The 54444-nt window shown below is 68.0% G+C and carries 69 protein-coding genes and 1 pseudogene (1 of these 70 only partly in view); 4 read left to right on the top strand and 66 right to left on the bottom strand.

The window, feature by feature from the left end:
- The 13 genes from ACIBVN_RS47930 to ACIBVN_RS47870 form a co-directional block, all read right to left on the bottom strand.
- Positions 1-396, bottom strand: partial view of a hypothetical protein gene (locus ACIBVN_RS47930; RefSeq protein ID WP_397147353.1) — the 5' portion only. Its footprint begins 174 nt before the window's first position; 396 of the gene's 570 nt are visible here — the first part of the coding sequence; its start codon is at positions 394-396; its stop codon lies off the left edge, out of view.
- A complete protein-coding gene (locus tag ACIBVN_RS47925; RefSeq protein ID WP_397147351.1) occupies positions 393-851 on the bottom strand; it encodes a hypothetical protein in 459 nt (152 codons plus the stop codon). Before ACIBVN_RS47925 ends, ACIBVN_RS47930 begins: the two co-directional genes overlap by 4 nt.
- Positions 852-1747: 896 nt before the next feature.
- On the bottom strand, positions 1748-2134 hold the full coding sequence (locus ACIBVN_RS47920) for a hypothetical protein (protein WP_397147349.1): 387 nt from the start codon (positions 2132-2134) through the stop codon (positions 1748-1750).
- A 334-nt stretch (positions 2135-2468) separates the two neighbouring features.
- Complete coding sequence (locus ACIBVN_RS47915; RefSeq protein WP_397147347.1) at positions 2469-3719, bottom strand: hypothetical protein; 1251 nt, start codon at positions 3717-3719, stop codon at positions 2469-2471.
- Positions 3712-3873 carry a hypothetical protein gene (locus tag ACIBVN_RS47910; protein ID WP_397147345.1) on the bottom strand — a complete coding sequence of 54 codons (162 nt, stop codon included), beginning with the start codon at positions 3871-3873 and terminating at the stop codon, positions 3712-3714. The genes ACIBVN_RS47915 and ACIBVN_RS47910 overlap by 8 nt, the downstream gene beginning before the upstream one ends.
- 506 nt (positions 3874-4379) lie before the next feature.
- Positions 4380-4622, bottom strand: coding sequence for a hypothetical protein (locus tag ACIBVN_RS47905; protein WP_397147343.1), 243 nt, complete (start codon positions 4620-4622; stop codon positions 4380-4382).
- 199 nt (positions 4623-4821) lie between these two features.
- The gene (locus tag ACIBVN_RS47900; RefSeq protein WP_397147341.1) at positions 4822-5295 is read right to left on the bottom strand and encodes a hypothetical protein; all 474 of its coding nucleotides are present in this window, start codon (positions 5293-5295) and stop codon (positions 4822-4824) included.
- Positions 5292-6326 carry a hypothetical protein gene (locus ACIBVN_RS47895; RefSeq protein WP_397147339.1) on the bottom strand — a complete coding sequence of 345 codons (1035 nt, stop codon included), beginning with the start codon at positions 6324-6326 and terminating at the stop codon, positions 5292-5294. Before ACIBVN_RS47895 ends, ACIBVN_RS47900 begins: the two co-directional genes overlap by 4 nt.
- A complete protein-coding gene (locus ACIBVN_RS47890) occupies positions 6323-7387 on the bottom strand; it encodes a hypothetical protein (protein WP_397147337.1) in 1065 nt (354 codons plus the stop codon). The genes ACIBVN_RS47895 and ACIBVN_RS47890 overlap by 4 nt, the downstream gene beginning before the upstream one ends.
- 141 nt (positions 7388-7528) lie before the next feature.
- Positions 7529-8413 (bottom strand): hypothetical protein, encoded by an 885-nt coding sequence (locus ACIBVN_RS47885; protein WP_397147335.1) that lies wholly within the window; start codon positions 8411-8413, stop codon positions 7529-7531.
- The gene (locus ACIBVN_RS47880; RefSeq protein ID WP_397147333.1) at positions 8410-8805 is read right to left on the bottom strand and encodes a hypothetical protein; all 396 of its coding nucleotides are present in this window, start codon (positions 8803-8805) and stop codon (positions 8410-8412) included. Before ACIBVN_RS47880 ends, ACIBVN_RS47885 begins: the two co-directional genes overlap by 4 nt.
- A gap of 125 nt (positions 8806-8930) precedes the next feature.
- Positions 8931-9890, bottom strand: a complete 960-nt coding sequence (locus tag ACIBVN_RS47875) for a hypothetical protein (RefSeq protein ID WP_397147331.1) — start codon at positions 9888-9890, stop codon at positions 8931-8933.
- A gap of 267 nt (positions 9891-10157) precedes the next feature.
- Positions 10158-10520, bottom strand: a complete 363-nt coding sequence (locus ACIBVN_RS47870) for a hypothetical protein (RefSeq protein WP_397147329.1) — start codon at positions 10518-10520, stop codon at positions 10158-10160.
- A 325-nt stretch (positions 10521-10845) separates the two neighbouring features.
- Here ACIBVN_RS47870 and ACIBVN_RS47865 point away from each other — a divergent pair, with 325 nt between their 5' ends.
- Complete coding sequence (locus ACIBVN_RS47865; protein ID WP_397147327.1) at positions 10846-11118, top strand: hypothetical protein; 273 nt, start codon at positions 10846-10848, stop codon at positions 11116-11118.
- Positions 11119-11207: 89 nt separating this feature from the next.
- Here the strand turns inward: ACIBVN_RS47865 and ACIBVN_RS47860 are convergent, their stop codons facing one another.
- From ACIBVN_RS47860 to ACIBVN_RS47800, 13 genes are all read right to left on the bottom strand, one after another.
- On the bottom strand, positions 11208-12044 hold the full coding sequence (locus ACIBVN_RS47860; RefSeq protein ID WP_397147325.1) for a hypothetical protein: 837 nt from the start codon (positions 12042-12044) through the stop codon (positions 11208-11210).
- Positions 12041-12856, bottom strand: a complete 816-nt coding sequence (locus ACIBVN_RS47855) for a hypothetical protein (protein WP_397147323.1) — start codon at positions 12854-12856, stop codon at positions 12041-12043. Before ACIBVN_RS47855 ends, ACIBVN_RS47860 begins: the two co-directional genes overlap by 4 nt.
- The gene (locus ACIBVN_RS47850) at positions 12853-13488 is read right to left on the bottom strand and encodes a hypothetical protein (RefSeq protein ID WP_397147321.1); all 636 of its coding nucleotides are present in this window, start codon (positions 13486-13488) and stop codon (positions 12853-12855) included. The genes ACIBVN_RS47855 and ACIBVN_RS47850 overlap by 4 nt, the downstream gene beginning before the upstream one ends.
- A 57-nt stretch (positions 13489-13545) precedes the next feature.
- On the bottom strand, positions 13546-13968 hold the full coding sequence (locus ACIBVN_RS47845) for a hypothetical protein (protein ID WP_397147319.1): 423 nt from the start codon (positions 13966-13968) through the stop codon (positions 13546-13548).
- Entirely contained in the window at positions 13961-14620 is a 660-nt protein-coding gene (locus ACIBVN_RS47840) for a hypothetical protein (RefSeq protein ID WP_397147317.1), read from the bottom strand. Before ACIBVN_RS47840 ends, ACIBVN_RS47845 begins: the two co-directional genes overlap by 8 nt.
- 391 nt (positions 14621-15011) lie before the next feature.
- On the bottom strand, positions 15012-15194 hold the full coding sequence (locus tag ACIBVN_RS47835; protein WP_397147315.1) for a hypothetical protein: 183 nt from the start codon (positions 15192-15194) through the stop codon (positions 15012-15014).
- Positions 15195-15431: 237 nt separating this feature from the next.
- Positions 15432-16658, bottom strand: a complete 1227-nt coding sequence (locus tag ACIBVN_RS47830; protein ID WP_397147313.1) for an Eco57I restriction-modification methylase domain-containing protein — start codon at positions 16656-16658, stop codon at positions 15432-15434.
- Between the two features lie 207 nt (positions 16659-16865).
- Positions 16866-17363 (bottom strand): hypothetical protein, encoded by a 498-nt coding sequence (locus ACIBVN_RS47825; protein ID WP_397147311.1) that lies wholly within the window; start codon positions 17361-17363, stop codon positions 16866-16868.
- Positions 17364-17568: 205 nt separating this feature from the next.
- Positions 17569-17856: a hypothetical protein gene (locus ACIBVN_RS47820; RefSeq protein WP_397147309.1), complete on the bottom strand. Its 288-nt coding sequence runs from the start codon at positions 17854-17856 to the stop codon at positions 17569-17571.
- Positions 17849-18034: a hypothetical protein gene (locus tag ACIBVN_RS47815; RefSeq protein WP_397147307.1), complete on the bottom strand. Its 186-nt coding sequence runs from the start codon at positions 18032-18034 to the stop codon at positions 17849-17851. Before ACIBVN_RS47815 ends, ACIBVN_RS47820 begins: the two co-directional genes overlap by 8 nt.
- 164 nt (positions 18035-18198) lie before the next feature.
- Positions 18199-18759, bottom strand: coding sequence for a hypothetical protein (locus ACIBVN_RS47810; RefSeq protein WP_397147305.1), 561 nt, complete (start codon positions 18757-18759; stop codon positions 18199-18201).
- Between the two features lie 198 nt (positions 18760-18957).
- Entirely contained in the window at positions 18958-19932 is a 975-nt protein-coding gene (locus ACIBVN_RS47805) for a YgjP-like metallopeptidase domain-containing protein (protein ID WP_397147303.1), read from the bottom strand.
- A 36-nt stretch (positions 19933-19968) separates the two neighbouring features.
- The gene (locus ACIBVN_RS47800) at positions 19969-21117 is read right to left on the bottom strand and encodes a DNA-processing protein DprA (protein WP_397147301.1); all 1149 of its coding nucleotides are present in this window, start codon (positions 21115-21117) and stop codon (positions 19969-19971) included.
- A gap of 287 nt (positions 21118-21404) precedes the next feature.
- On the opposite strand from ACIBVN_RS47800, the gene ACIBVN_RS47795 reads away from it, so the two are divergent.
- The gene (locus ACIBVN_RS47795) at positions 21405-21815 is read left to right on the top strand and encodes a hypothetical protein (protein WP_397147299.1); all 411 of its coding nucleotides are present in this window, start codon (positions 21405-21407) and stop codon (positions 21813-21815) included.
- Positions 21816-21860: 45 nt separating this feature from the next.
- On the opposite strand, the gene ACIBVN_RS47790 is transcribed toward ACIBVN_RS47795, so the two are convergent.
- The 8 genes from ACIBVN_RS47790 to ACIBVN_RS47755 all read right to left on the bottom strand — a co-directional run bounded on the left by ACIBVN_RS47790 (position 21861) and on the right by ACIBVN_RS47755 (position 28017).
- Complete coding sequence (locus ACIBVN_RS47790) at positions 21861-22694, bottom strand: hypothetical protein (protein ID WP_397147297.1); 834 nt, start codon at positions 22692-22694, stop codon at positions 21861-21863.
- Between the two features lie 88 nt (positions 22695-22782).
- Entirely contained in the window at positions 22783-23418 is a 636-nt protein-coding gene (locus ACIBVN_RS47785) for a hypothetical protein (protein WP_397147295.1), read from the bottom strand.
- The gene (locus ACIBVN_RS47780) at positions 23415-23999 is read right to left on the bottom strand and encodes a DUF4262 domain-containing protein (protein WP_397147426.1); all 585 of its coding nucleotides are present in this window, start codon (positions 23997-23999) and stop codon (positions 23415-23417) included. The genes ACIBVN_RS47785 and ACIBVN_RS47780 overlap by 4 nt, the downstream gene beginning before the upstream one ends.
- A 107-nt stretch (positions 24000-24106) precedes the next feature.
- Positions 24107-25165, bottom strand: coding sequence for a hypothetical protein (locus tag ACIBVN_RS47775; RefSeq protein WP_397147293.1), 1059 nt, complete (start codon positions 25163-25165; stop codon positions 24107-24109).
- On the bottom strand, positions 25158-25874 hold the full coding sequence (locus ACIBVN_RS47770; RefSeq protein ID WP_397147291.1) for a hypothetical protein: 717 nt from the start codon (positions 25872-25874) through the stop codon (positions 25158-25160). Before ACIBVN_RS47770 ends, ACIBVN_RS47775 begins: the two co-directional genes overlap by 8 nt.
- A gap of 195 nt (positions 25875-26069) precedes the next feature.
- Positions 26070-26357 carry a hypothetical protein gene (locus ACIBVN_RS47765; RefSeq protein WP_397147289.1) on the bottom strand — a complete coding sequence of 96 codons (288 nt, stop codon included), beginning with the start codon at positions 26355-26357 and terminating at the stop codon, positions 26070-26072.
- A 7-nt stretch (positions 26358-26364) separates the two neighbouring features.
- Positions 26365-26535 (bottom strand): hypothetical protein, encoded by a 171-nt coding sequence (locus ACIBVN_RS47760; protein ID WP_397147287.1) that lies wholly within the window; start codon positions 26533-26535, stop codon positions 26365-26367.
- Positions 26536-26802: 267 nt separating this feature from the next.
- Positions 26803-28017: a hypothetical protein gene (locus tag ACIBVN_RS47755; protein WP_397147285.1), complete on the bottom strand. Its 1215-nt coding sequence runs from the start codon at positions 28015-28017 to the stop codon at positions 26803-26805.
- 661 nt (positions 28018-28678) lie between these two features.
- Here ACIBVN_RS47755 and ACIBVN_RS47750 point away from each other — a divergent pair.
- Positions 28679-29134, top strand: coding sequence for a hypothetical protein (locus tag ACIBVN_RS47750; protein WP_397147282.1), 456 nt, complete (start codon positions 28679-28681; stop codon positions 29132-29134).
- A 752-nt stretch (positions 29135-29886) separates the two neighbouring features.
- Here the strand turns inward: ACIBVN_RS47750 and ACIBVN_RS47745 are convergent.
- From ACIBVN_RS47745 to ACIBVN_RS47730, 4 genes are all read right to left on the bottom strand, one after another.
- Complete coding sequence (locus ACIBVN_RS47745; protein ID WP_397147280.1) at positions 29887-30078, bottom strand: hypothetical protein; 192 nt, start codon at positions 30076-30078, stop codon at positions 29887-29889.
- A 442-nt stretch (positions 30079-30520) separates the two neighbouring features.
- A complete protein-coding gene (locus ACIBVN_RS47740; RefSeq protein WP_397147278.1) occupies positions 30521-30919 on the bottom strand; it encodes a hypothetical protein in 399 nt (132 codons plus the stop codon).
- Between the two features lie 338 nt (positions 30920-31257).
- The gene (locus ACIBVN_RS47735; RefSeq protein ID WP_397147276.1) at positions 31258-31953 is read right to left on the bottom strand and encodes a hypothetical protein; all 696 of its coding nucleotides are present in this window, start codon (positions 31951-31953) and stop codon (positions 31258-31260) included.
- A gap of 17 nt (positions 31954-31970) precedes the next feature.
- On the bottom strand, positions 31971-32750 hold the full coding sequence (locus tag ACIBVN_RS47730; RefSeq protein WP_397147274.1) for a hypothetical protein: 780 nt from the start codon (positions 32748-32750) through the stop codon (positions 31971-31973).
- Between the two features lie 26 nt (positions 32751-32776).
- On the opposite strand from ACIBVN_RS47730, the gene ACIBVN_RS47725 reads away from it, so the two are divergent.
- Positions 32777-32926 carry a hypothetical protein gene (locus ACIBVN_RS47725; protein WP_397147272.1) on the top strand — a complete coding sequence of 50 codons (150 nt, stop codon included), beginning with the start codon at positions 32777-32779 and terminating at the stop codon, positions 32924-32926.
- A 59-nt stretch (positions 32927-32985) separates the two neighbouring features.
- On the opposite strand, the gene ACIBVN_RS47720 is transcribed toward ACIBVN_RS47725, so the two are convergent.
- From ACIBVN_RS47720 to ACIBVN_RS47585, 28 genes and pseudogenes are all read right to left on the bottom strand, one after another.
- The gene (locus ACIBVN_RS47720; protein WP_397147270.1) at positions 32986-33909 is read right to left on the bottom strand and encodes a hypothetical protein; all 924 of its coding nucleotides are present in this window, start codon (positions 33907-33909) and stop codon (positions 32986-32988) included.
- Positions 33910-34244: 335 nt separating this feature from the next.
- Positions 34245-34832, bottom strand: a complete 588-nt coding sequence (locus ACIBVN_RS47715; RefSeq protein WP_397147268.1) for a hypothetical protein — start codon at positions 34830-34832, stop codon at positions 34245-34247.
- Between the two features lie 212 nt (positions 34833-35044).
- Positions 35045-35368 carry a hypothetical protein gene (locus ACIBVN_RS47710; RefSeq protein WP_397147266.1) on the bottom strand — a complete coding sequence of 108 codons (324 nt, stop codon included), beginning with the start codon at positions 35366-35368 and terminating at the stop codon, positions 35045-35047.
- 160 nt (positions 35369-35528) lie between these two features.
- Positions 35529-35945 carry a hypothetical protein gene (locus ACIBVN_RS47705; protein ID WP_397147264.1) on the bottom strand — a complete coding sequence of 139 codons (417 nt, stop codon included), beginning with the start codon at positions 35943-35945 and terminating at the stop codon, positions 35529-35531.
- A 686-nt stretch (positions 35946-36631) separates the two neighbouring features.
- Positions 36632-37225, bottom strand: coding sequence for a hypothetical protein (locus ACIBVN_RS47700; RefSeq protein WP_397147262.1), 594 nt, complete (start codon positions 37223-37225; stop codon positions 36632-36634).
- Complete coding sequence (locus ACIBVN_RS47695) at positions 37144-37521, bottom strand: DUF6915 family protein (RefSeq protein ID WP_397147424.1); 378 nt, start codon at positions 37519-37521, stop codon at positions 37144-37146. Before ACIBVN_RS47695 ends, ACIBVN_RS47700 begins: the two co-directional genes overlap by 82 nt.
- Entirely contained in the window at positions 37518-38048 is a 531-nt protein-coding gene (locus ACIBVN_RS47690) for a hypothetical protein (RefSeq protein WP_397147260.1), read from the bottom strand. The genes ACIBVN_RS47695 and ACIBVN_RS47690 overlap by 4 nt, the downstream gene beginning before the upstream one ends.
- Before the next feature lie 184 nt (positions 38049-38232).
- A pseudogene (locus tag ACIBVN_RS47685) lies at positions 38233-39230 on the bottom strand (IS5 family transposase).
- A 229-nt stretch (positions 39231-39459) separates the two neighbouring features.
- Positions 39460-39897 (bottom strand): hypothetical protein, encoded by a 438-nt coding sequence (locus ACIBVN_RS47680; RefSeq protein WP_397147258.1) that lies wholly within the window; start codon positions 39895-39897, stop codon positions 39460-39462.
- Positions 39898-39968: 71 nt separating this feature from the next.
- Positions 39969-40226 (bottom strand): hypothetical protein, encoded by a 258-nt coding sequence (locus ACIBVN_RS47675; RefSeq protein ID WP_397147256.1) that lies wholly within the window; start codon positions 40224-40226, stop codon positions 39969-39971.
- A gap of 28 nt (positions 40227-40254) precedes the next feature.
- Entirely contained in the window at positions 40255-40827 is a 573-nt protein-coding gene (locus ACIBVN_RS47670) for a hypothetical protein (protein ID WP_397147254.1), read from the bottom strand.
- 51 nt (positions 40828-40878) lie between these two features.
- The gene (locus ACIBVN_RS47665) at positions 40879-41601 is read right to left on the bottom strand and encodes a hypothetical protein (RefSeq protein WP_397147252.1); all 723 of its coding nucleotides are present in this window, start codon (positions 41599-41601) and stop codon (positions 40879-40881) included.
- A 60-nt stretch (positions 41602-41661) separates the two neighbouring features.
- On the bottom strand, positions 41662-42459 hold the full coding sequence (locus tag ACIBVN_RS47660; RefSeq protein ID WP_397147250.1) for a hypothetical protein: 798 nt from the start codon (positions 42457-42459) through the stop codon (positions 41662-41664).
- Positions 42456-42692, bottom strand: coding sequence for a hypothetical protein (locus tag ACIBVN_RS47655; RefSeq protein WP_397147248.1), 237 nt, complete (start codon positions 42690-42692; stop codon positions 42456-42458). The genes ACIBVN_RS47660 and ACIBVN_RS47655 overlap by 4 nt, the downstream gene beginning before the upstream one ends.
- A gap of 226 nt (positions 42693-42918) precedes the next feature.
- A complete protein-coding gene (locus tag ACIBVN_RS47650) occupies positions 42919-44136 on the bottom strand; it encodes a hypothetical protein (RefSeq protein ID WP_397147247.1) in 1218 nt (405 codons plus the stop codon).
- Positions 44137-44200: 64 nt separating this feature from the next.
- Complete coding sequence (locus ACIBVN_RS47645; protein ID WP_397147245.1) at positions 44201-44608, bottom strand: hypothetical protein; 408 nt, start codon at positions 44606-44608, stop codon at positions 44201-44203.
- 171 nt (positions 44609-44779) lie between these two features.
- Entirely contained in the window at positions 44780-46216 is a 1437-nt protein-coding gene (locus ACIBVN_RS47640) for a hypothetical protein (RefSeq protein ID WP_397147243.1), read from the bottom strand.
- On the bottom strand, positions 46209-47033 hold the full coding sequence (locus tag ACIBVN_RS47635) for a hypothetical protein (RefSeq protein WP_397147241.1): 825 nt from the start codon (positions 47031-47033) through the stop codon (positions 46209-46211). Before ACIBVN_RS47635 ends, ACIBVN_RS47640 begins: the two co-directional genes overlap by 8 nt.
- A gap of 101 nt (positions 47034-47134) precedes the next feature.
- Complete coding sequence (locus tag ACIBVN_RS47630) at positions 47135-47578, bottom strand: hypothetical protein (protein WP_397147240.1); 444 nt, start codon at positions 47576-47578, stop codon at positions 47135-47137.
- A 65-nt stretch (positions 47579-47643) separates the two neighbouring features.
- Positions 47644-48339, bottom strand: coding sequence for a hypothetical protein (locus ACIBVN_RS47625; protein ID WP_397147238.1), 696 nt, complete (start codon positions 48337-48339; stop codon positions 47644-47646).
- A 94-nt stretch (positions 48340-48433) separates the two neighbouring features.
- Positions 48434-49554 (bottom strand): IS3 family transposase gene (locus tag ACIBVN_RS47620; RefSeq protein WP_397147422.1). Its coding sequence is split into 2 segments (ribosomal slippage): positions 48434-49341 and positions 49341-49554, totalling 1122 coding nucleotides; the frame shifts between segments, so codons are not numbered across the junction.
- 83 nt (positions 49555-49637) lie between these two features.
- Positions 49638-49976, bottom strand: coding sequence for a hypothetical protein (locus tag ACIBVN_RS47615; protein ID WP_397147236.1), 339 nt, complete (start codon positions 49974-49976; stop codon positions 49638-49640).
- A gap of 51 nt (positions 49977-50027) precedes the next feature.
- On the bottom strand, positions 50028-51146 hold the full coding sequence (locus ACIBVN_RS47610) for a hypothetical protein (protein ID WP_397147234.1): 1119 nt from the start codon (positions 51144-51146) through the stop codon (positions 50028-50030).
- Complete coding sequence (locus tag ACIBVN_RS47605) at positions 51086-51358, bottom strand: hypothetical protein (RefSeq protein ID WP_397147232.1); 273 nt, start codon at positions 51356-51358, stop codon at positions 51086-51088. The genes ACIBVN_RS47610 and ACIBVN_RS47605 overlap by 61 nt, the downstream gene beginning before the upstream one ends.
- A 124-nt stretch (positions 51359-51482) precedes the next feature.
- Positions 51483-51737 (bottom strand): hypothetical protein, encoded by a 255-nt coding sequence (locus tag ACIBVN_RS47600; protein WP_397147231.1) that lies wholly within the window; start codon positions 51735-51737, stop codon positions 51483-51485.
- 130 nt (positions 51738-51867) lie between these two features.
- Positions 51868-52680: a hypothetical protein gene (locus ACIBVN_RS47595; RefSeq protein WP_397147229.1), complete on the bottom strand. Its 813-nt coding sequence runs from the start codon at positions 52678-52680 to the stop codon at positions 51868-51870.
- 97 nt (positions 52681-52777) lie between these two features.
- Positions 52778-53212 carry a hypothetical protein gene (locus ACIBVN_RS47590; protein WP_397147227.1) on the bottom strand — a complete coding sequence of 145 codons (435 nt, stop codon included), beginning with the start codon at positions 53210-53212 and terminating at the stop codon, positions 52778-52780.
- A 291-nt stretch (positions 53213-53503) separates the two neighbouring features.
- Positions 53504-53818 carry a hypothetical protein gene (locus ACIBVN_RS47585; protein WP_397147225.1) on the bottom strand — a complete coding sequence of 105 codons (315 nt, stop codon included), beginning with the start codon at positions 53816-53818 and terminating at the stop codon, positions 53504-53506.
- Between the last annotated feature and the right edge of the window lie 626 nt (positions 53819-54444).

Below are 54444 nucleotides of genomic sequence, written 5' to 3'. Positions count from 1 at the left end.
GACGTGGAAGTTCTCACCGGACAGATTCGCGAGCCGGCGCCGCGCCTCAGCGGAGCTGAGCCCTTCCTTGAAGGCACCCCGCATGATGCCGTTGCACAACTTCCGGTAGTCGTCCTGGGTGCGGTCATGGTCGGTGCGGAGCTTCAGCAGCTCTGCCGACAAGGCTCGGATGCGTTCCTCAGCGGCGAGCAGGAGCGGGTTCACCGCCTCATCGCGCTGTCTCTTCGCCGCAGCGAGGGCACTGCGCAGGGCGTGGGTCTCCTGGTCGTGGCGTTCTTTCAGCTCGGCGAGTTCGCCGGCCAGGCGCTGTTCAGCCCGCTCGGCGCGTACCGCCCTGGCCTCGAGCTCAGCGCGGTCTTTCCGGCCGGCCGCGGCGGACGCCTTCTTTCCTCTCACGACCCACCTGCCCGCCCGATCGCGACCGTGTCGTACTGACCCTTGCCGGTGGCCTCGGCGGCGTGAGGGAAGTCGACGCTTAGTTGGGCGTACACCGCCTGCACCGCTGCGTCCACGATGCTGCCGACGAAGCCGACCGAGGAGGAGGCTTGCGTCTCGTACGCGCCTGATGGCTGCCACTTCGACTCGCCGCACTTCGGGCACCTGTTTGGGACGGCAGGCTGCTTGGCCTGGTGCTCGCGGCGCCACCGGACCCCTTCGCAAGCCCCACCAGGTTGGAGCTCGATGAGGATCTGCCCGTCTTCGGCATACAGGTCGATCACTCGCCGGCAGTGCACGCACGTGCTCCACCAACCGAAGACGATGCCGCTCAAGAGGGCGCGCGGCTCGCCGGGGGTGATGGTGATGATAGGGGCGGGCGCAGTGTCATGGGTGTAGACAGGAACCTTGCTCATATGCGGTGACCTTCCAAGGACAGATGACGGTGTCCGGCTGGCGGATCGTGATGCAGAACGCCGCCGGAGGCGGGGGAGCGCCGACGGCGATCACGTGCGGGCCGGGTCTGAGCACGTACCCCGCAGGTCGACGTCGGCTGTGGATGTGGGTGCTGCTAGTGGGGCAGTGTGGGAGCGTGAAACAGGCGGCGGCAGGGCACCTGTGCCTGGTCGTACAAAGGGTTCGGCCTGGTATGTGAGCCCGGACCGGGGTCGGTCACAACACCCGACCGGCATCGCGCGTGCGCGGGATCAGCCGTCAGCTCTCATGGCGAAAATCAGGTACAGGACGGGCGCGCACACCGCGGCTACTCCTGTGAGGAAGCACACGAAGTAGCGAATGGGTTCGAAGAGGTTGGAGGGATGGGGCGGTGATTCGTCGTGGGGACCGCCCCGGAGGGTGTCGTACATGGCAGGTCTCTTTAAGATGCGCACCGCGGCGGGCGGTGCGATCAATGGCGGTGGTGGGGGTCACAGAGGCATCGGCTTCCGGACGGCGTGAGGTCGTCGACCAGACGGGCGGCCAGTCGAAGCGAACCTTGGGAAGGGACAGCCGACTCTCACTCGGTCTCGCGGCTATCGGGTTGGTCGAGGGCCGCGAGCCGGGGCTTGCTGTCGTGGCCGGGGATCGTGCGGGAGCAGCCATCTGCAGTCAGCCTGGCCACCTGCCGGGCCGCCTTTGCCGCCTGCCTGCAGGTGAATAGCGCATCCTGAGCAAAAGAGTTGCCCGCTGACGTCGGCGTCGCCTTGGTGGACACGGCGGCGGTGCGGATCGACGGGCGCTCGGGTCAGAAGTGGTCTTCGGCCTAGAGGCGCCTTCCTCGGTGAGGCGACGGGGACATGCTCTCCGCGGGAGATCAGGTGTCAGCGGCGCTTTCGTGGTGATCCACGGGGACTACCTCGGCGAGCTCGATCGTCAGCGGATGCCAGGGGTCCTTCTGCGGCCAGATGCGTAGGTTCGCTTCCAGGAGCTGGCCGTTCGTACGTTGGCGGGCGACCCGCATGTCGATGGGGTTGGCCCCGTTCTCGGTCGCCTGGTTGATCACCTGGGCGGCTTCCCACAACAAGTGGTGGATGCGGACGTGTCTGGCCAGGTCATCGCCAATGTCGGCGTTGTCGATCAAGAGGTTCCACAGCTTGCAAGTGAGGTGAACGGCGCAGGTGAGCCTGCTGCTTTGGTAGGCGAACTCGCGAGAGATCACATACACCTGGCCGAAGGCGTCAGTGTCAATGGTGTGGGTCATGGATTGCTCCGAGGTCGGGCAAAGCAAGGAGAGGGGAGCCCGGCGGGCATGGCACCGCTCGGGAAGACAGCCTTCGAGGCTCGGGGTGGGGGCTCGACGTGTTGCGCTGCGCGCCCACGTGCGCTTCTGATGAGCTCGCAACCCGGCTGGGCTGTTCGGTGATGTCCGCGTACGCGGCGGGCGCGGACAGGAGGAGTTGGTCAGAGGGCCCGGAACGGCACGAGGCGGAGCGCAGAGAAAGCGAAAGGCCGACCGTGAGGTTGGCTGCACCGCCACAGTCGGCTTCGCCTCGTTGCCCGGCTTGCTGTGCGGCGCGGGCAACGAGGTAGCGGACTTACTCGCCAGGCTCGGCCGGGAACATCTTCATGTAGCGAAGAAGACTGCTCTCGGAGATCCCAAGAAGCTCGCAGATTTCGGCGTTGCTCTTGTCGTCTTCCACCAGTTTGTGAGCCTCGGCGGCCAGGTGTCGTCGCCTGTCATGCTCACGCTGCGCCTTGGCCGTTTGCTGTTGGACCCGCTCGGTGTTCAGGTACCGCTCGACGGTTTTGCGGTCCTTTTGAAGGCGTGCGGCGATCTTCGGGATGGTGTCGCCGTTAGCGTGCAACTGGCGCGCCTCGTCGGCGAGTCGTTCCCGTGCCGCAGCGAGATGCAGGCGAGTCCCGCGCCGGCGGCGCGGCTGCGGGGGAGCCGTTTGCCGCTGGGGCGGCGGCGCGAAAACGGGATCTTCCGTGGGTGTCAGCGGCTTGCCGATGGCGACGCTGTAGGCGAGGACGGTATGGATGCGACCGCCGCCGCCCGCGTTCAGCTTGCGTTCGAGCCGGTACACCGGTCGTGGCTCGATCCCCATCGCGGCGGCGACGTCGTCCACCGACAGGTCACTGTCGATCCGGTGCCGCACCAGATCCTCGAAGGTGTACTGGAACGGATAACCGATCGCCGCGACGTAATCGAAAACGGTTCTGGCGTGGAGCCCCTTACCGCCAGATAGGAGCGCCGTCTCTAGGCGTCTGAGGTTGCCGACGGAAATCACCATTCGGGAAGCAACCTGATCCTCAGTGAGTCCGCGCGCCTTGCGGAGACGGACCAGATCCGCCATAGCGAAGGCACGTTCGCGCAGAGCCCATCCTCGCGGGCGGGGCTGCGGCAGCGGCTGTAGCGGCGCGGGCTGCGGCGAGGGCGCGAAAGCGGGATCTTCGGTCGGGGTCAGCGGTCGGCCGATGACCACTGCGTACGCGAGAACCGTCTGAATCGAACCGCCCCCGCCTGCTGTTAGCTTCGCTTCAAGCTGGCGCACTCTGTCGGCGGTGATCCCCATCGCGGCGGCGACGTCGTCCTCTGACAGACCACTGAGGATGCGGTGTCGCACCAGGTCCTCGAAGGTGTGCTGGAACGGATAACCGATTGCCGCGACGTAATCGAAAACGGTGGTGGCGTGGACCCCTTTGCCACCAGAACGGAACCTGTCTTCCAGCTTCCTGAAGTTGCTGACGAGGATCCCCATCCGGGCGGCAACCTGATCCTCAGTGAGTCCACGAGCCTTACGAAGACGGATCAGGCTCGGCAGATCGAGGACGGGTTCAGCCACGGCGGCCCACGTCCTCCCCGCACCAGACGATGTGGTGGATCAGCCACGCCGCGCCCGCGGCGATCAAGGCACCGCTGAGGTACCGCCGTCGCCGCAGCTGGGCCGAGAGTGTCTTGGGGCCTGGCTCTGCCAGCAAGGCTGCGGTCTCGATCACGGCGAAGGACGTAGCGACGGCAACAGCCCACGTCGCCCACGCTCGCGGGAAGATCCCTCCAGAAAGAGGGAGTGCAAGGTCAGCTGCCGCTTCCGTCGCTGCATGATGCTGAATGGTCATCCGCGTGGTCCCCTTCGATCGCAGCCGGGCTGATCCCGGCGCCTGGGGACTGGCCATTGCACGCGGCCGGAGTGGAGGAAGGCTCACCCGCTAGGGTGACCGCGCGCCAGCGCGGCTTGGCCTTCCGGAACGGAGGGTGCGTGCGATATCCCCAGGAAGGCGCCGGGGCCAGCGCCGACTACGAGGTTGGGCGCCCTTGCCGCTATCTGTTGCCGCTCCTTGCACGTCGGCTGTCACATGGGAGCCGGACCATGCCCTGGCCTTCGTTGTGAGATCCCTCGCTCTGGCTTCGCCGTCGGCGCGGCTGGCGGCATAATGCGAAGATGAGTTCCCCCGATCGCGTTCCCCCGGCTCAGGAAGACCCCGCAGCCGACGAACAAGCCGGATCACGGCGCCAGCCTCGGTATGGCGCTCGTGTTGCCAGGCTCGCTGATCAGGTACTGGCTCATTTGAAAGCGAGAGGGTTCGTCCTTGACGCCGTCGGCGTGGAGCGCTTGCGTCACGGCGTCAAGCAGCAGGGCCTTCAGCTCGCCCAGACGATGGACATCGGCTACCCATACGCGCTGCGCTACTTCGACGCCGCCTGGTACGCCGAAGAGATCATCAAGCAAGCGCAGCGGCTCGCGCACGAGCAGGGACGAATGAGTAGCGGCTGCAGCACAGCGCATCGCGGCTCGTCACCGCGTCTGGGCAGATGGTCGTGCTCAGCCAACCCGCCGTTGCGACGAGCCGCAGGGCGACGCCTGCCTCGTGCAGATCGTGGAACTTCGCCCAGGTGACGGTCGCGTGCGGCACCACGCCTGTCGTGAAAGGGCTGACCGGCCTACCTCACTGCGGTTGCGACAATACGACTCGAGTGATTTCGGCGCGGAGCGGCTCGTGCCAGCTCTGCATATCAAGGGTCTGAAGGTGAGCGTGGCTGGTACGAAGTGCTTCGTGCCAGATCACGACCTGGGCTCTGCTGGTGTCGGTCAGGTCGCTGCTGGACAGTAGCCGTTCCAGCTCTTCGACAGCCTCCTCGAGGACAGCGCGGGACCGGACGGCGACGGCCGCAGCGCTGGCCATGATCTCCCAGGGACGGCGCCGGCGGCGGAACTCCTCCACGCTCTCACCGGGCTGCCGCTGCTCGGCCAGCAGCGGCTCAGGCTCGATGAGAGGCTGAGTGCCGGGCCCGGCCAGCCATGACCCGTGCGGCGCCAGCGTGTACGGGCTGCACTCACCTTGATGGCCGAACGGCAACCGGCAGTCGAGACGGGGCCCGTCGCGCCGTTGTGGGCGACGGCAGCGCCGTTCGGCGCTCACTGGCCACGCATGGGGATGAGGGCGAGCGGGCCGGGCACCTGCCGGTCAACGATGCTGTACCGTTCTTCGCTGTCTTCAGCCCTTTGGACCGCGAAATACAACTGGACGGCGGCCTGGTCGTCCTCGGGCGGCTCATCAGGAACGCCGTAAGCCGCAGCCAGATCAGATTCGGCCGCGTAACTCCAGCGGACGCGCACCTCTTCGGCCAGACTGCTGAGTGCTTCCTTCTCGCTGGTGAAGACGGCGGCCTCGGCGTCCTGGATCACGTTGAACCCGTGCAGCAACACCCAGACCGTCGTCTCCGCCAGAGCTGCCGCAACCAGGCGCGGAAGGAGCACCGGCTGCAGCCGGAAGCGCTCCTGCGGCCCGGCGGCTGCGAAGAACGCCTCCACCATGCGGTGCACGTCCAGGGGCGGACGTGGAGGAAGATCGACGCCGGGCAGCGAACCGACCAGGCTCCACCGGTCGCGCACCGCGGCGGCCAGGTCGTCGAAGGCCGCCGCCGACGTGGCGTGCAAGGACACCGTGTCGCGATGCGGCAGGACCGTGTGCTGATTCAGCACCCAAGCCGGTACCGCATCAGGGGGTGGCGGCAGGAAGGTGCCGGCGGGTAGAGCGATCGCGTACGTGTCATCGTCGTCATCCCGCTTCCATCCCGCCTCTTCCAGCTCCAGGTCGCCGACGTTGAAGTCCAGTGCTTCGCCCAGCAGCCGTTCAACCGTGTTGAGAGCCTCCTTCGGCAGGTCCGGAGTGTTGCTGTCGGAGGCGGGGTCCCAGACGCCTGCCGGGTGGGTGATGCGAACCACGGGAACGTGCGCATGCGCCTCCCCGATGCCGGCTGCGGCGCTGAAGTCGGCCCAGATCCACCTCGCGTCGGGAAGATGCCGGCGGATCACCTGCACGGCATGAACCAGGCACCGTCGCAGATGTTCGACGCGGGCCTGGTCGGCTTGGGTCCACGCCTCTTGCACGTAGGCGTTCAACGCAGCTTCGGATGCGCCAGCGGATGGGGGTGACGTGGAGGTTGTCATCTTCGTCCTTCGACCGGATCGAGGGTGGAGGTCAGTGGGGAGGGCCGCAGGCTTGACGGTGCTGGCGGGACGGCGTCGCCGGGCTCGTGGCCGATGCCGGTGATGCCGGCCTGAGCCAGCACGTGCCTGGCGAACTCTGCGGTCACGGGCGGGCCGGCGCTGAGACCGTTGTAGCTGCGGACGTGCTCGTCGAAGCCGCTCAGGTGCGGCACCAGGCGGGCCCATTCCGCGTCCGTGAGGGCACGGTGGTGCGTTTCGGCGAAGTGGTCGTCCCACCACGGGCGGTCCAGGTGGGCGATGGCGATCTGTCCGACGCGGCCCAGGTCGTGCAGCGCCTGGATGGCATCGCCGTCATAGTGCCGGTCGAGGAAGGCGCGCAGCAGCTGTTCGCGGGACGCTTCGTTGCCGTCGGCCTCGGTGTCCGCCGGCGGTGGGGCCGCGGAGTCAGGCGGCCTGTTCGTCCTTCCGCGGTCGAACACGGGTATGTCGTCGACGTCGATCAGCAGCGGTACGGCGGTGTCGGCATGGTGCTGGCGCAGGTTCGGCCAGGCACCGGCCAGGTCGACCGCGACGTGCACGGCCTGCTGTTCGACGTCAAGGTAGGTGCGAACCGAAACGCCTCCCACGCTGCTGCTCGGGGAGTGGTCGCGGCGGGATCGGGGATGGAGCAGGGCGGCACTGTTAACGCTGTCGCAAAACCGGGAGCTGGTCAGATCGTTGCCGCCGTCGAGCTGCTGATGAGCGGGGGGATAGCTGGCGATGACGGCGTTCAGGATGGAGGCTCGTTCGTCGATGTCCAGCCAGGCGGACTCCAGGCTCGAGGGCGAAGCCCCTACCAGGGTGGCCGGCAGATGCTGCTCAGCCAGTTCTTGGACCTCCAGCCGCATCTGCGGGAAGTCGGTGAGCGGAGCCTGGCTGAGCAGCAGGGCTTTCCAGGTCAAGATGTCCAGTGCGGCCGATAGCGAGCAGTTGGCCTCAAGACGTTCACGCGCCGCCTGCGCCGGGGTGCTGCTGGGATAGACGAGTTCGGAGCCCTTCGGGATTGAGAAGGGGATGGCCACGGGGAGATCCTCCGGTGCGGGTCATGCCGCTGCGCCAGGGCGCCGGGCGGGCGAACGGGGTATGTGGGGGCGCCGGGCGGGCTTCTCGGCGGCCGTCGGTAGCGTCGTGCGCCCGATGCTGCTCTGCGTGCGAAGGCTGGCTTATGGCGTGGTGTCGGGCACGTACTTGGTCTCGACGACTGCCCGCAGTTCGTCCCGTACGGGCATCAGCGTCACTTCCGCGACGTCGTCGAAGGGATCCATGAACAGCTGCTGCTCCTGCGTTGCCCCCTTCTCGTACTCCAGGGCGTACAGGCCGGCGGCGTCCTTGTTGGCCGGGCTGGCTCCCACGACGAGTTGGTGACGACGTCCCCATCGGGTTTCTTCTCGAGGGAGGTCGGCGACGATGCTCCAGTCGTCGAGGATGTCGCCGACGCTCTTGCGCAGCAGCAGGCGGGCAGCATCCGCCGCCATCGTCACCGGCGATCGCAGCGGAGTCGGTGCTTTTGGTGCTGGCCGTGTGCCGAAGAACAGCCAACCGGTGTGGTTCAACACGGGGCAGATCGCGGTGGCGACGACCTCCCCTGAGATGATCGCGCCAGTGTCGAGGGCTGTGACGAAACTGCGCACCACCTCGCCGGAATCGATGCGTTCCCCCTGCTGCAGGAATGGGGTGAGGGCCGCGTCGACGGCGCGGCCCTCGTCGGGATAACCGCCGTCGATCACCGGCAGAGAGGCCACGATCCGCCGCCTCATGCCAGCGATGGGAAGCGCACCGCAGACGCCCTCTGGCAGGTGTGCGCTCGCCAGGAGGGTGGAGTACTGCTGCAACGCTGCCTCGAGGGGCATCAGCGTGCTGCTGAGCACGACGTAGCCGTGGGTGAGGCCGTGCGTGGCGCGATCGTGCAGGCGGCCGTCAGCGCCGATGGGGATGTCGCCGTCGCCGATGTCGGCCTCGTGTGCCTCTTGGTAGGCGGTGTCGACGTCAGATCCCAGGACGTACCGGTTCCAGGCCGGTCGGGGGAGAGGGGGCGGCGGGATGGTCACGAGCCTCCCCGTCTGTGATGGACGTGGCCTTGCACGTGCGCTGCGGGATGAGCCGGCGTCTCTTCCTTGATCGGAACTCCCTTGCTCTGTGGCGCAGGGGAGGGGCCGGGGATACCGTCTTCCGGTAGCACGGCCGGGTGATCGAGCGGGATACCTGCGAGCTCAGCAGTGGATCGGGAGACGCGGGGCGGCCCCGTGTAGTTCTCCAGGAGCGCGCGCAGTCTCGCGGCGAGCTCGTCAAGGTCGTCAGGCTTTCGGGGTTGCTTACGCCGCTGTTCAGCCCCGGCTGTCATGGCGCGCACCTCATCCACATTTAGGCCGCCTTCGCCCCACTCGGGATGGGTGTACATTTCGCGGCCATCAGGGCCGATGACGATGCCGAGGTCGTCCACGTTTCCTTCTGCGGTCCGAATGAGCTCTTGCCGGGTGTGAGAGGTGGGGATGCGGGCTCGCCCGGGTGGCCTCTCTTCCATGGGAGAGCGAGCACCCGGGCCGAGCTCGGATTCCGTGCCGGAGGTCAGAACGGTGGCTCCTGTGCGCAGTGGGCCACCGCGGTGTCATGGTCGTGGCCGCTGCTGCGCAGGGTCGTGTACCGGCCCAGGTGGGAATGGCCCAAGGCTTCTGGCACGCGCATGATCTCCGCGTGCGTGGCCACCTTCCGAGCCTGCACGTACGCAAAGACCTGCAGGTTGGTTAGGGCGAGTTCGGCGGCATGCTCGGTCGGCACTCCGGCGTCGCTCGCCATGATGTAGCGCAAGACCCTGAGGGGATCGCCGAGCTCGTTGGAGACACCCGTTCCCCTCTTGCGAGCGTGCCTCTTCAGGATCAGCCTGATCAGCCAGCTGGTTCGGGGCCTCAATGCTCTCAGGGCCTGCCGATGCGTGGCGCCATCGAACCGGGCGTCGTAGTAGAAGCGCGCGTCGATTCTCTTGGCCACGACCTCCGCCAATTCAGCGTAGGTGGCGCCACCGGACATCATGCTCCTGATAGCGAGGCGGCCCATCCAGTCCAGGCCGGCGAGCCACAACCCATGAAGATCGGCTCCCGGACCATGCTTCTTGATCAGTTCCAGGCCGGACACGTGGGCCACGACGAACGCTTTGCGGACCTGGACCGTAGCTCCTTCGCTGTGCAGGAGGTCCCGCTGGTGGTAGGCCAGCAGGAGGAGGTCGTCCGCGGGCAGGATGTCGAAGGGGGCAGCGTGCCACAGCTCGGCGGCCGGGTCTTCTTCGGTGGTGGCCAGGTGCAGGCCGCACGGGTACGGCGCGATGCTGGGGCACGTGGCGGTGGCCCAGGTTCCGGGCCGGGAGAACCGGAAGCCGGTTCCGGCGACGAATTCCCCGTGTCGGTCGTGCGTCACCGGGGTCAGAGCCCAGCTGGTCGTGTGGGGCGGCAGGGTGTGGTTCCCGGTGCGGACGATGACGTGCAGCAGGTTCGTGTGCGACAGGCCCGCAACACCGACGGTGGGCTTCAGCATGGCTTCCTCCGGGGGGAAAGTCCAGGTCCTGATGGGTGTGCGCCCCGACCCCAGAGGTCTCGGCGCCTGGATTCCCGGGATCGCGCGGCCGCGGAGCGGGTCAAGGGTCGCCGGAGGCGTGCCCTTGACCCGTGCAGAGGGTGCGCGATAGATCCAGGTGTGGCGCCGAGCAGCGAAGCGACGCTGGTCGAGCTCGGCCACGATTCCGGGACGGCCAGCGTCCAGGGAGCAGGGAGGGCCTGCGGCGGCCCGGGCGGCGAGCGTCAGTCAGTCGATGGGTCCCCGGTCATCCCACGTGATGGTTACTCTCCACCGGCCGGGGCGCGTCGGATGCTCATCAGCGGTGGCCACCGCACGCCGCAGGTCGTCCTGGTAGTCGTAGTCGATCCAGGCGAGCACCCGTAGTTCGGCTTCTTCACCGCTGGCGGCGTCGATCGTGTATTGCGAGGTGAGGGTGCGCTCTTCATGGGTGCCGGTGCATCCGTGGGATTCGGCGTTCCAGCGGTTGTCCGGAATCGGCGGAAACAGCCGTTTGTAGGGGGTCGGCAGGACGCCGGTCCTTTCTCTTGGTGGGCGTGCTGGGCAGGTGTCCCCTCGGTGCGCGACTCTTCCGTTGCTGCTCAGGGCCACCGGTGGGTCGCTGGTGGCTTCGAGCCTGAAATCGGGGGAGCGCGATGTCCGCTCGAGTGCGCACGCAGGTGCGGTCGGTCCTGGGGAAGCCTTTCGCAACGGGGCTGGCCACTCCTACACTCACGTTCACGCTGACTCGGCTGGCGACAGCGGAAACCGCTACACGCCGGAAGCTGTCCCTGCTGCGGATCCGCATGGCCACCTTGCATCTGCAGGCAGCGGAACTCGAGCAAGACCTGACCCGGCTGGTCATCACGCAAAATGTCGTGAGGTCGCTGGCGCCCGAGGCCGCACTCTCCTGCGGTGCGCCGCAGCGGCCAGGGCGGTGAGTGCCACGCAGCCGTTGACCGAGAGCGACACGCATGTGCTCGCCGTGGTCGCCAGGGGACAGCCCATGCGGGCCAGAGCGATTGCGGGTGCGCTGGGCAGGCCGGACCAGCGCAGCCAGGTGGAGGGCCTGCGACTCCGGCTCAAACGCCTGGTCGCCCGCGGCTGGCTGGTTGAGCACCATCCTGGCCTGTTCTCCCTCGCGGTCCGCGTCGCGGAGCCTCGCGCGCTGGAAGCCGCGTCCTCAGCCCCGCCTTCACAAGGAGAATGACGGGCCCCGGACACTTACGCGAGGCGGCGCCTCGGCGACCGCGTTGGCCTCCGCGCCCTGGCGACCAGGAGGGCGCGGGGAGCCTGCTTTCACCCTGCCCAGATGTCCAGCAGCGCGACCGCCCGGCGCAGCAGGTCAGGCAGTTCTGTCGTCTCCTCCAGGGTGAGTTGGTCCAGCACCTCGGCGAGATTGCCGGCGGTCTTGGCGGCCAGAATCACCCGGTCGCCGTCCTGCAGATCGCCGGCACCTGCCAGCACAAGCGGCGGCTTCGTCGAGGCCTGCACCCATCCCCGCCCCTCGCCGCGGGCCCGGAGGGTGATCAGATCACCCAGGACGCTGAAATGCGACGACTTGGCCGGCATCGCCAGCCGGTGCAAGGCACGGTGGTACTCGGTGTCGGCGAGCGCGTGATGCTCGGTGGCCTCCGCGCCCAGCAGCTCCGCCCTCGAAGGAGGCCGGTCCACCCCGGCCTGGTCGAGCAGGTCACGCAGCTCGGTGATCCTGCGCGGTACCTGCGGCGGCATCATCTGCCAGTCGTCGCCATACAGGTCGTGAATTCTCACCAGGTCGCGGGCGCCGTACCAGCCGAACGCTCGAATGCTGCCCGCACCGCTGTAGCCGATGGAGAAGTACGTGGCGAGGTTCTCCGCGATCTGAACGGGCGGCAGCACGTACCGGTAGTCCGGGTGGCCGCTGTCCCACGCCAGTCCGGTGGCGGTCCGCCAGAGCGGCAGGTGCGGGACGACGTTGGCCATCAGCCACGGGCTGGCCGCGACGACGGCGAGGTCGACGTCGCGGTTGATCGCGTAGAACTTACGGCCCGCGTCGTCGAGGACCCCGATGCTGATGGTCCCGGCCGGGCCGGGCATAGTCGAGATGAACTCCGTGTCGGGGTAGACAAAGCGCACGTCCAGGTTCTTCCTCATTCTTGGGTCGGTTCAGGGTCCGTTTTCTGCGGCGCAGGCTCCTCAGTGGCCGGCGCATCGTTGCCGACGGCGTCAGCAGGGCACGTGCTCGAAGAGGAGATCTCGCCGAGCAGCTCGAGCAGCTGGGTCAGGGCGGATGCTGGCGCGGGCAGGCTTGCCGCTCGGGCGTACATCCAGTCCATGAGGGACCATTCGCCGTCCCGGACGGGCGTGATCGCCTGCCGGCGGACCCCGTCCAGACGTATGCCACGCAGGACGTCGGCGTGCCCGTATTTCTCTCCCCAGTCCAACTGGTAGTCCTTGAGCGCATAGGTCGCGGCGAAGACAGGGGGAACGGGATCGCCGGCTCGTGGCCGATGCTCCGCCGCTGTCCGCCAGCGGCTGCAGCCGCAGCCGGGATCGCCGCAGCGCAGCGATTCCAGATCGCGCGGAGTGCGGCGATAGTGACTCATCTGCCCGTTGAGCCACGGGCAGGCCCGGATGCTGTAATCGTGGCAGGCAGGGTGCTGGGCCGGTTGGCTGCTGTAGCCGCGCCAGAAGTCGAAGGGACGCACCAGCAGGAGGTACGTGCCGGAGGGGTCGAGGTCGAGGGGCTGCTGGCAGGCCGTGCACAGCCGCTCCATCAGGCAGGCGTTGATCTGGTCGGGGTCGTCGATCCCGAATACGGCAGGCAGCGCCGGGTCGCGGTGGCGAAGGGCGACCGCCGGAACGGCCCGGCCGCCCTGGATGGGACAGCCGGCCATGAGTTCCGGCACGGGCTCGTGCTGATGCCGGCGTCCGCCGGTGTCGGTGGAGGGGCTGCGGCGGTTCACGCGGCGGCCCCATCGATGCAAGGCGTGGCCGTGATGTGCACGCTGGCCCGATCGACGAGGACGTGCGGGTGGTTGACGTGGATCTCGACGGTGCCGGCCAGCGTCGCGTCGAGGTCGCGCTCGCGCAGGTGGCTGATCTCGGCCTGGCAGGTGACCGTCAGCGTGACGCATCGCCGATCGTCGTAGGGGGCGAGCCGAAGGGCGGTCAGGAGCTCCTGCAGCCGCGTTCGGGACACGGTTCCGTCTTCGTAGGCGCGGATGGCGTGGGCGCGTGCCTGCTCCAGTTGGTCGCCGGCGGCGTCCGCGTGAGCGGCCGCGGCCGTGAGCTCGGCGATGCATGCTGCCTGCTGGCGGGTGACCTCGGCGAGCATCGCCCGGACCAGGAGCGCGTCGGTGGGCTTGGCCAGCAGGGTTCTGATGCTGAAGTCGGCGGGCACGGTCAGCTCGCGTGCGCTGAGGCGGAGCTGGGTCCAGCGGGGAGGGGCGTACTGGGAGGCGGAGCGGTCGGCGTCGGTGACCAGCACCTCCCAGCGTTCGTCGTCGAGTTGGCGGCATACGACGCCGAGGCGCTGATGGTGCTCGGCGGACGCCGAGCTCGCGCCGTTGATGATGACCAGCGCGCCGGGCTCCACGGAGCGAGATGGCGCTGGGACAGCTGGCAGGGATCCTTGAGCTGAGGGGACGTCTGGTCAGCGGGTGTGCCAGGCGGCCACGACGTCCTGGACGGCACGCGGCAGGTCCTCGCTGGCGCAGGTGGCCGTGTGGCCGTGCGCCACGCTGTAGACGTCTGGGCCGCCACCTGGGGAGCTGTCGTCGTAGAGGACGTAGGCGGGCACGACGGTGAAGGTGTGATCGCGAAGGTTCGCGGCAACCGCAAGAGCTCGCCTGGCAGGTGTTGCCGAGGGGATGTGGAAGCGGAGAACGATGCGCTGGCCATCGTTGGTGGTGTAGCCGTCGAAGTGGTGGGCGCCGATGGCGTGGAGGGCTTCGGCGCCGATGCTGGCGCGAATGTCGGCCGGCGAGCCGACGGGCTGACGTTCGCGGGCGGGCTCGGGGCTGGACCGGTCGCCGCCCCCGGGCTGCGATCTGCGGTCTTCTCGCTTCTCACTCATCAAAGGGCCGTATGGTCGCGGCAAGGTCGGCGCGGCACGCTGCACACATGCTCTGCTGGACCTCATCGAGGCGCTTGCGCAGATCGGTGACCTGCTTGGCGTGCACGTCGCGGTCCTGTTCGGCCTGGGTCCGGGCTTCGTGGGGGGTGAGTTTGCCGGGGCCGACGCGTTGAACGGTGATGGCGAAGCGTTCATCAGTCGCTCTGCTGGTGAATTCGAACGCCTGCTCAACATAGTTCGGGGCCGGACCCAGCATCGCGTGCGCCCAGCTGACGAACACGGCGGTGATCTCTGGAGGCGCTGAGGTGACGATTTCGATGCCGCCGCTTGCGGTGGGCCCCATACCGTGGAGCAGCACCTGGTTGAGCAGCTCTTCGGCGCGGGCGTCTTGGAAGGCCGCAGCGGCGGCGAGAACGTCGCGGACCAGGGCGGGGGCGGTATCGAGCGGGAGCTCCGGCCATCGGCCGGCAAGGTGGTCAACAATCGATGCCACCATGTCGCGTTCGTGGTCGGTGTCGCTGTCGTCGATGGGCGCAGCAGGGGAACCTGAGGTGCCAGGCAGCATGGAGGCGCCTGAAAGAGCTGGTGCTTCCGTCGTCTGGTCGCGAGGGTTACGTTCGGGGTCGGTGGTCTCAGCAGCGAAGGCGGGCATGATAGGAGCTCGTTTCGGCAAGGTGAGTGCAGGATTGGTTGCACGGCGCGTCATCTCTCAGGGCGGACGACAGCGGCGGCGCGGGGAGTGCGTGGGCCACGCGGACAACGGGGTCTGGCATGCGGGCTGCTGCAGTTCCCGCCCGTACGCGAGCTCCGCCTGGTCCGACAGACTGTCCGGAGAACATGGGCGAGGATCTGGGGCTGATGCGGCGTCAGATTGTTGTGCGCGGGATGAGGGTCTCGTTGTCAGGGTGGGGTGACCCTGGAGGGCAGCCGCATGGCGACTACCTTCCAGGCCACGCCTGCCCGCGGGCGATCTCGGTGGAGGGCACGGGATCCAGGTCTATGGCCTCGTTGACGCCGGGGGCGGCGTGAACGTGGTCATCGACTTACCAGACCTTCGGGATGGTGACGAACGGGGCGACCATGTTGTAGATGACGCCCTTCGGGTGCTGTAGGGCGAAGGTTTCCACGAGGCCTGCAGCGGCTTCAGCCACGTTCCTGCCGTAGGCGGTGTAGCGGAGTTCACCCACCGAGGAGTGAACGCTGATCTTGTAGGGATTGCTGAGCATCGAGTCTCCTGCGTATAGGGCGGGGAGGGCGCCTTCAGAGAGGGGTGCCCCGAGGTCTCCCTGCGAGACAGGTCCAGCGCGTCCGAGCAGGAGACAAGCTGTGCGGCAGCCGCGAAAGGGAGTCAAGGTTCGCCGAAGGCGTGGCCTTGACTCCCGTGCGGGTGCCCGGTACAACCAGGCCGGCGCCGGGGAACAGGTGCCATCAGGAGAGGTCGAGAACGGTGTGAGGTTGAGCGATCAGTCCGAACTCGCGTCGCCTGTGACGGCCGCGTGGGCGCTCAGGGCGGTGGTGAAGCAGTCCAACGCCTCTCGCCGACGTACGGCTCCGGCGATTTCCTGCCAGACCAGCCCTCGCGCGGGGTCGTCCGGTTTGCGCGGTTCACCGCGGATGCCCATGACGGTGCGTACGGTGTCGCTGACCGGCGCCTGGTTGCGGTGGCAGAGGATGACAGTGGGCGTGCCGTGACCTTCGATGTAGGCGCCGCTGGTGTCGATGATCCATCGCGGGTCGAACTGGGGCAGCCACTGCTCGACGTACCGCTTGCCGAACTCGCGCTTCATGAAGCTGTTGGCGGTCAATTGTGCGCACCAGCCACCGTCCACGAGCAGCTCCATGAACAACTGGTGGAAGGGAAGCGCGAGGCTGTAGTTGCCGTGACAGACGGCCGGATAGCGGCGCCGGATCGCGGCATTGAGACGCGAGTCGCTGACGGTGATGTACGGCGTGTTGGCCACCACGACGTGGTAGCTGCCACGCTGCAACAGCGGCTCGGCCTCATCCAGGAGCGCGTCGGCCACCGCCACCTGGAGCGGCAGGTCGGCGAGGAGATCCCGGTCAGGCAGTACGCCGGTGTGGCTGGCGATTATCGCCTGTGCCATGACGAGCAGCCGGTAGCGGGCCAGCAGAACCGCATACGGGTCGATGTCCACGCCGTGTACCACGCCCAGCGCGGCCACGACCCGGTCAGCGGCCGCAGTGAACAGCGGCAGCGCGGGCCGACCGGCGCGGCCGAATTCGAGCTGCTGCCGCACTGTTGCCCGGATCAGCGTCTCGATGAGGATGTGGCCGGTTCCGCAGGCGGGGTCGATGGCCCGGATGTGCGGACCCCAGTCTTCGTAGGCATGATCGAAGGAGATGTCGAGCAGCAGGCTGGTCACATATCGGGGGGTTTGGCACAGTGCGCGTCCCTTGCGCGCCTCGGTTGACAGCTGCTGGTACAGGTCGCCGAGGCGGTAACCGTCTGGACGATGCGGATCGTCGTCTGCCGAGCCGGGCGGAATGAAGTCGGCGAGCGCGGCGGGGTCGACGGCCAGCCCGTCCCACACCGGGTTGACGGCGGGATCCCGCAGTGCCGCCAGCCCAGGATGGAGGTGGGAAATCTGTTCGACGTCTCGGCGCAGGTCCCCGGAGGCGGCGATGAGGCCCTTGCCGTGGGCGTGCCGGACGAGAGCGGCGTTGTGCATCCAGTGCACCGCCGGACGGGCACCGATGTCTCGGCTCAGGCGGTCAGGGTTCAGCTGTTGCGAGGGCAATGGCGGGCTCCGTGCTCATGCGTGAGGAACAAGCCGCTCGGCGAGCGGGGGTGAGGATTCGCGAACCAGCGTTCGCGCGTCACCAGGTCCGCTCAGCCGGGTGGATGCCGAGCTGGTCGCAACGGCGGGGCGGGCGGATCAGGGTTTCGGCTTTGTCCGCGACCTGGAGCGCGTTGCCGCGCCGTCGGCGGCACGAGTCCGCGCATACGGTTCGGCCCAGTCCCGCAGCACGTTGATGACCTCCTCGCGCCATCGCATCCCGGCTGGGATGGGTAGTTCGGTAACCAGTTCGGCCGGACGGCCGGTCAGGCCGAAGATCCGGAACACGCAGATCGGCGCGGGGTCGTCGATCGGGGTGGGCGGGCCGTGCCAGGAGGCGGGCTGACGCCACACCGCCCGATAGGTCTGGCCGCGGATGGTGAAGTACCACATTTCTTGCTGCGGGCCGTTCTGCTGGGTCAAGCGCACCGAGCCGCGCCGGACGGCCGGCCGGGGCGGCAGCGGCGGCAGGTTCTCGTGAGCGAACGCTTCCGGGTGGCGCTGGCGGGCCTGCTCAGCGGTCATCTTGTCGCGCACCTGCGCATACGGGACCGTGCCGGAGGTGGGATGACGCATGTGGTACGCCAGCCCGGCCATGGTTTGCAGCTGCGCCGCCGTCGAGGTGAGCGGGTCGGGGACCGTCAGCAGTCTGCGGCCGGCGTGGAGGACCTCGCGCCAGCGGCCGCCGATGAATGCGAAGTCGCCGACGGTGAAGTCGGTTTGAGACCACAGCTGTGGCTCAGGCGCGGCGCGCGGGTCTTCCCAGTAACTGATGCTTTCACCGCCGCGGTCGGGGCGACGGCTAGGCAGCCGCCGCTGAGGGTGGTTTCTTGGGGATGGCGCGTACCTGTATGTGCGTCGTGGCGGCGGCGTGCTCGATCAGGTGGTCGCGCATGAAGTCGGCGTCCTGGCGGGTGAAAGGCCCGATCCGGACGGTGTCACCCATCGCGCCGCCTTTGAGGACCGTGATTGTGCCGGACGCTTCGAACAGCTGGCGGCGCTGGTGCCAGAACTCGGCGGCGTCCGGGGAGTAGAAGTTGAGGCCGGTCTCGTTGATCACGACACCCCACCGCTTGTCGCCCTCAGGCATGGGTGGGCGCGTCCTCGGGCAGGTTGAACGCGGAGCCGGCGTCGGCGGCGGCCAGCTGGCGGCCGACGCCATGTTCGCTGTGGTACAGGCCGGGGTCGGTCATCTCGTACGCCTTGCGAGGCTGGGCTTCATGATGAGCACGTGGCGCAGGCAGGTGCCACGCCTTCAGCCGTGTCATGGCTGCCTCGATCCGGATGGCGCTGCTGTCCGCGTCGAGGCCGACCTGGTGAAGCCTGGCGTGGGGTTTGGTCCCATCGTGGGGGCCGACCCTGGACGGTCTTCGTGAACCGCTCCGTTTGAGTTGGGAGAGCTCGTGCTCGAGCACCGTGTGAAGGTCCGCCATTACCAACGGTCCTCATCCGTCCTCAGCTCTGCCACGAGATCGTCCGCCAGGGGCTGGAGATCTTGCCGGTACGAGACAGGCCACCTGTCGATCTCATCGGCGTTCTCCCAGTCGACACTGCCGCTGGGCAGAATCGGCGCAGCGTAGGCGAAATAGGTGAAGTCGTAGCTGTCCTGGGCCCACACCACCGCCCTTCGAGAGTGATGCACCATGAGGACGGCCCCGGCATGTAGGGTGCACTCCGGATCCCGCAAATGTGGAGCGTCGGGCCGTTTCAAGGCGTCGGCGATGTAGGGCGGAAACAGCACCTGGTATGCGGTTCGCTCGTTGGTCAGTACGGCGTAGCCGGCTCCTTCGGGGCTGTCGCGGGAAAGTGCCGGCCCGTCGTAGCTCACGGCGACGCTGAGGTCGATGCGTTCGTGACGGTCGGCGTAGGCGGCCAGCATGCGGCGGTTGTCGCCGGTGAGGATCACTCGCGCGGTATGGCCAGTTCCTTCGAGCGCGCTGTGCCGGTCGGGGAGCCAGAACACCCGATCGGAGGTGGGCGCCACCACCAGCATGCGGCCAAAACTCGGGGACTCTTCGAAGTCGACGTTGATCGTGTACAGAGAACCTTCCAGCCCTGAAGGATGTCGGCGACACGGCCCGGCGGCATCGCCGTCTGCCGCTCATGGAGAAGATGGGCTCCCCAGCTCCGCTGGGGCGCGGGGGGGCCGGGCAGCGCTCGCCCGGGAGTTCACGTGGGCGCGGGCCGCCCCCTAGGCGAGGCGTTCATCCCAGCACGTCGGGCAGCACCAGGGATTGGTGCCAGGCTCTGCCATGCTGATGCGACGGGCGTCGGCCGCGGCCACGCCATGGTGGCACAAGCGGCAGAAGATGCCGACGTCCGACGTCGGCTCGGGCGGCCGGTGCGTACGAACGGCGCCGATCCACACCCGCCGCCATTCCTGCACCATCGCCTGATGGTGGTCACTCCATCCGGGCATGTGCAGGTTCAGCAGCCGGATGTGCTCCTTCTTGCCCAGCCGGCGACCGGCCTGGACATGGCACAACTCGCGAACCATCAGATACGTCACGTGCGGCACCCGCAGCTGTGCCGCGGCCCAATGCACGGTCACGGCCGGCTTCGATCCGAGCCGAACGGCGGACTGCTCCTCGCCGAGGTCGTCGACGCGGAAGGTCACCGGCTGGTGCAAGCCGAACCGCGGATGCCAGATCGTGCTGGTCTCGGTCAGATGGTCCGACAGCCGCTGGCTGTACCAGGCGATGAGAGAGCGCGCGTCGCGGGCGTGTCGGCGCTGCAGCCGCAGCCACCCGGACGGGTTGTCCTCCAGGTGCACGGCAGGCCCGTCGTCGTCGACCAGGCGGAGGCGGTGGTGACGTCCGAGCCAGGGGAAGTTCTCGCCGCCGACGAGTTCCTTGACCGGGCGATCGGGGGCGGTCTCCCGGGCGAGCCGGACGTTCTTGGCCAGCCACAAGACCCTGCTCCTGGCAGTCTCGACGATGTGGTCAAGGCTGCTGTCAGGGGGAGCGGTGACGGTCACCGAGGCATCACGCTCGACGGTCAGGCCGATGGTGTTACGGCGCGGGTTGATGCGTATGTGCCACGTCCAGCGGGCGCTGACGGTGAGCAGGGCACTTTCGAGCAGGGCGACGTCGATCGCGGTCGCGTCAGGGATGACGGTGCTCCTTCCGGTGTTCGGACAAGCCGACGAGCGCGACGGCGTAGGCACCCGTTCGCGCGGCGGGGAAACCTCGGGAAGAGGAGGTCATGGCGTTGGATCCGGCGCCGCCCATCGATAGGCGCCGCGTCGGCCGGACGCATCTTCCTGCTGGTGCTCTGTGGCCGTGCGGGCGTCCATCAGCTGAGAGGCGACGCGGGTCGATCGGTTGACAGCGTCGCGCCGGACGACGGTGGAGCGTCGCGGGCACATGTGGTGATCCATACGATCCGGCTGCGGGCACCGGCCTGCGGCGGAGTAGACGGTGTCCGAGCACACGCACCGCGTACCGTCCCCCAAGGCCGTGACATGCGCGAGCTGGCCGACCAGGATCGCTCTGCCCTCGTGAAGGATCTGATTACAGCCTTCCGCTTCCTGCGAGGTCGCGGGGCCGGGCACGGCTCCTATCGGCCGGCCGAGCCGCTCGGCATGCCGGAAGGTGCTCATGGTTCCGCTGCGTGGCCGCATCTCGGCGACGACGACGATTTGCCCGAGAGCAGCTGCCAGCCTGTTGCGGGCAAGGAGCCGGCCTGCACTTTCGCGGGTGCCCGGCGGATACTCACTCACCACCGCGCCCTGCGTGATGATCGCGTCGAACAGGTCTCGGTGCTCAGCGGGGAAGCAGACGTCGACGCCGGTGCCGAGCACGGCGACGGTCGTCGCTTCGACGGCCAGCGCACCCTCGTGCACGGCCCTGTCGATTCCGCGGGCGAGGCCCGAGATGATCGTGTGGCCGCGCCGGCCGAGCTCTTGGGCGATTTCGCCGGCCATGTGCCGCCCGTAGTCGGTGGCGACGCGAGATCCGATGATCGTCGCTGACCGGGTGCCGCACTCGCGAAGATGGGCCGGTCCGCGCACCCACACCCCCAGCGGTTGATGCCAGCCGAGGTCGGTCAGCAGGGGCGGCCATTCCCGGCTGTCTGGAGTCAGGAAGCGGGCGCAGACCTGCTCGGCTGCTGCCAGATCAGCGAACGGATCAGCGTCTTGAACGGCGGCCCGCCAGCGCGCCACCCGTCGCGCGTTCTCGCGGGCGTCGGCCATGCCGTCGAATTCGGGCGGGACCGCGCCGGCGCGGATGTCGCGTAGAGCCGCGACCGCTCCCACGGCGTGCACAACGCGTTGCAGCAGGGACACATCAGACACGTCGTGGATGGCGTGCGAGAGGGCAATCCGTGACAGCGTCTCGAGCTCTTCCAAGAAGGTTCCCATTCCGAGGATGTGTGCCGCGCCGGGGCTGGTCCCGGCGCGTGGGAGTCGGGGCACCGCGTGCCCGTGGCCGCGGTGGAAGGCTCGCCGGAGGCGACCGCGCGAAGCGCGGCTTGGGCTTCTGGAGCGGGGGCACGCGGTATCCCAGAAGCGGCGCCGGGACCAGCCATACGCGCTCGGCCGGATGACGCGTCGTGCCGGCGGCGGCTTCCGTCCGGAGGGCAGATGTCTCGCGGGTACTTTCGCACCGCCACAGACAGCCTTTACTCTGGTCGATCATGAGTGTCAGAAACGATGTCAAAGACGTTAAGGCGGCCGCCCGCCAACTATTCGACGCCAACCTGCCGGTGCTCGTTGAGCTCGCCCAAATCGACGAGGAGATCAGCGAACTGACGGCCAAGCGAGAACAGCTGCTGGGCCAAGCCCGGCAGTTATTCACCGAAGGGTGGCTGGCCGAGCTCGGCTTCGGGGCGGCGCCGACCGGCCGGGGCAGAGCGCGTCGACCAACGAGCTCCAGGGGGAGATCCCGCAGCCAGAAGCAGGGCGCCGCGTCGGCCGCTTCAGCCGCCGCAGAGCCGGCTCCGGCTTCGGACGGCGAGGACTTCGCCCCGCCGCCGACGGAGGAAGGCGCTCAGGCTGACACCAGCTGGAACTCTTCCACCGCAACCTCGTCCAACTGGTCCGGCTGAGGGGCGCAAGCCATGACGAAGGGGGGCTGAAGTGGGAGGAGGGGTTCACCACAGGCCGGGTTGGCCGGCCGGGCCGGCGGCAACCAGCGCTACAGGACGACCGATCGGAGCGGGTGCCGGCGACGCGCGCTTGCCGAACCGGCACATGACCACCTCGACCTTGGGCTTCACGCCGCGCCAGGCGTCGTCGTGGATGGAGGTGTCCAGTTCCATGCCGGGGACAAGCTCCACGCCTGTGGCGGCCACAAAGCGCTGATACTCCCCGTCGCCGCCGTCGAAGGTTGTGGCGGGCACGCCGCTGCACCGAAACGGTGCCGCGATCTGCGGCACGATGAACACGCCTGTTCGGGCCAGGTCGCTGGCGATGTCGATGACGTGGTACTCGAAGCGCCGCCCGCGGTAGCGGGGTCCGTTGCCGGTGCGCTGGGTGTACCCGAACGGCGGGTTGGCCATCACGGTGTCGAACTGGCCGAGGTCAGTGTGGGCGAGGTCGAACACGTCGGCGCAAATCCAGGTGGCTTCCGGAACCGTCTTGCGGCCGACTTTGACATATGCCGGGTTCCGCTCGACGCACACCATCTCGGAAACGGGGTCGGTCGGGTCGTGATCGTCGAGGCGGGCCCGGGCTAGCCGGCCGGTCCCGGCGCACAGGTCGAGGATCCGCGGCCCTTCGACCATGTGCCTGATCTCCCACGCGAGCTCTATCGGTGTGAACCAGGCGGCGTCCAGGTTGTGCGTGACGTCGGCGCCTTCGTGCCAGTGTTCAAGCACGAAGTCCTGCTCATCCGAGGTCAGCGGCCGGGGGGCATCCACGAGCTTCTGCGCTTCGGCGTGCAGCGCGGCGTCCTGCTTGGTGATCGTCGGCAGAGGGGTCTCCAACAGGGGTCAGAAAGTGAGCAGGGCAGGCGCTGCCGAGCGGCGAGCGCCTGCCCCGCGGGAGGCGAGTACCACCGAAGTGGCCGTGGTTTCAGTCCTCGATCAGCCTGTACTCAGGCGGCAGCACCACCCGGCGCATGCACGCGGTGCATTCCACTCCGTCGTCGTCGAACGGCGCCGAGGTGATGTCGGCGGTGATGACGCCCGGCGCAGTGATCTCCAACGGGTTGGACCGGGTGGCCACCTGCAACTGCTCCAGGCTGCCGACGGCGCCGCATCCCTCGTATGGGCAAGCCAGCCGGCCATCCACGACCAGGGCCTGCGGGAGTTCGAGCGTGGGCAGGATCGAGGCGAGCGCGTGGGCGTCGCCGGCGTCGTGGTCGGCGGCGAGCAGGCAGGTCACCACCGGGATGTCGCCGGACACCCCCAGCGTGCTCCACGCCTGGTCCAGGGTGTCGAACCCGCCGAGCGGCCGTGCGTGCCGGGTGAGGCCGTACCAGCCCAGCGGCTGCGGCGGAAGCTGCAGATCACGATAGGCATGGACGGGCTGCGAGTCGGGATACAGCGCCTGGTGCTCTGCCGCCCAGGTGTGCAGATGGTGCTCGACGAACGCGGGAAAGGCGCTCTCGTGGTTCGGCTCGAGCACGACGTGGTAGACGTGGACGTGATAGCCGTCCGGCTCGCGGACGCATTGCGCCGTGGCGGGACGTGAACTGCTGGCATTCACCAGCGGGCGCCTTCTCGTTGCCGGCGTCGCCGCAGGGAAGCCAGCGGCTTGTCACGGTCAAGGTCACCAGGGCGGCGGCTGGCAGGGCGGCGGGGTCGCGGACCGGCGCCGGGCGGCGCACCGGGAGGACGCGCGGGAGCGCCGGCGGGTGGATCGACGTCGGGCCAGCCGCCGGGCCACGCTTCCCACAGGCGCGGCTGCTCAATGCCAAGCTGGTGGCCGGCGTCCCAAGGGAAACGGCCTTCAACGTCGGCGATCACAACTTGCAGCGCGGCAGGGACGACACCCAGATGAGAACGCGCGACGTTGAACAGGCTGCTGTTGTTCCAGCTGGGGTCGACAGATCGCAGCTGCAGGACAACACGGTCGTGACCGAACGCCGTGGCCAACGCGCGAGGGTCGCGAACGTCGACGCCCTCCACCCAGCAGCTGGCGATGGCGTTCAGCAGTGCACCGCTCTGCCGCAGGCCCAGGCCCGCCACGATCAGCTCGGGCAGTTCTCGGGCAGCCAGCCCGATCGTGTACGTCCAGGGCATCTGCAGATCGCCGACGCCCTGGATGTGCCAGCCGTAGACGCGGATGTGCTCGGAGATGACGGTGTGAAGGGCAGTGCGACGGAGAGGGAAGTTCAGTGCTCCTCCATGCGGTCATGGCGGGCCCGCAACGGGCCCGGCCAGATGTTGAGGGCTCAGGCTGCGATGTCGCCGCTCATCACGGCGTCCGTGTGATGGATGAGCGCGATGCGGCCCGCCCAGCTCGTCAGGTCGGCGAAGTCGGCCAGCGCCTCGGCGCGCTGCCGCAAGGCCCGCTCGTGGGCGTCACTGGCGGCGAGGGTGTCGCCCACGTACACCAGCACATTCGCGCCCAGCCCCCACACCACGGCGTTGACGGCCGCGCATGCTGCGGGGATCGGCTGGATCTCGCTCATGGACCAGCCGAAGTTCGCCGGGCTGTGACCCAGGACGCTCAGACGGAGCGCCAGCGCCCGGAGCAGGCTGCCGGTCCCGGCAGCCGGCTCGTAGTACCAGCAGCCGGGCTCGACGTCGGCGCTGTCTCCCAACATCATCTGCGCCATGAGGTCGGCGTGCGAGGCGGAACTGTAGAACGCGCCGAGCGGCCGGCGGGCGCTGTTGGTGCGCATCTGCGTGAGCATGGCACCCAGCAGGTCGGCGTCCCGGCGAAGCGCCGGATCGGGGTGCCCGGTGAGGGCGAACTGGCCCGCGTTGATCGCGGCGTGCGTCACGGCATGTACGGCCCGGGCAAGTTGCGGATGCGGCCGCTGATCGTCATGCAGCCAGCTGTGCAGGGGCAGGGCGATGGTGCCGATCAAGTAGGGGTGAATGATCCAGGCGATCGACCAGATGTCGCGCAGTACCTGCAGGAGGTCGTCGGGCTCGAGCGTGAGGAATTCGGCGGCCATATCGGGGCCGCGCGGGTCATCCTGACTCACCAGGGCCAGAGCAGCGACCACGCTCAGCGGGATGACAATGTCGCTGCCGCCGTGGTGTGCGTGCCAGGCGGCCTCGACGTCTTCCGCAATCCGGGCCGGTGACACGCTGGCGGGCGTCGTCCGAGCTGGCCGCAGGACTTTCGCTTGTGCGGTCGCCAGCGCCGTCAATGCAGGGGCGGGCGGCTCGACCACGGTTTCGCTGGTGGGGTCGGGAAGGGCCGGTGAGGTGGGTGCGGTGGCCTCGAGGAGGGCGAACAGGTCCAGTTGTCCGTGACCCTGCGGCGTGCGCCTAGGCATCGTCCGCCTGCTTCTGCGCCGCGGCCGAGTCGCGGTCGGCCCAGGCGGGGTCCCAGGGCAGTTGCAGGTCTTCAGCCCACATCTGGAGCTGTTCCGGGCAGCTGTCGACGACGACGTTCCAGTCGTAGCCCTTGCCTGCGACTGCGTCCTTGAGCTTGGCAACCGCGTCGGCGGGAGTGATGGGCACGAGCAGTGTCGCGTCGTCGGCACGCCACCGTCCGGCAAGCTCCTGCAGCGGACCAGCGGCGTAGAAGATGCCGTGGTAGAACTCGCCGGTCCAGTTGAGCGGACCGCTCAGTGGCCGGGGTGCGTTGGCGACCGCCCAGCCGTTGTCGGCGATGGTGGTGGCGTGCTCGGCAGGCCAATGACCGGCGAGCACGTAGCGCTGCCGAAGGTCGGCACCATGCTCGGGTTCTGTGCGAGCGTTGGTTCGCACCGGGCCTCGACGCCGCACGATCCGAACGTCGCTGATGCGGCTTTCGGTCACGTTCACGCAGGCGAGCGGGTTGAAATCGTCCAGCCAGGTGCCTTCCTCGCGCAGGAATTCCTCAAGCGCGGCAAGGTCGTCGGCGATCTCCTCTTGGACGATGAGCGTCGTGTCTACGGTGTGGTCGCATTCCTCATAAAGGTTGAACCTCACGTAGAGTGCCACGTGGCCCGGCTCGATCACCAAGGTGTCGTCGTGCTGATCCAGGGTTTTGCCTTTCACGATGGGAGCCGCCTCAGCTTGTGAGACAGGAAGCGGGCCCGCCCGGGACGGGGCGGGCCCGAAGGTGACGCGCGGGTGCGCAGGCCGCGGCCGCTGGTGTCGCGACATGCGGTAGTTCGGCACGGCTAAGGTCGGGGTGATACCTGCCGCGGCGGGGGACGGAGCCGCTCAGTGCGTGAGAACTGCAGGCGCAGGTCAGCTGAGTGCTCGCAGCGCCGCCTTGTCGTTGACGGCCACCCCATTGAAGCGACCTGGAGCGGAACGTTCGCTGGCGTCATGCAGGTGGAGCCCGTGCAGTTCCACCTCGGTCACGTCCTTGCGAGTGACGAGGACCTCGCCCTTGTCCGGGACGTACCCGTGAGCTCGAGCCCAGGCGTGGACAGCCGCAGTGGCCACCTCAGAGTCGTCGTCGAGGCAAGGCCCGAAGTGCACCTCGCCGTGCGGAAGGCCAGCGTCGTTGAGGTCCGCGATCAGGATGTACATGGTGGGGTCACCAGTTCTCTGGATAGTGCCGCAGGCCGACTGGGAGCAGGTCGAGGTCCTTGGCGATTCCTTCGCCGTGCCGGTCCTCCAGCGCGTTCATCAGGCCGGTACGCAGCAGGCGGAGCCATGCTCCGGTCGGCAGGTCAAGTAGGACGTCGGCCACGATGTCGGCGGACACCTCGGCGCGGGTGCCGGAGCCTTCGAGATCGTGCCGGTACAGGCGGCGCAGGGCACGCGCTCGGCGCCGTGCCGCGGGGGTCTTGTTGGGGGTGTAACGGTGCAGGATATGTTCCTTTCCCGAGGGCGGCCGCGGACGTTGGGGTGGCGGCCCACCCGGTGAGGGTGATTAGCTCCGTGCGCTGGCGAGAATGTGGGCGTCAGGGCAGGACGGACGATCAGGCGGCGCGGCTGGTGCCGTTGGTGAGGGCGGCATGCCCGCCCGGTTTCACAGCACCAGTTCCTCTTGCGAGATCGCGGCTCCTGCCAAGCCGGTCTCCCACATCTTCGGGAAGGCTGGCGCCACCTTCGGTTCTGCCGTGGCGGGTGACAGGACCAAGGAGCGCTCCGCGGTCGGTAGATTCGGCTGGCGGTTGAGCAGCCTCAAGCGCCGGTGGATGCCGTCACGCTCGACGCTTCGGCCGTGCTTCTCGGCGATGAGGTCCAGGTAGGCGCGCACGTCCTCCTGGGAGCCGAGCTCCACGACCTCGAGCGAGCGGGCTGAGGCGGCGCGGCCGTCTTTGCCTTCGACGAAGGCCCTGCGTACGTCGTAGACAGCCCACTGCTGTGCGTCCAGGTGCTCAGCGAACAGGGCGAGCAGGGGTCCGGCGTCAGGGTGGCGCCGCAGTTCGTCGACCAGCCTTTTGCCGCCGATCAGCCCCTGCCGCTCGTTGAGCGCGACCGCGGTGTGCTCCATCAGCAGCGGTAGCATCGCCAGGTGTGGCGCGGCGAGATAGCGTGGGATGGTGCGGCCGCGTCCCTTGGCGCTGGTCAGGGCATATGGGCACATCTGGCACGCGCTCTTTTCGTAAGCCACTCCGAGGTGGCGCAAGAGGTAGTCGTAGGCGTCCTCTCGCCACCACCCCCAGTCGATCAACGGGTACAGCGCCTGGCGGCCGGGCAGTTTGCTCTTGCGCAAGTCCTGGTCCCGGCGGGAAAGCTCGCCCAGTTCGAAGCCGACCGCGTGCGTGTAGGGGCGGCCTTGGGTGTAGGCGGCCACCCACCAGTCCAAGAGCTCGCCCTTGGCGTGGACGCTGCACAGACGTTTGCCGCCGGTCTGGGGGACCGTCCCGCTGTGGAACATCTCGTCCGACAGCTTGTACAGGCCTTCGATGTAGCAGCGGGTGGGTGAGCGGGTGTCGTCCAGCACCGTGTAGTTGCAACCGCCTGCCGCCTCTTTTGTCCTGGCGGTGCGGGCGAGCTGGACCAGACGGATGTTGTGGCGGCGCAGCAGCGGAAGGACGTACTGCTCGGCCAGTTCGCCGGTGATCGGCCACTCGTCACCGGTCTGGGCGACCAACACCACCAGATCGTCCAAGTCGAACTCGCGGCTGGTCGGGTCGAGGATCCACCTCAGCAAGATCGCTGTTGAGTCGACGCCGAGCCCCCACGAGAGGACGGCGATCGGGCGGCCCGCGGGGGCCGGCAGGATGGAAGGCGTCAATCCGCTTCCGTGCACCGAGAGCATGGGGTGCGGTAGGAGGGGTCACGGGCGTGCGCTTCGTCACGAGACCCTGCCCAATCTCCTTGGCGGACAGTGCGAAGAAAGTGGCCGGCGACGCACTCGACGAGAACGCTGCCGGTGCTCGAGCTGCGGACGCGAATCGGCACTCGGCGCGGGACGCTGGATGGTGGCTGCGTGGCTGGCGGGCCCGCGGCGTCGGGGCAGCTCAGGCCGGTGTGGTTGTTCTGCTGCGGTTCTGCGGACCGGGAGACAGGATGGCTGTAGCGGTCGGTCAGGAGGTTCCTTTCTCGAGGGTGCGTGCGGGAGCGTGCGTTACTGGTCACGCCTCCCGGCGTTCGCGCCCAGCGGGACCTTGCAGCGGCGGATGACGAGGCGCTGGCTCTGCTGGGCCCTATCCAGGCCGGCTCCCCAGAGGTCTGCCGCTCTGGCCGGAAGGGAGGCACTAGGTGATGGAGGGATGGTCCGGTATCGTTGCGGGTGGGCTGATCCGCGTCACTGCCTGTCGTCCAGGTCCCCGCCCACGCCACTGGGACCGTTGGAGGCCAAGAGTCTGAGACTCACGCGCTTTGTCGGCATGATGTGAACCAGCCCTCATCGGCCGCGACGCGTGGGGCCGCTGGCCGGAAGGTAAGGACACCTCATGACGCATTCGCGCAGCCGCGAATTCGACCGCGCGGTACGCCGTTACATGGCCGAGCACCCCGGCACCCGTTACACCGTGGCACGCCGAGCGGTCGAAGAGCGCGCACGCACCGCCCCGTCGTCCCTGGCCGACTTCAGCGGGTCAGCAACGGAACCCTCCACCGCCTCCCAGGAAGCATTGGCGCGTCTCCTGTCAGGCCGCCGTGGCGTCATCAGCGGCAAGACCACTCTTGCGTTTGACCTGGCTTTCCGCACTCACAAGGCCCTGGTCGTGGATCTCGACTCGCTGGGATCAGCGACGGCGCCGCAGGAATTCATTCCGATCATCATTGACCCGCCTCCACTCTCGGATCTTCCCTGCCCGGGCGGTCCAGTTTGGGACGAGGCGCTCGAAGCACTACGCGCCCTGGGATTGGTCGACGAGGAGCACGACCAGGGGCGCAGCCAGCAATAGGCCCGCCCACTGCGATTTGAACCGACGCAGGGGCGGCTCGCAGCCCAGCCTCATCGAGCGTGTGGTCCAGCCGATCCCGGAGATGTTCTCCGTGCGGTGCAGGCAAAGACGCTGTACGTCTCGAGAGGGCGCTGTACTTCCGAGCCGCCGTCGATCAGCGGCTCATTACGGCGGTGGTCGATGACGGATGTGTCCTGGATGTGCATGTCGCAAAGAGCAACGCGGGGCAGGCTTTCAGTGTCGGCACCGCGTACCGTGACCAGTTGGGGGCACATCCAGGATGCATACGGCGTCGACGATGGCGTCAGCGAAGGTCCGTCGACACGCAGCTGACGGTTCCGTTGCCTCCTGGCTGTGATCGGCCACGAACCAGTGCTGTTCGTTCGGCCAAGGGCTGGTCCCATGGCTCGCGCAGGCCCGTATCCATGTCTGCGTCCTGGGGTCCCATGACCAGCCGGTCGATGCTCGCGGGCAGGGGGGCCGGAGGTGGCACGCCTGTCCTGGCGCCGGGGCTGGCGCTTGGGGCTGAAGGGCGTGTTTGATCGTGTCCTCGTCTGGTTGATGGGCGATGAGCATCGCCTCGATCAGGCGTATCAGGCGGGGCACGTCGTCGCGGGCCAGTAGGAGGGTCGTACGGTCCGGGTAGGACATCTGTGCGTGCCGGGCGCGAACTTCAGCAAGATATGTCTGGAGCGGGAGATCGAACAGCGGTGTGGCGGTGTTCTGGTCGGGTTCCCGAGCAGCCATGAGCGTCACACCTTCTTGGGTTGGCGCTGGCTGGCTGATCTTGGGATGGGCGTGGGCGAGATGCACTTGCGTCTCGTACGAGGCCCAGCTGTCGAGACGGCCCTGAACCCCTGCCAACATCCGGGCAGTGCGGCGGCGATGGACGTCGCGAGCTGCACGGTCTCGTTGAGGTAGCTGTAGGAGGTGACTCCACGCATGGCAGTTCCCTTTGGCTGCGTGTCCGGATGAGGGGTCGGCTGGGACGCTGTGGCGCGGCGCCACGAGCGCGCACAGCGTGCGTGGGCGCAGCATGGACCCCAAAGCCGCGCCTAGTGATCAGTGGAGGTTGCGGGCGGACTGGCTTGGCTGAGGTCCACCAACACGCGTTCGCCGCTGCCTGTGTTGATCACGGTTAGGAGGTGGATGGTTGGCATGAGGGCTGGAAGGTCGTCCAGCGCCTACTGTGCGGCCTCGTGAGGTGTGTCGGCATCTTGCTCGGCAATGGTGACAAGCACGTCGAATGCTGGCATGCGCATTCCTTCGATCGAGTGGGGATCTGTCGTTCGCGGGCGAGCTTTGTGCTGGCCCAGTCGGTGAAGGCCAATAAGAACGGCCCGGCCGCGCCCCGTGTGTGAGGTCGTGCCGTGCGCTGAAGCGGGTTCAGGAGACGATGTGGAAGGTGCTGCGTGCACGCCGAGCGCGGTACTCGGCGAACTCGGCGACCCACCTGTCGTAGCGGGCTCGGAACTCCCGATCGGCGGGGGTGTCGAAATCGGGGTACTGGATGTGCCGGGGCTGCATGTGCTCAGGGCAGGTGGTGCCGTCACCCGGAGGGTGCTGGTCCGCCCAGGCGAATCTGCAGGCGCATATGAGGCGGCCGTAGTCAGGGTCGTCCTCGGTGTGGATAGCGCGACCGGTCGGGGTGTAGCCGTAGCGAGGAATTTGCCGTTCAGCGGCGGTCTTCCACTGTTGGAACCCCTCCGGGTCGATCGCGGGATCCGGCCCATAGTGCAGCATCATTGCCACGTACAGGTCCCGGGCTGCGGCTAAATCGGCCATCCGATCGGTGTGGCTGCGGAGTGGCTTGCCGGGATCAAGGTCGGTGAGGATCTGGGCGATGCGGGCGTCCTGGAGGTCCTCAGCTTTCGGGCACCGCGCTGTTACGGAGAAGCACAGCGAGAACCGATGAGAGCTTCCCTGATAGCAGACTGTGCACCCACAGCTCAGGAAGCGCCAGCCGACCAGGTGGGTCAGAGCGAGTTCGTGCGTGGGCGGCGTCATCGACGCGCTGAGGCGATGGGTGGAGACCCCGAGCATCGCAGAGCTAGAGATGTCCCGGGCGGGCTCAGTCGATCTAGAAACAGCCATCGCGGTGCCCTTCAGCAGGTGGAGGGAGGTTAGGAGATGCGCTCGATGTGCGCCCAGATCACGTCCTCGACGGAATCGGCGTCGAAGCCGCGCTCGGCGCCGTGGTAGGTGATCTGGTATATCCCGGGCGTGACGTCCACAACGGTGTCGGACCAGTCGAGAGCGGAGCGGTCGCCGCCGCGCGTTTGCCAGTCCGAGTAGTCCGCCAGCGAGAATGCCCACAGGTCGGTGCAGATGTCCGCCAAGCTGGCGCTGTCGGGGAACCTCGGGTGTTCGTCCTCGGTGTAGCTGGGCGTGGCGATGACGTACGTGCCGTCACCGGTGGGGTACAGGCCCAGGCCGCAGTTGAGAGTGGAGCCGAAGGCGCAGCCGATCTTCCCCATCGCCTCGGCCGCCTGGGCCCTGCCGAGGGCGGTGTTAAGGCTGGCCATGCCGGTGCGGTCCAAGTTGTAGACGGGACGCAGATCATCGGAGACGAGGAGCTTCCCGGACGGTACCTGCAGTGTGATCGTGGCGGTGATGCCGTCCGGGTAGGGGCACGGGTCCTGCACGTGAACGGCATCCGCGGCGACTCGGAACCTTGGCCGGCGATCACAGATGGCGCAGGCGTACTCGACGCCGGTGACCAGCGGTTCCACGTTGTCGAGCAGGCGGAACACGTCTACCTCGTTGGTGCGCGGGAACACGTGGCCGTTAGGCATTAGGGGCAGTCTTTCGATGCTCACCAGGCGAGCGGCTCCTTCTATGATGTCCTTCGCTGTTGCCTGCGGAGGTCGCTTTCTTTCTGCATCTGTCCGAGCGTGCGGTTGCCCTGGCGACGTAGGGCGGCGGGAATCCGGTTCGCGGCCATGCCGACGGGGCTCGGGCCCAACACCGCCAGCAAGTCGGATTCCGCCTGCGAATGCCAGTTTGCCTCCGCGATTGCTGCTTCGTCGGGGAAGACGTCGGCGACCCGGTCGACGGTGGCATCGAGGACGCGGTCATGTTTGCCACCCAGCGAATACACCCAGAACAGATTGGGTGGTGGCTGCGGCTCGACCAGTCTTCGGAATCGCGCCACCTCCTTGGTGTAGGTGTAGAACCGCACGCCCGGACGATCGGAGATAATGCGCAGCCAGGCCAGCACGTAGGCGTCGCTGAACCAGTCTCCGGAGTCATGGATGCGAATCCAACGATCTTGGAAGCGGCGCGCGCCGAGTTCCGTCCGCATCACCTTCTCCCAGCCGTCCAAGTCCTCTACGACGAACGCGAGATTGGCCACGTGCCTGGCAAGCACATTGCTGAAGCGGTAGGCCCCGAATCGTGCGTAACAAATATCAGCGCACGCGTCCGCGGAAGGGCATGTGACCACTTTTCGGCCGGAGGGGAGCTCGGCGGACAAGGCGGGCAGCGTCCAGTTCCAGATGCCTTCCCGCCGTAGCTGCCCGTTCTGCGCGAGAAGTCGGCGTGGGCGTGCTGCAGCCCGTTGTCCCGGCAGCTCATCAAAGAGGGTGAACTGGTCGTCGCTGGCGGGCCCGGTCATGGCCCACATCTGATGAGGTGCTCAGGATGGCGCTGTGGCGCCAGACCTCCGGCAAGAAGCATCCCGCCATCGCTAGACGGCTGGATGCATTCCCACTGACGAGGGGTCGGCAGTTGGGTGCGGCAGCCGCGCTGGCTGGCCTGGGCCATACCTTTCTGGACTTCGCCGCGGTCTGAAAGAGAGGACAGTAACGACAGCATGGTGTGCCTCGGTGTGGCGACGTGAGGGATGATCATCAGAGGGTGGCGAGGGGCGCGGAGCTTCCGTAGGCGGGGTAGTCCAAGGCGACACGGCCGCATGGCACGCCGGCGTCCAAGGCGAGTTGGAAGCGCAGCACCCCGCTGACCTTTTGCTCGCGCACTCCGGCTGCGTCGAACGCGCGGACGAGCCAGTCCCGGACGTGCTCGCCTCGCCGCGGTGGTGAGGCTCCGTGCGCCTCCAGGCGGCGCTGTACGTACTGTCGGCCCGACTCGCCGTTCACGACCTTCGACAGGGCGCGCGGATCGAGCGCGGTGCCGTCCGGGAACAGCAGCATGGTCCGATTCCGGCTTCGACCAGTGTGCAGCATGTTCGTAGCCCGGTAGACCGTCCCGTAATGCCCGGGGTGGACTCGTTTGCCGTCGACGGAGTCGCGCGGTACCGGGTCGCAGAACGTCACTACGGCGCGAAACCCCAGTGTCCGTGCCATCTTCAAGGCCTGGCCGATGGCCCATGATTCAGCGTTCGAGTCGAGCTCGTCGGCCAGCACTACGCGGCCGATACATGTCGACTCAGAGTTCGGGCGGAGCGTCGGCCAGGCACTAGTGAGGACAGCGTCGCTGGCTGCGTTCGACAAGACGATGACGCCCCGCAGATATCCGGCCTGGTCAAGGATGCCGAAGGCCACCTTGCAGGCGACGAAGGTGTGCAGGTAGTGGTGCTGTTCGACGTACTTCTTGGCGTCGCTGTAGGCAATGCGGCGTACCTCGTACCGGCTCTTGTCGAAGCCGCCGCGGCGCCGCCGCCGCCAGGTGTCCGCGGCGCGGCGCTCGTCTCGGCTGGTGAGGCCGGGCTGCCAGACGGCTGTGCCGGCGTTCCATCGCTGGCACCATCGGCCGTCGGGAAAGGCGATCTCATCGAGAGTTGGTTGGAAAACATGGGAGGTGCGACGGCGGCTCATGGGTCGCCTGCCCGTTGCAAGCTGGCCACGCGAGTCGCGTGCCCTGAAAATGTGTGGCGGAGGTAGGTCAGGATGTCTCTCCGGAAGATGTGGAGGCCCGCGGTTCCACCCACGTCCATCGCACCTCGTCGTATCCGAGTGAGAAGGCCCAGCAGGTGAAGCAGGCTTTGCCGTGCTGGGTGCCGGGACCGGGTGGTACGGCGAGGTGTTCACGGATGCCGGTCAGCCACGGACGGGGCCCTTCTTCAGCAGCGGCAAGGAGTTCGGCGAGGTCCGGAAGGACGTTGAATGCCTCCTGGTGGAAGCGGGCGTTGTCCTAAGGCGGTCGGACCGGTTCAACCGCGCTGATGCCGGTACTCGTGCTCGCGGGCTGCAGTCCACGCTTCGGCAAGATCGGTAACCGAGGCGGCGACCTGGTCACCGTCGATCCCGCAGGTGACGCTGACCGGGATGCTGAACCGGTAGCCGGCCGACTCGTTTTGCTCGAATGGGGGCAGGCGCCCCGCTTGCGCGAGCGCGTCCATGTGGTCGATTCGCATGCACGCAGGGTTTCCCTGGCCATCCACAGGAACTATCGCAGCGACCGGGCGGCCATCGATGGTCAGACGGGTTATGACATCGCCATCGGCGGCGACCCTGGCAGCCGCGCATGCGGCGCGTCCGATCACGGGCATGGAACGGGCGCTGCCCGTCTCGATGCGGCGAGGGTCGGCAGGGCGCTCCATAAGTTCTAGAGCGCCCGGGCCGCGTTCAGCCAGGTAGTCCGCCAGGGCATCGTTGCTGTCCTGGCTGGCGATGTAGTCGGTCAGCACCTGGAGAAGCGTGCTGTCGTCCCATCCGTAGCGGTCCTGTGCCGCGGAGATCAGTTGTCCGATGCTTGTGCCGGTGAGGACAGGAGACTCGGGCTCCTGTTTGTCATCCATGTGATCGCCTGGCTCTTCGTCGGCGGTGTTGAGCCGGCCGCAGTCGTAGCAGTGGAACGTTTCTGCCGTGCGCTGCCACTGGCCGTTCTCGTTCCAAATAGTCCAAATGTGCGAGCGGCCGGAAGCGCGCGAGTTCGGCCAGCCGTCCCGGCAGTTCCGGTCATTGGGCTAGGGGTTTGCTGCTTCCCTGCACGCCTCTGGCACCTTGTTCATTACTCGGTGCCCTCGTACTGGCCGCTCCGTCCGGTAACGGGGGTGAGGGTCAGGAACGGCTCGTCCGGCTTCTGGCTCACCCCGCCGCCGCAGAGCCGGATCACGCCGTCAGCATCAATCGAGACCTGCGCCGCCTTCGGCCACTCGATTGGCGACTCGCGTCCGCCAGCGGCCTGCGCCATGTAGAAGCGGTTGCTGGTAACGCGGGTGACGGCCCTGCGAGTCGTGCCGTAAGCGGGGTGGTCGGTGCGGGTGATGTAGTGGTTGGTGACGTCGTAGACCTGGCCCGGCTGGACCCGGCGCTTGATCTCCGCGAGCGTCATCTGGGCGTCCCTTCGTGTGTAGAGGTGCACATTGGTTCTCTGGCCGCGACGCGGTCGGAGGTCATGCCGGTTGATCTCAGGAAGTGTGGTGACTATCCCACCGGTTCCACCGCTGGCGCAGCTGGCGGCAGCCCTCGAGCGGGACGCGGCGGGCTTGGCATCAAGCACCGGACGCGCCCGTCTGAGGCTGGCCGGCCTGCTCACGGTGGGAACGCACCGCAAGAAGCATGCTGGCTGCGACGGCCTCGATGTCGTGGATCAGCTCTGAGGTCAGCTCGGTCTCCCACACGGTTTCATGGTGGGTTTTGTCAGCGCGGCGGGGCACATAGTATGCGCCTGCGAGTCCGGTGATCTTGTCCTGGTCGGTGCCGGCCCTATGGTCGATCGCGACGCCGACCGTGTAGCCGCTCCCGTAGCGGTCCTCGTTCTCCCCGAACAGCCATGGGAAGTAGGGGTGGCTGAAGTCGGCGCGGAGGCCCGGGATGGCTCGTACGCTGTTTCGGATCGCCGTGCGGAACGCCTCGGCGGTGATGCTCTTCAGGTCCTCGATGTCGAGTGGGCTGGTGGGGCGGCTCATGGGTCCGGTCTCTCGAGACTATGAGTGAAGGCGGGTGAGGTGGCAGACCGCCAAGGGCCGAACGGGCTGTTCAGGTGTGGTTCCGGCGGCATGCTCAGGGGGCGTGCGGGGCGCAGCGTGGCCCGCACGCGTAGGGGCGGGTGGGGGTGACCCCGCAGGGCCCTGGTCCCCAGCCGCACGGGCCCGTCAGCGGGGTGGCCGGGCGCGGCGGCGACGTAGTGACTGGCGGTGGGCCCGCGGGCGGCGGTGGCGCTCCTTCGGCGCGTCCTGAGCATCGGCAGCCGGGCTGCGTGCAGTGGCCAGACGCTTCCCGCCAGATCTGGTCGAAGATGCGGAGCCCCTGCGACCATTGGGTGTAGGTGCCGCGGCCGCCGGTGTGGCTGCCGTTGTCGTGCCCGCATCGGCCGCAGGGACGCTGCAGGTCAGCGGTTCCGGGTTCGGGCCACAGCGCGGGTCTTCTACCGCGTGAGGGGGTTCGTCGTCTCCCGGTCACCGTTGACGATCATCCGATTTCTTCGCGCTGGTCATAGGCGTTGGCGCGGTCTGGGCAGGGCGTGGGCCGGGTGGCGGGGTGGTTCAGGGACAGCCGCGCTCGCGCAGCGGACTGGAGGTGTGTGCGAGACCTTGCCACGTGTTCTCCGGTGGGGTGGTCCACCCGCCGCTCGGGTGGACCACCGGGTATTGCGTCAGTCGTGCTCGTATCCTGTGACCCGGATGGCGTACGGCGTGATCTCGACGGCGGCGTGGTCCCCGAAGGCCTCCAGCAGCACGTCGTCGAAGTGCCCGCCGCCGATCGCGTTCGACAGGGCGAGACAGCGGTCGTAGCGGGCTTCGTCGGGGCCCTCGTACGGCAGTTCCCGATAGGTGCGGGTCTCGCTGTTCCATATCCGGCGGCGTTGGCCGAGCGAGGGATTCTCACCGACCTCGAGCTCGTACAGGTATTCCTCGAGTTCGTCTACGTCTTCGACCTGCCGGTTTTGAGTGGTTCGAACCCACAGCGACCCGACGCCGAAGACGCACTCGTCTCCGTCGTTGAAGTACGGCGTGTACTGATGCCACCCGAAGGAGACGATCGAGGGGTCGTCGAGAAGCGCCTGCAGCAGCGGCTGCAGCTCCTCCAGCGGCTTCTGGGGCGTCCTGGAGCGGCTGCAGATGTCGCCTTCGACGGGAATACCGAGGAAGTTCTTAGCGGGGCTGCTTATGGGGCAGTCCTTTCCTGAGAGGGGGTGAGGTTGAGGACGGACAGCGGTCTGTCGCTGGTTTTCGGGCCGCTCATCCACGGCTTGATCGGCATGCCGTCGAAGTAATCCGTGGGCGAGGGAAGCCAGCCGAGGTCCTCGATGATGTGGCGCTCTGCGATCTCCCGGACGGGGATCTCCTTGCCGCAGACGGTGATCGTGACGCCGAACACCTTCTGACACAGCCACACGCCGAGGGTGTGGTGGTACATCGCCCGGTGTCGGACGTCTCCGACCACTTGCTTGCTGGAATCAAGGAACTCGTGGACGGGGAGGTAGTCGGCTGGCCGGCCTCCCCAGCGACGAGCGGAGGCCTTGGCGTGAAAGTAGGAGTTCAGGAGCCCACCTGGGTGAGGATGTGATGTCCGGCTTCGCCCATGCCAGCCGAACCGACCGTGAGCTCACATTGGGAGGACTGGCTCGGAGGCGGCACGGGGACCGGCTGGGCGGCGCGGGCCGAACGTTTGACGGGTTTGGCTGGACGGGTGCTCTGGCCACTGCTGGGGTCTGCGTATCGGCAGGTGACCCACTCGCTGTGATGTTGGCCGGTGCACTCGATCGTGGTGAGCACGCGGTTCTTGTTCGCGAGTTTGTCGCGAACCCATGTCTCGTGATCGTCGATGTGCGTCTTCTCCAGCGCTTCGTAGTGCTGGAGACGGTCGCCGAAGATGTCCTTGTCCGGAAATGCCTGTTTCCACATGCGGATGTACAAGCCGATGGCCGACTTCCTCAGCGTCGTGGCCTTGAAGGCATCGATCATTGCGCAGACCGCCTCGGCCGCGGTGCCGGGCCGGGTGTCCTCGCCGGCGATTACTCGGCTGAGCAGTTCGCGGCAGTGTGCTCGGTAGACGAATTCGGTGGTCATCCGGCGACGGGTGGCGCGGGAGTACTGCGGCTTGAGTAGGGAGAAGGCGTGGAAGAGAGCGTCTGCTTGCGCGGGGTGGCGTCTGCTGGCGGCGGCGATCTCCTCTTCTGCCCAATCGATCTGTTCGAGGCTGTCGTCGAGGTCGGATGCGGTGGCACTTAGAGCGTGTACGAAGTTCGGATCTTTAGGCTGGCCGGAGGCTTCGGATCCATAAGACGGCTCCGCGTAGGTGCAGGCCGGCCAGATAGCTGTCGGGCGTCTTGTCGAACCGGAAGGCCAGCCCACGCCACTCCTTCATCCGATTGACGCACCGTTCCACCGTGTTGCGCTCCTTGTAGAGCTCGGCATCATGACCGACCGGTCGGCCACCGCGGGAGCCGCGCTTCTTGCGGTTGGCCGCCTGGTCAGCCTTCTCCGGGATGACCGTCTTGATCCCGCGTCGGCGCAGGTAGGCGCGATTGCCGCGGGAGGAGTACGCCTTGTCGGCGGCCACCGCGCCCGGCCTGGTGCGCGGACGACCCACCGGCAGACGGATCCTGATGCGCTCCAGCACGGCGCGAAACTGCGGACTGTCTCCGGACTGACCGGCAGTGAGGACAAAGGACAGCGGACGGCATCGCCGGTCGGCCGCCAGATGCACCTTGCTGGTCAGACCGCCCCGCGAGCGGCCCAGCTTGGCCGCCTTCAGCCGGAACCGGTGCCGACGACGTACCCAACGTCGCCCGTCCCCGTCCCCGTTGCCACGCCCGTCGTCGCACGGGTCGCCGTCGCAGGCGTTTTGCCCCTTTGGCGCAGCCCCTTTTCCCGTTCGGCGGCCTCTTGCAGCGCTGCGGTCAGCTCGCCGTCCAAGACCATCCCGGCGGCATGATGGTGGGCGCGGGCGGTGGTGGAATCCACGCTGACCAGGTCGAGGTCGGCCTGCCCACGGGCCGCGGCTTCAGCGATCATCGCCTGCATCAGCTGCTCGAACACGCCGTTCAGCGCCCAGGAGCGGAACCGGTCGTAGGCGGTGGACCACGGCCCGTACTCAATGGGCAGGTCCCGCCACGGGCTGCCAGTACGAAACCGCCACATCACCGCATTGAACTGCTGCCGAAGGTCCGGAATCGGGCCCCGCTCACCCAGCGGCAAGTGAGGCTCGATCAAGGACCACTCCTCGTCGGTGAGGTCTCCACGCGCCATGTCGATGGCCTACCAGGATTGCCAACCGTGTCGCAGGCAATCCCTGTGATTTCAACTCCGTACAGGCTCTAGGAGGGGGTGGAGTTCCTCGGGACTGGACTTCAGGAGATCGGACAGCTTCTTCGCTGAGTTGCTGCTGATAGATGCTCCGTTCGTGCTGGGCGGCATGAGGCGGGGGAGAGGGAGGAGGTCTGGTGGGATACGCGGCCGGGCCGCGGCGTCGGCAGGTTTACGCCGACGGCCGGCGCGTCCCGGTTCGGCACAGGCGGCACCACGTGTCGCGCACCCATGAGGTGCAGTCCCAGCGATGTGTTCCGTGGTGGGTCAACAGGTGCAGCTGGAAGGCGTTGAGGGCACCGCGCTGGTGCAAGGCGCTCACGTCGGGGTCCGTTGGGGTGGAATGCGGCAGGTGGCACTCGACGTAGGCGTTACCGATCGCCCCCCAGCGCGGCCCTGCACCGACGAGCACGCCGGCGACGCGGAACTCCACCTGCGTGGCGCCGATCGTGACCTCGATACCGTCGATGGGCTCGTGGCAGCTCGACATGTGGCCCGGGCACGGTGCCGCCAAGCGCCCTGGCCAACCCCGGTGTGCGTTGATCGTGTCGATCGTCGTGACGACGCTCTCGGGCGTCTGGTCAAGGATGTGTGGAATCGATGACGTCATGACGGTTTCCGTTCGGGCGTGAACTGGGCGCGGCCGCAGACTTGCGATGGCACGGCCGCGCCGTGTGAACGTCAGCTGGAGCGCGGTGACGAGCCGGGCTCGGGTGTCCCACCTGTGCTCCGCTGGAAGAACCCCTGGTTGGAGCGGTACCAGGAGTTGTCACCGTCGTAGATGGTCAGCTCTTGCGGCATGTCTTCGGTTTGGATGTAGACGACCTGAAAGTGCGGGCGCGCCAGGGTCTCTCCGTGGACGACGAAGCCGCGCGGAGTCGGCGCTGCCTGGACGATGCGGAGCTCCCGCTCGCCGTACTCGTCAAACGTGATGGTCACGTGGGCTCCAGCGGCCGGGCGCACCTCATTACTCATCGGTGCCCCCTGACTTGGCCTTGTCGACCACCTCGCGAGCTGCGGCCAGGACTGCGGCCGCGGATGCCGCAGCGGCCAGGGTGCCGGACAGGTTCAGCGGGTCGACGTCATCTGCGGATCGGGCTTCCCGGTCGCCGGCGCGGGCGTCCTGCTGATCGCCGCCGTTCTCCTCATCGGCGAGGATCCCGGACTTGGTCAGGACCTCGTCCATGTAGGCCCGCTCGATCTGGCCCTGCCAGCAGGTGTGCTCGCTGACATGTTCGTCGTAACCGTCCAGGCGCCAGGCGATCAGGTCGTGCCACTCGTCATCGGTCAACGGCGCGGATCGGCCGTGGAACTCTTTCAGGCGGCTGTCGAACAGTTGCCGGTCCAGATAGTTGACCGCGACGTTGGCGTAGCGGGCCAAGGCCAGAACGGCGGCGGTGCCGTCGCCGTCGTGCCGGCGGACCAGCTCCGCGTGCACCGTGTCGACGTGGTCATGTGCGTGCGGCGTCGATGACGTCAGGTCGGCCTCCACTTCGAGGGGCTGGGCTCGGCGTGGCCCGGCCCTGCGATGTCGGGTCACGGCCGGCTACTGGGCGGAGCCGCTCCATGCGGATCAGTCAGACCTTGCAACTCAGTCGATCTTGATGAACCAGTGGGCGATGTCGTCAGCGAGCCAATACGACGTCGAGCAGCTTGAGCTGCCGGGATGCTCCAGGGTGACCCAGGTCCCTGCCGTGCCGTTCCGGGAGGTGTCCTTGATCTCGGTGACCCAGCCGATCGAGCCGCAGTCGCTGGCGGAGGCGTTCTTCATCAGCTGGTTGCCGATGCTGAGCGGAACCGTGATGCGCTCGCCGTCCCACGGCATGTATTCGACCTTGACGGTGGGGACGCCCGGCGTCTCCTCGCTGGCCCGCTCGCGCAGAATCCGCAGGATCTCGGCGCGGATCTTGGGGTATAGCGCACGCGACGGCGGTCGGGCGCACCGGGAGAACCGCCTGGCCAGCATGTCGTCGTCGGGCTCGGGGTGGCTGTGTCGTTCCGGGGTCTCGGCCAGGAACCTGGCGGCGAACCGGGTGACTCGCTGAGCCGTTCTGGCGGCGTCGCGCGGTGTGACGGGGACCGGGGCGGCCAGACGGTTGAGAGCGTCGCTGGCGACGAGGGACGTACGGCCGTCGTCCCACAGGACCGCCTGCAGCGCGTCGTGCGGGCCGGCCTGAATGCCGTACGTGGTTCCGGCGACGTCACCCTCGGCGCTGCGTAGCGCGACCCGGGTGCCGTCGGCGTAGAAGGTGCGGGCGGGCGCGGAAGCCGAGGCGGGGTAGGTCAGGTCGTCGAGGAGCGGCAAAACGCTCATGTGGTGAGCTGTTCCTTTCCTGGCGGCTGGGCGAGAGCCGCCGGCGTTGGGCGCCTGGGGTCAGTGCTGGGCGGCCAGGGCTACGAAGGTGGTGGGATCCCCGGCCGCCGGGTCGGGGTCTTCGGCTTGGGTGATGTGGCCGGTGAGCGGCTGGTATCCGTCCGCGCTGACCGGCGCGGTGACCCACACCTGCAGGTGCTGAGGGAACTGCTGCAGCCGCTGGATGAGTTCTCCGACCGTGACGCGCTCGGCCGCGGCGGGGTTGGCGTGTACCTGCAGGACACGGGTGACCAGCGCGATGCCGGGGCTCAGGAGGTCGATGATGTTGAGCGCGAGGCCGCTCTCGTGTTCCTCCCGCTCGGTGTAGGCGTCGATCGCTGAGGCGAGCTCGGCTGCGAAGTGGAACAGTTGAACGGTCCGGAGCGGATCACGGCTGGCGATCGCCCGGGCTACGTCCAGGGCGAGACCGGCGAGGTTCGGAGCGATCGTCTTGATGTCGGCGCTGAGGGCATGCCCGGCGCTGACATTGAGGTCGGCGCCAGCTGGATGCTCGAGGTTCCACGCAGGGGTGAGGCTGTCGATGGCGCCGGACAGCGTGGCAGCACGCCCGCTGAACGGATCCTGCGCGAGGAGGGTGCGGCTGCTGGCCGGTTGTGGATCAACCGATGGACAGGGGTGTGCGGCCGTTTGAGCGCCTGCTTCAGGTTGAGGGAGCTCGTCTTGTTCGCCGCGGCGGATGGCGGCCACGATGGTGGCGATGGCGTCTGGGATGCTCGAGGTGCCGATGGCCGCATCAAGCGCCTCGACGTCGCCGGGGGACAGCGGTCCCGCCCACTTCTCCAACTGTTCGTACGTCAAGGTGATCCCGGTGGGCGGCGCAGATGCGGAGGCAGGTCCGGTTCGGCGATCGGCGCCCACCAGTCCTGCGACATGTCCACGATCTCGTCGAAGGTTCTGTCGCCCAGGTCGGTGCGGGTGAAGCAGTAGCCGATTGTGTGATGTTCCTGATTGGCGCTGATATGCAGGCCGGCGTTATAGCGCCGGCGAGCCTCGTGCGTCGCGATGCGTTCGATGGGGCCGGTCCAGGCCATGATCAGCTCCTGGTGTGGGTCGTGTGCGAGTTCCGCGGGGACACTGCGATGAGGGCAGGTGGGTGGCCAGCAGAGGTGAGGCAGCGCTCGCCGCTGGCGGGTTGTCCCGGTCCGCGCCGGGCGACTGCTCAGGACGGCGACGGGTGCTGGGCTTGGCCGCCGGTACGGCGGGTGAGTCATCTCGCCGTACGGGTGGCGCGACACCCCGCACCTGCAGGTGAGGCGGTTAGGTCGGCGGGTGGCCGCGGGCTTCACTTTCGAGGCGCAGACGAAAGCTTGGCCACACGTTTGGGCCGGGTCTGTTCAGCGACTCGGCGTCCAGTCGCTCAGCTTGCTCGGCAGCTGCCAACGCCTGGGCGAGCTCGCCACGACAGGCGGCGGTCTTGGCTTGCGCGATGAGGTCGCCGATCTGGCGGTCATGTGCCTGGTAGCGGCGGCGTTCATCCTCCTGATGGTCAAGTTCTCGCTCGAGGGCAAGGTGCTGCTGGTAGGCGTGATCAGCGAGGTTGATGGCACGGATCACCGTACGGACGGCCGGCCACCGGGCGGCCAGATCCGGGTGGCCCCAGGCGATGTCGGGAGCGGCCTGTTTCAGCGCCTCGGCGTAGGCTTCGGCGTGTTTCACCTGCCAGAAGGTGCGGCCTTCAGCGAGGTTGAGGCCGCTTCCCGGATCGGCGACCGTCCAGGGCCGGTTGTAGTAGTTCGGGCCGGTGCGATGCAGCAGGAACCTGCCGTGCTCTGCCAGGGCGCTGCTTTCGGGGTGCCAGGAGCAGGCGTTGCGTACGTCACGGGCCTGCTCGGCATAACGTGCGTCGTCGGCGTAGTCGCCGCCGACTTTCAGATGGTTGAGGATCTGCTCGATGTCGCCGAACCGAACCAGACGCAACGGCATGGCCCGCACGATGGGTGGCCGCGCCCCGAGGTGGTCGTTGCCGATGAGTTGTTCGGCCAGTTGCTGCCACGGCTTGGTCTGTTCGCTCGGCAGCGGCCAGCCGTCGGCGCTGCATCGGTGGGCGCGTGCCTCGGCGTAGTCGAGCGCGCCGCGTAGTTCCTCTCCGGACAGGCGGGGCGCCCGGGACCCGACAGCTGCGCGGGCGGCTTCGATCCCCGACCGGTAGTCGTAGCCGGGGTCGGGCAGCTGGTGAGTTCGCCGGGCGCACCCGACGACGGCCAAGCGCACGGCATCGCTGGCGGCAAGATCTGCGCCGGTCTCTGTGCTGCGATCCGCGCGCCCACGGACGCAGACAGCAACCTGATCGAGGATCTCCGGGGCGCTGTCGGCCGGAACGGCCAGCGCGATCTGCTTCCAGAGTCCGTCCAGGACATGGTCCTCGTACCGATGCAGCAGCGAGACGAAGACAGCAGCGGCCGCTGCTGGGATACCGAAACCGAAGGCCGCCTCACGAACGAGTGCGCCCAGGAGGGCACGGCGTCGGTGCGGCACGTCGACAGATGGCGGCACAACCCCGGGTAGCGAGAGGTTATGCGCTCCTATCCGGCGGATGGTGCTATTCCTCATAGGCCAGGAGCGCGGCCAGGACTTCCTCACACATGCGGCCGCCCGCATCGTTCCAGTTCATCAGCCATTTCTGCGCTGACAAATTGTCCTGCTCATCGCGGCCGAGCTTCTCAGCGAGCACGTCGAGAGTGCGGTCCACCGCCCTGTAGCGGGCTGCAGCGGCCGGGTCGGCGTGCTGGACGCGGGCGCGGGCGCCCGGCATCATCGCCTCGGGCGGAAGGCCCGCGGCCCGGGAGATGGCCTCGACGAGGCACACCTTGCCCTGATGGGGCGGGCCATGACTACTGACGTAGTGCATTTGGGTCCAGCCGAGGCGACGCAGGATGCCGTGAGCCTCGCGGCAGATGTCCTCCGGCTCGAGCTCGGGTGCGGCGCTCTGCGGGGAGGGCCACGCCATGATCAACCTTCTTTCGTGTGTGGGTGGTGAACGCGAGGGTTCAGGACGGGCAGGCGCCGGATCATCGGCCGCCGCCCGGCCGGCCAGGCAGCCAGCTGGGCCCGTGCTTGTCGTGTCGTCACGGAGCGCGTTCGCTGCCCGCCACCTCGCCGTCGAGTGCGGCGGCTCTGATCACCTGCGGCGGCGCCGCCCAGAGCCTTGGCGGCGTTCCAGGTCGCTCCGCAACTGGTCGCGGACGGCCGCCCACCTGCTGGCCCGTTCGTCCTTGTCGGGCAATGCTGAGGCCAGATAGTCGGCCCACGCTGCGCAGGTGCCGTCGGCGTAGTCGATGGCCCCTCGCAGCTGCGCCACGCCGAGAGAGGCGACGTCGACGGTCTCGCCGTCACGCATCTGCCGCGCGATGCCCGCGCCGGCCACGTAGTCCGGAGGCGGATCGGGCAGCCCACGCCGCCGCCGCTCCGCGGCGATGGCCCCCACTTCGATGACGCCTTCCGCAAAGACCAAGGTGTCTTTGCCGGATGGTGTGCCGATCCGGAGCTTGCGGATCTCCGCGACTGCTTGTGGCCGTATGTCCAAGGCCGCGCGGGCGGCGAAGGCCAGCCGGTTCAGCTCGGGCTCGGGAATCTTCCACAGCTCGCGGAAGCGGACACGGGCGTCCCTGGCGATGTAGGAGGCGAACAGTCCGTCCAGTTGAGCCGCCATCCCCTCAACAGCCTCAGACTGGAACCCGAACATGCGCCCGGCCTGGGTGATGCTCTCCCGGGTGGGGGCCGCATGCTCCATCACCTCGTCCCGCTTGAACAGCACCCGGCGCTCGAACTCGGAGCCGCGCCAGACATCAGTCGCCAGCGGGCCTTCGCGGCCGTCGGTGGTGCGCCAGGTCGCTCCCGGCTCGAACGCCCAGTCGATGCCCAGGCTTCCGCTCCATTCACTGGCCTTGTTGAACTTCGGCGGGGCCTTGAGCGTGCCGCGAATGATGACGCTGGTGTACTGCTCGCTCGGCGGGTCGGACCCGCCGAGCAGGGCGCCGTTCGTCCAGCCCTTCAGGCCGCGCCGGCTGTCGCTGATGTGGGAGTCCAGCTCGATCTGGTCTCCGGCAACCAGCTCCTGGGCGTCGCCGATCCGGTGGCCGCCCTCGGCCGCCCGCCGCTGGAACGCCGCCTTCGCTTCCCGGCTCTTGCGCTGCTCTCGTGCCATCTCCGCGATGGGCGTCTGGTCGCGGCCGTGGTCGATGTCGTGCTGGCCCATGACGTCGATCACGACATGTCGCCAGGTCAGGCCATCGGCGCTACGCCAGTCCTTCACGGCGTTCTGAAGGTCAGCGGACGCCCAGGCAGGCGGGTTGCCGTCACCGTCTCGTATCGCTTCGAGCTTGGCGGCGATCTCCAGCGCTTCCCTCTTCGTCCGCAACTTCAGGTACTGCGCGGTCACCGTCAACGCGGCGGCAGGCGCCAGCACCACCCAGGTTCCCTTGGACTTGAACAGTGCCAGCTGGCCCGACGGCGTCAGCGCCAGCGTCTTGTTCTCGGCCAGCCGCTCGAGGAACTCGCGCCGGTCGGCGTCAGCGTCCAACGATGACCGGCGCAGGTGCTCCCGAAGCTCATTCACACTGCCGAACACACGAAACCTCCACGTCGATGGACTCGTCATCAGGGGGCGGCGGCTCCTGGCCGGGCAGCGGCATACCCCCGCCCGCGCGCCGCCGCCGTTCGGTCAGCACGTCCAGGACCTCATCGAGCGGGTAGAGGCCGGTCAGCCAGTGATCCGGGTGATCCCAGAACTCCTGCGCCCGCGTCTTCAGCAGGTCGCCCACGTCGATCGCGTCCGTACAGGAGGCGAAGTCCACACGCGGCACCAGCGCCTGCCCGCTCGCGGACAAGTGCAGATTCCATCTGCCGTTGTCGCTTCGCCGTGTTGCGATGAACGAGCCGCCGCCCGCCAGCGCGGCTTCGTCGAGTTCGTCTGCCAGCGCGCGGGCGCGGTCGCTGGCCCGGCTGTACGACAGGACCGCGGGCGAGTCGCCGCCGGCGGCCAGATGCTGACGCACCTGCTCCACGCTGTGGAAGCGATGGCCCGTCGGGTGACCGCCGTGCGGCAGGGCTGCCCGCCACCTCAGGTAGGCGTCGCGGCCGACGGCTCGTAACCGTCCGGCGAATGTGTGCGCGCCCGGCTCACCCGGATCGTTCAGCGACCGTCGCCGCTTGTGGGTGGCGTCCCAGAGGGAGGCGGCGAACCGGTCGAAGGCGGCGATGACCTCGTGCGGGTCGGAGTCGCCGTCGATGGCATCGGCCAGGTCGGTGGCTGCTTGCTTGATCCAGGCGCGGCCCTCCTGCAGCCGGCACCGATCGCGCACCGGCCTCCACGGGGTGCCCTGGGCGATCTTGCGTAGCCGGGCCACGGCCTGGGCCAGGTCAGGATCGCGCACTGTGGGGGAAGGCAGATCTGCGGCGGCTCTGCGTTCGTTCCGCGGGCAGGGGCCGCCCTCGCGAGCTTCCCGCGGAACCGGTGCCAGGGTAGGTTGCGGCGTCACTCGGCATCGGCCTTGTCCGCCTCGGCGGGCTCATGCCGCTCATCTCGGCGGATCGCGGCCACGATGGTGGCGACCGCGTCAGGGATGCTCGAGTTCGCCATCGCCTCGTGCAGCGTCTCCAGCTCGTCGGTGGTGAGCGGTCCCGCCCAGCTCTCCAGCTGCTCTCGCGTCAAGACGATGCCGGCACGGTCGCGCAGATGCGGCGGAAGGTCCACCGCGGCGATCGGCGCCCACCAGAACAGCACGCTGGGCCGCCGCGTGTCCCTCGAGATGTCCATGATCTCGTCGAAGGGCTTATGGCTCATGTCGTCGCGGGTGAAGCAGCAGCCGACCGTGTAGCGGTCGTTGCGATCATGGTTGACGCCGATGTGCAGCCCGGCGTCATAGCGCCGGCGGGCCTCCCGCAGCGGGATGCGTTCGAGTGGGCCAGTCCAGGCCATGATCACTCCTGGTGTCGAGGATGTCAGAGGTGCCAGCGGGTGAAGCAGGCCCGCTGGCGGCTTTGTCATTCGCCGTTTTCCAGGTCACGCCTGGCGTAGTTGTGCTCGCCGTCATGCCAGGCGAGGGTCGCGGCGCTGACTCCGGTAGGCGGGCCGATCCAGCTGGCCGGCAGTCCCGGGAAGTGCGGGGTGTCCGGGTCGTCGGGGCGGCCGTTGAGCCACAGCCACAGGTCGCCCGCGAGCTCGCGCAGGTGGCCGTCGTCACCTTCGACGTAGAAGTTGGACTCGCCGCCGCAGCTCCAGCGGTCGCGCTCGTTCCACACGCACACCACGCGGACGCCGGTCGCCTGGCTGATCCGGCCGAGGATGTCGTTGACGCGGTCGTCGTCGTAGCCGTCGGCCATGCGGCAGCGCAACGTGCCGAGGGCGTGGCCGGGGCGGGGCTCCTCGGGCTCGCAGCGGACGAGCAGGTCTCGGGCTCCGTCCTCGCCGCACGACTCGATCATGAAGCTGACCTGGTCGTGCAGGCCTCCGTTGTTGGTGTCCGGGGCCGGCTCGCTGGCCAGGTCGTGCACGGAGTCGTCGAGATCTTCAGAGGTGATGCCGGCCTGTTCGGCCCAATCGACGAATGCCTGCACCGTGGCCGGGCTGATGATGCCGGTCAGGATGTCCAGCGCCCGGGTTAGGTCGAGCCACCGATCGCCGCACTCGATGATCTTGCCTGTGGTGGGGTGGACGTCGGTCGTGAACGGCTCCCACACGGCCCGGTTGCTCCACTTCAGGTTGGAGCAGTAGGGCTCGGTCGTCTCGTTGAGGGGCCACGGAGATTCCGGACAGCCGTCTTATGGGCGTAGCCTATGCGGCTGCTTGGATTGAAAGGGACTCGTTGAGCACTTCCAGGGGTGGCCGGTAGCCGAGCGCCGAGTGCAGGCGCCGGTGGTTGTAGAACCCTTCGATGTAACGGATGACCTGCCGTTTCGCTTTGGCCCGGGTGGTGAAGACGAAGCGGTGTAGCCATTCGTTCTTGATCGCGGAGAAGAACGACTCGGCCATCGCGTTGTCGTAGCAGACCCCGGTGCGGCCGACCGAGCGGCGGATCCGCAAGCCGGTCAGGAAGCGGCCGAACTCATCACTGGTGTAGTTCGAGCCGCGGTCGGTGTGGAACACGGCGCCGGGCTGCAGCAGGCTGGTGCCGGCGGCCATCCGGATTGCGTCCTTGACCAGCTCGGTGCGGTAGTGATCGGCCATCGCCCAGCCCAGCACCGCCTTGCTGTGGCAGTCGATCACCGTGGCCAGGTAGAGGAAGCCCTCCCAGGTGCGCACGTAGGTGATGTCGCCGACCAGCTTGGTGCCCGGCCGTTCGGCGGTGAAGTCACGGCCGACCAGATCGGGGATGCCGCGAAAGTCGCCCTGCACGGTGGTGGCCGGACGGAACGCCCGCACCTGAGCCGGGACCAGGCCCTGCTCCCGCATCAGGGCGCGGACCAACTCGGCCGAGCAGTGCTCACCGCGACGAGCCAGGGCGGCGTGCACCCGCCGGTAGCCGTAGGTCTCGTGCGAGCCGGCGAAGATCTCGGCGACCAGCGCGGCCAGCAGCGCACGGCGTTGCGCGGTGGCCGAGGCCGGCCGCTCACGCCACTCGTAGAAGCCCGAGCGGGACACGCCCAGCCAGGCGCACATCTTCACGATCGAATGACAGGCCTTCTCCGCGTCGATCAGCTCGTACTTGGCGAGCGTCATCGAGTCTCGGACGCGAAGAAGGCGGCCGCTTTTTTCAAGAAGATCAACTTCTCGCGCAGCTCGGCGTTCTCCCGCTCCAACTCCCGGATCCGCGCCCGCTCCGGCCCCGAGACCGGCGGCCGCTCCTCCTGCGCGCTCGCGATCCGATGCCGGTTCACCCAGCTGCCCAGGGTGCTGGCGTTGATGTCGAACTCGCGCGCCACCGACGCGACCGTCCGCTCGCCCTCCAGCACCATGCGGATGGCTTCTTCCTTGAACTCCGGCGAGAACTGCCTACGACGCCTCGTCACGTACCTACCTCTTCCAGACTTCTGTCAGCTTATGTAGCCGACTGTCCGGAATCTGGTGGGCGCCTCACGTCCAGAAGGTCGTCTGGCGGCAGAGGGCTGAATATGCCGCCGAACACGCCGACGCCGTCGGGCTCCTGCTCGGGGAGTTGGCCCAGGAGTTCACCGGCGGCGTTGTAGTAGCCCGCCGGCACGACGTGGATGGCGTAATCGTTCCACGACAGGCCGAGTGTCACCGCTTCGGGGAAGGTGGCGCGCACGTGGTGCGCGATGGCGGCCAGGGACAGCAGGCACACCCGTTTGTCGAGGCGTTCGACCTCATATCGCAGGCGGGTCAGGGCAGCGTCAATCGCCGCAACGTCGGTGGTCACATATCTCCCGCGATAGGAAGCGATCAGGTGGGGTGGGCGATCTCGATGGCCTCAGGCAGCGCGACGGCGGTCCCGCAGGCGCCGCAGACGATGCGCTCGGTCTCGAAATCCGCGGCGCCGCAGTCGGCAGTCAGCCGCGTTCGGTTTTCGAACGTGAGGGGGGTGATGCGGAACCCGACGTCGTGTTCCCACGAAGCGGTTGCGCTGCCAGCACGCAGGGCAGATGAGCCCCTCCTCGTCGAGGACCGCTGTGGGAAGCTCAGCGAGTTCGGCGGCCAGGGCGCGGCGGACGTTGATCCACCTCTGACGCGTGGTGCCGCGGGCCTGTTTGGTGTACTGGCCGACGAGTTGGACCGCGCGGTCGAGACGGCCGCGCAGCTCTCGCGCGTGCTCGTTGGCCTGCTGCGCTACCCGGAGCGAGGCCTCGGCCTGCTGACGTAGTTGCTGGGTGAGGTCGGCGCCGTCGCCGGCGGCCGGGTGTTCCCCGGTCACGGGCGGCAGCAGGTCGTCGGGGAGGGGCACGTTGTCGGGCAGCAGGTCAAAGGAGAAGACGACCGCCTCCGCTTTGCTGCCCTTCGTGCGCAGCGCGGCGAGCTGCTGGCGTACGTTCGCTCGGTGGACGGCCTGGTCGACGATGTGGCCGCGGGCGGCCGCGAGCGGACCGCGGACCTTCCCGGCAAGCTGCAGTTCGGCCTCGACGGCCGCGTCCTGCCAGGTGGCGTACCCGCGTGCGACATTGCACCCGGAAAAACGCCAGCGGCGGATGCCGTCGACGGAGATGGTGTGGAACCGGACCAGCTTCCCGTCGATCCGGGTGAAGTGCACGCTGGCGTGCGCGCTCAGCTTCTTCGCCAGCGGAGTGGCCTCTACCCACGCCTGGCTGGCGCCGTCGGTCAGGGCGTGGGGGACAGGAATCCAGTGGGGGAGCGGTTGGGCGGGCAGGTGACGAAGCTCGTGGTGGATGTGGCGGGCGAGAGCGACGGCGTTGTCGCGCAGCCAGCATCCGGCGACGTAGGCGTCGTCAGCAGGCAGGTGGTCGACAGGGACAGCGTGGCCACGTCCGTCGACCCATTGGCGATCTTGGTTGAGCAGCGTGAAGTAGAAGCCGGTCAGGGCTGCACCTTTCCAGTGGAAGGCGGCGGGGTGGGTGCCGCGGTCAGCAGGTCGCACGAGAAGCGGGGGTCGTCGGAGGGCCACAGCACGATGCACGACCTGCTGCCGGGGCGGCTGCGGCCAGCCACTTCGCTGGCGCTCGGATGCCTGCCAGCGACGAAATGAGCGAACACCTCGACGCCGATCACGGGCGCGAATCCGTTGCCTTCGGCGTCGGTCGCGGTGACCACCAGCGCGTCGGAGGGGTGACTCATGGCGATGCGGCGCAAGTCGCCCCACGTCAGGGCCTTCGGCAGCCCCGATTCGACGGGAATCCGGTGGACGATGCTGACCTCGCCGGTGAACTCGGCGCGCGCCCGCAGCGCTGTAGCGAGCGGGGTCGTGGCGATCCACTCACGGGGGTTCGCCCGGATGAGGCGGCGTTCGGTGGACGTGCGCGGCCACCAGGTAGCCCGCGCCGTCCGGGGCCGGGGTGCGCATCGCGTGGGAGCACAGCGCGCGGGCAGCCAGGCCGGCGTGGTGTTCCATCACCTGCAGGGCGTGGGTGGCCTCCACGGGGTGGAGCAGGTCGACCTCAGTGGTGTCGGCAGGGACGCGGGGGTGAAACCACACGTCGCTTCGCAGCCAGCTGATCCAGTCCACAGTCATGCGGCTCCTTGTGGGGCAGAGGGTGTCTTCCGCAGGAAAGGGAGAGGGGCGCAGGATCTGCCGCCTCCCCCTGGTGGCCTCGGCGCCGTCCGGCCTGGACTCGCCACGGGGGTGCGCTGCGGCGCGGCGATCACGCGGCGGCCACGCGGCCACGATCGGCCAGGTCTGAGACCCAGTCGGCAGCCCAGCGGGGGCAGTTGCGGCAGTCACCGGGGTGGGGACAGTCGCGGTGCGCCCGAAGACGTTGCCGGCGCGCGGCGTAGAAGCATGCGCCGGAGTCGACCGACACCAGGCTCTTGCGCGCTTCCTCGTATTCCAGCGCCGTCGTTTTCAGGCCGAATCCGTGCAGGCGGATACCGTCGCGGGCCAGCTTTTCGATGACGAGCGCCATCTGGAAGAAGCTGAGCATGCTGCCCGAGCGCTTGCACAGCGAGCCCATGCCGACCAGGGAATGCGCGGCCAGATCCACGCCGGCCTCAGCCCACATCTCCCGGTGGCGGAGGTACTCCCCTGAGGTGCGGCCTTGCAAAACCGGCATCCACGGTACGCGGGGCGCCAGCGAACGTAGGCGCAGATAGGACTCGATCGTCCACTCCTGGTGCGCCCGCACGTAGTCCGGTAGAAACCGCACCGGTCCCCGGAGGGCGATGATGCGCGCTTCGGTGGCGGCGAGGACCTCATCCTCAGTCGGCCAGTCCTGCACGGCCGCGGCCTTGAGCCGGCCGATGCGGCGCATCCACCGGTCGGCCTCGGCGGCGTACTGCTCGGCCGGGATGACCCAGGTGCCGTTGCGCTGCAGATGTTGGTAGGCGTCGCTGTCGAGAATCCATCCGCGCCGCGCCCTGGGCAGCTTGCGCACCAGGCGGGCGAGCCGGTCGCGGGTGACGAGTTGCGGGAAGTCCTGAGTGGCGAGCCAGGACGGTTCGGGAGAGCTGATGTGCATGAGGGGAGCGATGCCGGGCCCGGGGTCGGGCGGGGCGATCCACTCCTCCGGGGGCAGGTCGAGTCCCTGCCCGTCGTTCTTGAGGCTGGTTGACAGGTCACGGATCCGATCGGCTCGGCCGTGTCGCGGCTCGCAGGCGGTGCACCTCCGCCAGCAGTTCGCTGACGTACTGGGGGGCGTCCCTGATCCAGCGCGCGAGCGGATTGTCGATGTCGCGGACGGTGTCGGGGTCGTAGGCGGTACGGCTGACGGCCAGGTCCCGGGCCGGGCGCAGGACGGCGTACTTCTCGTCTGGCTGCTGGTCGCGGAAGGTGAGATCGGCGTGGACGGGGATCCCGGCGGCGTCTTCGGCGGGCTCGCCCGCGCTGTCCAGTGGCCGTTCGGCGCCGAGCAGGTACAGCCAGCCGGAATGGCCGGTGACCAGCAGGGCGCCGGTGCGTCGGTCGCCGATCCACTGCCAGGGCGGCGCGGGCACGGCGTGCAGTGCGGACTCGATGTGCTGCAGGCGGTCGCCGGTCATGGGCTCACTCATGGGCACCGCGCGCCTACGGCTGTCGCGGGCGCGGCGGTGGTGCGCACGGTCGTGTGATGTATCGGGGTCCTCCCATAGACGGAGGTTGGCGAGGCGACGCGGCCGCGTCGGTGTGTGTTGTGCTGGACGAGGCGGCCGAGAGGGATGGCGGGCCCGGACGCCTGCGAAGGGATGCATCCGTGGAGAAGAGCGTCCGGATCCGGCGTGCCGTCGAGCGCCAGCCGGTGGGTTCCGGGGATCAGATGGGGTGCGGCTCCCGCGCGGCGCGGCGGCGAAGAGGCGGAGGATGCTTCATCTGGAGGCCCAGCCCACGAAGAGCCAGCTGACTGGGCTGCCGTTCTCTCCCTTGATGGGGATCGCTCCGGCTGGCCCCCACTTGTCGAGGATCCGCGGGTTGTCCGCCCTGAGGAGCTGGTCGGCGAGTGCTGTCGCTTCGGTTTCGGGCATGGGCTCGCTGGCGACGATGACGAAGTCGTCCTTTTCAGCGATGGTTCCGGTGTATCCGCGGTGGCCGTAGTCGTATCTGGCCTGTTCGACCGCAGCGTCGAACGCTTCCTTGGCTGTTGCGCCTTGCTGCGGCCCGGTGGTGAAGGGTGTGGCTCCCAAAGGGTTCTTTCTGTGAGAGGGCTTTCGGCCCTACGCCGCCCGCGTCTGGGCGCGCCGTGGCACTGGGGCGGGTAGCCGGGGCCGGGAGGGGAAGAAGGCGAGGCTTGGCGGTCAGGGCGTGTCGTCGAGCACGACACGTCCGAAGGTTGATCGCGGCGGGCAGCAGGTGCCGTCAGTTGAACACCCGTTAGCGCACCAGGTGCACCGCTCGCAGGCGGCTGCCGCCGTGGCGGAGCATGCGCCGGGGGCACAGGTGCAGCAGGGTGGTCGATGCTGCGTATCGAGGGCGGGGCACCCGGGATGGGTGAAGACGCAGGCGTGGATGCCGAGTGCGGTGATACCCCCGGGCTGGTAGGCGGCAGCGGCAAATCCTCGCGCGAGCGCGGCCAGCACACCTGAGGGTTTGCCGCCAGGGGTGGGGAACATGAGCCGGTCGGAGCGTTCGGCGATGGTCTGAGAGCATTCGGTGGCGATCGCCTGGCGTTCGGCGAAGCTTATGGTGCGCATTTCGTGGATCGCTTTGGGGACAAGGGGCCTTCCCCCACGGAAGTGGACACGCGGTGGGGTATGTCATGCGGCCAGTGTCAGGCTAGTCGATCTTTGCTGGTGTAGGTGCTCGTAGGCGA

This window comes from Nonomuraea sp. NPDC049400 (assembly GCF_044466425.1).
In the GTDB taxonomy this organism is placed as follows: Bacteria; Actinomycetota; Actinomycetes; order Streptosporangiales; family Streptosporangiaceae; genus Nonomuraea.
The sequence above is the reverse complement of the archived record's forward strand: the minus strand, read 5'-3'. Positions and strand labels throughout refer to the sequence as shown.

Coding starts and splice junctions, on each gene's coding strand:
- ACIBVN_RS47860 (WP_397147325.1), bottom strand. CDS start 12,044: ATGAGGAAGAACCTGGACGTGCGCTTTGTCTACCCCGACACGGAGTTC.
- ACIBVN_RS47740 (WP_397147278.1), bottom strand. CDS start 30,919: ATGGCCGATTTAGCCGCAGCCCGGGACCTGTACGTGGCAATGATGCTG.
- ACIBVN_RS47690 (WP_397147260.1), bottom strand. CDS start 38,048: ATGACCACCGAATTCGTCTACCGAGCACACTGCCGCGAACTGCTCAGC.
- ACIBVN_RS47820 (WP_397147309.1), bottom strand. CDS start 17,856: ATGCCTGAGGGCGACAAGCGGTGGGGTGTCGTGATCAACGAGACCGGC.
- ACIBVN_RS47765 (WP_397147289.1), bottom strand. CDS start 26,357: ATGTACATCCTGATCGCGGACCTCAACGACGCTGGCCTTCCGCACGGC.
- ACIBVN_RS47895 (WP_397147339.1), bottom strand. CDS start 6,326: ATGACAACCTCCACGTCACCCCCATCCGCTGGCGCATCCGAAGCTGCG.
- ACIBVN_RS47745 (WP_397147280.1), bottom strand. CDS start 30,078: ATGCGTGGAGTCACCTCCTACAGCTACCTCAACGAGACCGTGCAGCTC.
- ACIBVN_RS47920 (WP_397147349.1), bottom strand. CDS start 2,134: ATGACCCACACCATTGACACTGACGCCTTCGGCCAGGTGTATGTGATC.
- ACIBVN_RS47715 (WP_397147268.1), bottom strand. CDS start 34,832: ATGGATGACAAACAGGAGCCCGAGTCTCCTGTCCTCACCGGCACAAGC.
- ACIBVN_RS47655 (WP_397147248.1), bottom strand. CDS start 42,692: ATGGCCTGGACCGGCCCCATCGAACGCATCGCGACGCACGAGGCTCGC.
- ACIBVN_RS47600 (WP_397147231.1), bottom strand. CDS start 51,737: ATGACTGTGGACTGGATCAGCTGGCTGCGAAGCGACGTGTGGTTTCAC.
- ACIBVN_RS47815 (WP_397147307.1), bottom strand. CDS start 18,034: ATGACACGGCTGAAGGCGTGGCACCTGCCTGCGCCACGTGCTCATCAT.
- ACIBVN_RS47810 (WP_397147305.1), bottom strand. CDS start 18,759: ATGCTGGTGGTGGCGCCCACCTCCGATCGGGTGTTCTGGCTCCCCGAC.
- ACIBVN_RS47720 (WP_397147270.1), bottom strand. CDS start 33,909: ATGAGCCGCCGTCGCACCTCCCATGTTTTCCAACCAACTCTCGATGAG.
- ACIBVN_RS47875 (WP_397147331.1), bottom strand. CDS start 9,890: ATGCTGAAGCCCACCGTCGGTGTTGCGGGCCTGTCGCACACGAACCTG.
- ACIBVN_RS47680 (WP_397147258.1), bottom strand. CDS start 39,897: ATGACGTCATCGATTCCACACATCCTTGACCAGACGCCCGAGAGCGTC.
- ACIBVN_RS47645 (WP_397147245.1), bottom strand. CDS start 44,608: ATGGCGTGGCCCTCCCCGCAGAGCGCCGCACCCGAGCTCGAGCCGGAG.
- ACIBVN_RS47845 (WP_397147319.1), bottom strand. CDS start 13,968: ATGAGTGAGAAGCGAGAAGACCGCAGATCGCAGCCCGGGGGCGGCGAC.
- ACIBVN_RS47775 (WP_397147293.1), bottom strand. CDS start 25,165: ATGCCTAGGCGCACGCCGCAGGGTCACGGACAACTGGACCTGTTCGCC.
- ACIBVN_RS47830 (WP_397147313.1), bottom strand. CDS start 16,658: ATGCACAACGCCGCTCTCGTCCGGCACGCCCACGGCAAGGGCCTCATC.
- ACIBVN_RS47840 (WP_397147317.1), bottom strand. CDS start 14,620: ATGCCCGCCTTCGCTGCTGAGACCACCGACCCCGAACGTAACCCTCGC.
- ACIBVN_RS47835 (WP_397147315.1), bottom strand. CDS start 15,194: ATGCTCAGCAATCCCTACAAGATCAGCGTTCACTCCTCGGTGGGTGAA.
- ACIBVN_RS47750 (WP_397147282.1), top strand. CDS start 28,679: ATGACGCATTCGCGCAGCCGCGAATTCGACCGCGCGGTACGCCGTTAC.
- ACIBVN_RS47730 (WP_397147274.1), bottom strand. CDS start 32,750: ATGACCGGGCCCGCCAGCGACGACCAGTTCACCCTCTTTGATGAGCTG.
- ACIBVN_RS47825 (WP_397147311.1), bottom strand. CDS start 17,363: ATGGCCGGGCTGGCGTACCACATGCGTCATCCCACCTCCGGCACGGTC.
- ACIBVN_RS47705 (WP_397147264.1), bottom strand. CDS start 35,945: ATGAGCCGCCCCACCAGCCCACTCGACATCGAGGACCTGAAGAGCATC.
- ACIBVN_RS47665 (WP_397147252.1), bottom strand. CDS start 41,601: ATGAGCGTTTTGCCGCTCCTCGACGACCTGACCTACCCCGCCTCGGCT.
- ACIBVN_RS47630 (WP_397147240.1), bottom strand. CDS start 47,578: ATGGCCTGGACTGGCCCACTCGAACGCATCCCGCTGCGGGAGGCCCGC.
- ACIBVN_RS47795 (WP_397147299.1), top strand. CDS start 21,405: ATGAGTGTCAGAAACGATGTCAAAGACGTTAAGGCGGCCGCCCGCCAA.
- ACIBVN_RS47595 (WP_397147229.1), bottom strand. CDS start 52,680: ATGCACATCAGCTCTCCCGAACCGTCCTGGCTCGCCACTCAGGACTTC.
- ACIBVN_RS47725 (WP_397147272.1), top strand. CDS start 32,777: ATGGCGCTGTGGCGCCAGACCTCCGGCAAGAAGCATCCCGCCATCGCT.
- ACIBVN_RS47710 (WP_397147266.1), bottom strand. CDS start 35,368: ATGACGCTCGCGGAGATCAAGCGCCGGGTCCAGCCGGGCCAGGTCTAC.
- ACIBVN_RS47925 (WP_397147351.1), bottom strand. CDS start 851: ATGAGCAAGGTTCCTGTCTACACCCATGACACTGCGCCCGCCCCTATC.
- ACIBVN_RS47590 (WP_397147227.1), bottom strand. CDS start 53,212: ATGAGTGAGCCCATGACCGGCGACCGCCTGCAGCACATCGAGTCCGCA.